The organism is Cylindrospermum sp. FACHB-282, from assembly GCF_014697195.1.
Taxonomy (GTDB): domain Bacteria; phylum Cyanobacteriota; class Cyanobacteriia; order Cyanobacteriales; family Nostocaceae; genus Cylindrospermum.
Genome location: NZ_JACJRJ010000019.1, coordinates 1 through 57,671, shown reverse-complemented (window position 1 = coordinate 57,671; position 57,671 = coordinate 1). Strand labels below are relative to the sequence as shown.

50 protein-coding genes (1 of these 50 running past the window's edge) are annotated in these 57,671 nt (G+C 43.7%); 21 read left to right on the top strand and 29 right to left on the bottom strand.

Annotated features, from left to right (window positions below; genetic code table 11):
* Positions 1–232: the 5' portion of a hypothetical protein gene (locus H6G32_RS12005; protein ID WP_190458434.1), read on the bottom strand. Its footprint begins 86 nt before the window's first position; the window shows 232 of its 318 coding nt (coding positions 1–232); the start codon lies at positions 230–232; its stop codon lies beyond the left edge, outside the window.
* Positions 233–488: 256 nt separating this feature from the next.
* On the opposite strand from H6G32_RS12005, the gene H6G32_RS12000 reads away from it, so the two are divergent.
* Positions 489–1,517 (top strand): hypothetical protein, encoded by a 1,029-nt coding sequence (locus tag H6G32_RS12000; protein ID WP_190458432.1) that lies wholly within the window; start codon positions 489–491, stop codon positions 1,515–1,517.
* 300 nt (positions 1,518–1,817) lie between these two features.
* Here the strand turns inward: H6G32_RS12000 and H6G32_RS11995 are convergent, their stop codons facing one another.
* From H6G32_RS11995 to H6G32_RS11985, 3 genes are all read right to left on the bottom strand, one after another.
* Positions 1,818–3,404, bottom strand: coding sequence for a glucose-6-phosphate isomerase (locus H6G32_RS11995; RefSeq protein WP_190458429.1), 1,587 nt, complete (start codon positions 3,402–3,404; stop codon positions 1,818–1,820).
* A 104-nt stretch (positions 3,405–3,508) separates the two neighbouring features.
* Positions 3,509–3,766: a cytotoxic translational repressor of toxin-antitoxin stability system gene (locus tag H6G32_RS11990; RefSeq protein WP_190458427.1), complete on the bottom strand. Its 258-nt coding sequence runs from the start codon at positions 3,764–3,766 to the stop codon at positions 3,509–3,511.
* A gap of 59 nt (positions 3,767–3,825) precedes the next feature.
* Complete coding sequence (locus tag H6G32_RS11985; protein WP_190458426.1) at positions 3,826–4,023, bottom strand: hypothetical protein; 198 nt, start codon at positions 4,021–4,023, stop codon at positions 3,826–3,828.
* Positions 4,024–4,232: 209 nt separating this feature from the next.
* On the opposite strand from H6G32_RS11985, the gene H6G32_RS11980 reads away from it, so the two are divergent.
* The gene (locus H6G32_RS11980) at positions 4,233–5,363 is read left to right on the top strand and encodes a branched-chain amino acid ABC transporter permease (protein ID WP_190458422.1); all 1,131 of its coding nucleotides are present in this window, start codon (positions 4,233–4,235) and stop codon (positions 5,361–5,363) included.
* Complete coding sequence (locus tag H6G32_RS11975) at positions 5,353–6,126, top strand: ABC transporter ATP-binding protein (protein ID WP_190458420.1); 774 nt, start codon at positions 5,353–5,355, stop codon at positions 6,124–6,126. Before H6G32_RS11980 ends, H6G32_RS11975 begins: the two co-directional genes overlap by 11 nt.
* Positions 6,127–6,719: 593 nt before the next feature.
* Here the strand turns inward: H6G32_RS11975 and H6G32_RS11970 are convergent.
* A complete protein-coding gene (locus H6G32_RS11970) occupies positions 6,720–8,006 on the bottom strand; it encodes a glutamyl-tRNA reductase (RefSeq protein WP_190458418.1) in 1,287 nt (428 codons plus the stop codon).
* 153 nt (positions 8,007–8,159) lie between these two features.
* Entirely contained in the window at positions 8,160–9,197 is a 1,038-nt protein-coding gene (gene glpX / locus H6G32_RS11965) for a class II fructose-bisphosphatase (RefSeq protein ID WP_190458417.1), read from the bottom strand.
* Positions 9,198–10,420: 1,223 nt separating this feature from the next.
* Between glpX and H6G32_RS11960 the strand changes: the two genes are divergently transcribed.
* From H6G32_RS11960 to H6G32_RS11940, 5 genes are all read left to right on the top strand, one after another.
* On the top strand, positions 10,421–12,343 hold the full coding sequence (locus H6G32_RS11960; RefSeq protein ID WP_242046567.1) for a glyoxal oxidase: 1,923 nt from the start codon (positions 10,421–10,423) through the stop codon (positions 12,341–12,343).
* Positions 12,344–12,427: 84 nt separating this feature from the next.
* Positions 12,428–13,903: a Dyp-type peroxidase gene (locus H6G32_RS11955; RefSeq protein ID WP_190458413.1), complete on the top strand. Its 1,476-nt coding sequence runs from the start codon at positions 12,428–12,430 to the stop codon at positions 13,901–13,903.
* A gap of 269 nt (positions 13,904–14,172) precedes the next feature.
* Positions 14,173–14,484, top strand: a complete 312-nt coding sequence (gene grxC, locus H6G32_RS11950; RefSeq protein ID WP_190458411.1) for a glutaredoxin 3 — start codon at positions 14,173–14,175, stop codon at positions 14,482–14,484.
* Between the two features lie 81 nt (positions 14,485–14,565).
* Positions 14,566–15,051, top strand: a complete 486-nt coding sequence (gene tadA, locus H6G32_RS11945) for a tRNA adenosine(34) deaminase TadA (protein WP_190458408.1) — start codon at positions 14,566–14,568, stop codon at positions 15,049–15,051.
* A 112-nt stretch (positions 15,052–15,163) separates the two neighbouring features.
* Positions 15,164–15,934 carry a lysophospholipid acyltransferase family protein gene (locus tag H6G32_RS11940; protein WP_190458407.1) on the top strand — a complete coding sequence of 257 codons (771 nt, stop codon included), beginning with the start codon at positions 15,164–15,166 and terminating at the stop codon, positions 15,932–15,934.
* A gap of 19 nt (positions 15,935–15,953) precedes the next feature.
* Here the strand turns inward: H6G32_RS11940 and H6G32_RS11935 are convergent, their stop codons facing one another.
* Complete coding sequence (locus H6G32_RS11935) at positions 15,954–18,077, bottom strand: S8 family serine peptidase (RefSeq protein WP_190458405.1); 2,124 nt, start codon at positions 18,075–18,077, stop codon at positions 15,954–15,956.
* Between the two features lie 336 nt (positions 18,078–18,413).
* Between H6G32_RS11935 and H6G32_RS11930 the strand changes: the two genes are divergently transcribed.
* The 3 genes from H6G32_RS11930 (at position 18,414) to grxD (ending at position 19,985) form a co-directional block, all read left to right on the top strand.
* Positions 18,414–19,016, top strand: a complete 603-nt coding sequence (locus tag H6G32_RS11930; RefSeq protein ID WP_190458403.1) for a hypothetical protein — start codon at positions 18,414–18,416, stop codon at positions 19,014–19,016.
* A gap of 287 nt (positions 19,017–19,303) precedes the next feature.
* Positions 19,304–19,561: a BolA family protein gene (locus H6G32_RS11925; RefSeq protein ID WP_190458401.1), complete on the top strand. Its 258-nt coding sequence runs from the start codon at positions 19,304–19,306 to the stop codon at positions 19,559–19,561.
* 100 nt (positions 19,562–19,661) lie between these two features.
* Positions 19,662–19,985, top strand: coding sequence for a Grx4 family monothiol glutaredoxin (grxD, locus tag H6G32_RS11920; RefSeq protein ID WP_190458399.1), 324 nt, complete (start codon positions 19,662–19,664; stop codon positions 19,983–19,985).
* Positions 19,986–20,109: 124 nt separating this feature from the next.
* Here grxD and H6G32_RS11915 read toward each other — a convergent pair whose 3' ends face one another.
* Positions 20,110–22,233 (bottom strand): hybrid sensor histidine kinase/response regulator, encoded by a 2,124-nt coding sequence (locus tag H6G32_RS11915; RefSeq protein ID WP_190458398.1) that lies wholly within the window; start codon positions 22,231–22,233, stop codon positions 20,110–20,112.
* A gap of 1,334 nt (positions 22,234–23,567) precedes the next feature.
* Positions 23,568–23,825 carry a DUF6761 family protein gene (locus H6G32_RS11910; RefSeq protein WP_190458396.1) on the bottom strand — a complete coding sequence of 86 codons (258 nt, stop codon included), beginning with the start codon at positions 23,823–23,825 and terminating at the stop codon, positions 23,568–23,570.
* Between the two features lie 508 nt (positions 23,826–24,333).
* Between H6G32_RS11910 and H6G32_RS11905 the strand changes: the two genes are divergently transcribed.
* On the top strand, positions 24,334–25,104 hold the full coding sequence (locus H6G32_RS11905) for a response regulator transcription factor (RefSeq protein ID WP_190458394.1): 771 nt from the start codon (positions 24,334–24,336) through the stop codon (positions 25,102–25,104).
* A 172-nt stretch (positions 25,105–25,276) separates the two neighbouring features.
* Here the strand turns inward: H6G32_RS11905 and H6G32_RS11900 are convergent, their stop codons facing one another.
* The 7 genes from H6G32_RS11900 to H6G32_RS11870 form a co-directional block, all read right to left on the bottom strand.
* Positions 25,277–26,059 (bottom strand): ABC transporter ATP-binding protein, encoded by a 783-nt coding sequence (locus tag H6G32_RS11900; RefSeq protein WP_190458504.1) that lies wholly within the window; start codon positions 26,057–26,059, stop codon positions 25,277–25,279.
* A 106-nt stretch (positions 26,060–26,165) separates the two neighbouring features.
* Complete coding sequence (locus H6G32_RS11895; protein ID WP_190458392.1) at positions 26,166–26,732, bottom strand: hypothetical protein; 567 nt, start codon at positions 26,730–26,732, stop codon at positions 26,166–26,168.
* 965 nt (positions 26,733–27,697) lie between these two features.
* Entirely contained in the window at positions 27,698–27,886 is a 189-nt protein-coding gene (locus H6G32_RS11890; protein WP_190458390.1) for a hypothetical protein, read from the bottom strand.
* Between the two features lie 435 nt (positions 27,887–28,321).
* Positions 28,322–28,810: a DUF4079 domain-containing protein gene (locus H6G32_RS11885; protein ID WP_190458388.1), complete on the bottom strand. Its 489-nt coding sequence runs from the start codon at positions 28,808–28,810 to the stop codon at positions 28,322–28,324.
* Between the two features lie 78 nt (positions 28,811–28,888).
* A complete protein-coding gene (locus H6G32_RS27270) occupies positions 28,889–30,520 on the bottom strand; it encodes a diguanylate cyclase domain-containing protein (RefSeq protein ID WP_190458386.1) in 1,632 nt (543 codons plus the stop codon).
* 179 nt (positions 30,521–30,699) lie between these two features.
* Positions 30,700–31,554 (bottom strand): alpha/beta fold hydrolase, encoded by an 855-nt coding sequence (locus H6G32_RS11875; RefSeq protein ID WP_190458377.1) that lies wholly within the window; start codon positions 31,552–31,554, stop codon positions 30,700–30,702.
* A 261-nt stretch (positions 31,555–31,815) separates the two neighbouring features.
* Entirely contained in the window at positions 31,816–32,211 is a 396-nt protein-coding gene (locus H6G32_RS11870) for a DUF1830 domain-containing protein (RefSeq protein ID WP_190458375.1), read from the bottom strand.
* Positions 32,212–32,791: 580 nt separating this feature from the next.
* Between H6G32_RS11870 and H6G32_RS11865 the strand changes: the two genes are divergently transcribed.
* From H6G32_RS11865 to H6G32_RS11850, 4 genes are all read left to right on the top strand, one after another.
* Positions 32,792–34,384 carry a photosystem II high light acclimation radical SAM protein gene (locus tag H6G32_RS11865; protein WP_190458374.1) on the top strand — a complete coding sequence of 531 codons (1,593 nt, stop codon included), beginning with the start codon at positions 32,792–32,794 and terminating at the stop codon, positions 34,382–34,384.
* Positions 34,385–34,539: 155 nt separating this feature from the next.
* Positions 34,540–35,961 carry a DICT sensory domain-containing protein gene (locus tag H6G32_RS11860; protein WP_190458372.1) on the top strand — a complete coding sequence of 474 codons (1,422 nt, stop codon included), beginning with the start codon at positions 34,540–34,542 and terminating at the stop codon, positions 35,959–35,961.
* On the top strand, positions 35,958–36,590 hold the full coding sequence (locus H6G32_RS11855; protein ID WP_190458370.1) for a pentapeptide repeat-containing protein: 633 nt from the start codon (positions 35,958–35,960) through the stop codon (positions 36,588–36,590). Before H6G32_RS11860 ends, H6G32_RS11855 begins: the two co-directional genes overlap by 4 nt.
* Before the next feature lie 505 nt (positions 36,591–37,095).
* Complete coding sequence (locus H6G32_RS11850) at positions 37,096–37,665, top strand: Uma2 family endonuclease (RefSeq protein WP_190458368.1); 570 nt, start codon at positions 37,096–37,098, stop codon at positions 37,663–37,665.
* Positions 37,666–37,708: 43 nt separating this feature from the next.
* Here the strand turns inward: H6G32_RS11850 and H6G32_RS11845 are convergent, their stop codons facing one another.
* From H6G32_RS11845 to clpS, 3 genes are all read right to left on the bottom strand, one after another.
* Positions 37,709–38,005: a hypothetical protein gene (locus H6G32_RS11845; protein WP_190458366.1), complete on the bottom strand. Its 297-nt coding sequence runs from the start codon at positions 38,003–38,005 to the stop codon at positions 37,709–37,711.
* 2 nt (positions 38,006–38,007) lie between these two features.
* A complete protein-coding gene (locus tag H6G32_RS11840; protein WP_190458364.1) occupies positions 38,008–38,844 on the bottom strand; it encodes a CPBP family intramembrane glutamic endopeptidase in 837 nt (278 codons plus the stop codon).
* Positions 38,845–38,920: 76 nt separating this feature from the next.
* The gene (gene clpS / locus H6G32_RS11835) at positions 38,921–39,202 is read right to left on the bottom strand and encodes an ATP-dependent Clp protease adapter ClpS (protein ID WP_190458362.1); all 282 of its coding nucleotides are present in this window, start codon (positions 39,200–39,202) and stop codon (positions 38,921–38,923) included.
* Positions 39,203–39,471: 269 nt separating this feature from the next.
* Between clpS and H6G32_RS11830 the strand changes: the two genes are divergently transcribed.
* Positions 39,472–39,855 carry a hypothetical protein gene (locus H6G32_RS11830; protein ID WP_190458360.1) on the top strand — a complete coding sequence of 128 codons (384 nt, stop codon included), beginning with the start codon at positions 39,472–39,474 and terminating at the stop codon, positions 39,853–39,855.
* A gap of 442 nt (positions 39,856–40,297) precedes the next feature.
* On the opposite strand, the gene H6G32_RS11825 is transcribed toward H6G32_RS11830, so the two are convergent.
* Positions 40,298–40,495 carry a hypothetical protein gene (locus H6G32_RS11825; protein ID WP_190458358.1) on the bottom strand — a complete coding sequence of 66 codons (198 nt, stop codon included), beginning with the start codon at positions 40,493–40,495 and terminating at the stop codon, positions 40,298–40,300.
* A gap of 649 nt (positions 40,496–41,144) precedes the next feature.
* Here H6G32_RS11825 and H6G32_RS11820 point away from each other — a divergent pair.
* From H6G32_RS11820 to H6G32_RS11810, 3 genes are all read left to right on the top strand, one after another.
* The gene (locus tag H6G32_RS11820; RefSeq protein WP_190458356.1) at positions 41,145–43,775 is read left to right on the top strand and encodes a TIGR03960 family B12-binding radical SAM protein; all 2,631 of its coding nucleotides are present in this window, start codon (positions 41,145–41,147) and stop codon (positions 43,773–43,775) included.
* A 966-nt stretch (positions 43,776–44,741) separates the two neighbouring features.
* Positions 44,742–46,829, top strand: coding sequence for an Rne/Rng family ribonuclease (locus tag H6G32_RS11815; protein ID WP_190458353.1), 2,088 nt, complete (start codon positions 44,742–44,744; stop codon positions 46,827–46,829).
* 9 nt (positions 46,830–46,838) lie between these two features.
* Positions 46,839–47,531, top strand: a complete 693-nt coding sequence (locus H6G32_RS11810; protein ID WP_190458351.1) for a ribonuclease HII — start codon at positions 46,839–46,841, stop codon at positions 47,529–47,531.
* Positions 47,532–47,597: 66 nt separating this feature from the next.
* Here the strand turns inward: H6G32_RS11810 and H6G32_RS11805 are convergent, their stop codons facing one another.
* Entirely contained in the window at positions 47,598–48,185 is a 588-nt protein-coding gene (locus H6G32_RS11805; protein ID WP_190458349.1) for a DUF1997 domain-containing protein, read from the bottom strand.
* Between the two features lie 94 nt (positions 48,186–48,279).
* Here H6G32_RS11805 and pheA point away from each other — a divergent pair, with 94 nt between their 5' ends.
* A complete protein-coding gene (gene pheA / locus H6G32_RS11800; RefSeq protein WP_190458346.1) occupies positions 48,280–49,161 on the top strand; it encodes a prephenate dehydratase in 882 nt (293 codons plus the stop codon).
* A gap of 343 nt (positions 49,162–49,504) precedes the next feature.
* On the opposite strand, the gene H6G32_RS11795 is transcribed toward pheA, so the two are convergent.
* The 8 genes from H6G32_RS11795 to H6G32_RS11760 all read right to left on the bottom strand — a co-directional run bounded on the left by H6G32_RS11795 (position 49,505) and on the right by H6G32_RS11760 (position 57,289).
* The gene (locus H6G32_RS11795) at positions 49,505–50,152 is read right to left on the bottom strand and encodes an LON peptidase substrate-binding domain-containing protein (RefSeq protein WP_190458344.1); all 648 of its coding nucleotides are present in this window, start codon (positions 50,150–50,152) and stop codon (positions 49,505–49,507) included.
* A gap of 194 nt (positions 50,153–50,346) precedes the next feature.
* Positions 50,347–50,664 carry a 30S ribosomal protein S10 gene (gene rpsJ, locus H6G32_RS11790; protein ID WP_008232935.1) on the bottom strand — a complete coding sequence of 106 codons (318 nt, stop codon included), beginning with the start codon at positions 50,662–50,664 and terminating at the stop codon, positions 50,347–50,349.
* 163 nt (positions 50,665–50,827) lie between these two features.
* Positions 50,828–52,057 (bottom strand): elongation factor Tu, encoded by a 1,230-nt coding sequence (gene tuf, locus H6G32_RS11785; RefSeq protein WP_190458342.1) that lies wholly within the window; start codon positions 52,055–52,057, stop codon positions 50,828–50,830.
* Between the two features lie 23 nt (positions 52,058–52,080).
* A complete protein-coding gene (gene fusA / locus H6G32_RS11780) occupies positions 52,081–54,159 on the bottom strand; it encodes an elongation factor G (RefSeq protein WP_190458340.1) in 2,079 nt (692 codons plus the stop codon).
* A gap of 137 nt (positions 54,160–54,296) precedes the next feature.
* The gene (gene rpsG / locus H6G32_RS11775; RefSeq protein WP_015210288.1) at positions 54,297–54,767 is read right to left on the bottom strand and encodes a 30S ribosomal protein S7; all 471 of its coding nucleotides are present in this window, start codon (positions 54,765–54,767) and stop codon (positions 54,297–54,299) included.
* Positions 54,768–55,127: 360 nt separating this feature from the next.
* The gene (rpsL, locus tag H6G32_RS11770) at positions 55,128–55,511 is read right to left on the bottom strand and encodes a 30S ribosomal protein S12 (protein ID WP_015129154.1); all 384 of its coding nucleotides are present in this window, start codon (positions 55,509–55,511) and stop codon (positions 55,128–55,130) included.
* 168 nt (positions 55,512–55,679) lie between these two features.
* The gene (locus H6G32_RS11765) at positions 55,680–56,018 is read right to left on the bottom strand and encodes a HesB/IscA family protein (RefSeq protein WP_190458338.1); all 339 of its coding nucleotides are present in this window, start codon (positions 56,016–56,018) and stop codon (positions 55,680–55,682) included.
* Positions 56,019–56,869: 851 nt separating this feature from the next.
* Positions 56,870–57,289 (bottom strand): phosphomannose isomerase type II C-terminal cupin domain, encoded by a 420-nt coding sequence (locus tag H6G32_RS11760; RefSeq protein ID WP_190458336.1) that lies wholly within the window; start codon positions 57,287–57,289, stop codon positions 56,870–56,872.
* Positions 57,290–57,671 lie beyond the last annotated feature (382 nt).

Below are 57,671 nucleotides of genomic sequence, written 5' to 3'. Positions count from 1 at the left end.
CAACTTCTTTATCCTCATCAATCAAATAATTACCACTATTTAGCTCAATAGCAATATACCAACCATAATGTTCTTGAATCAACTCAGGACGTACACGCTCAAAAATTGCCCGATAACGTTGATATTGTGCTTCATTTTCAGCTTTGCGTCTAGCTAGTTCCTCTGGTGATAAAGTGCGTTCTGGGAAAATTCGTCCTCTACGAGTTGGTGGCTTTGGTGTTAGCTGAGTCATAAATCCTACCTATTGCTGTTGTTTTAGCTTTATTTTACAATAATATCTATCGCCAAGGACGTTCCGTAATTGAATTTTTTGAGCAAGCTATAAAAGCGATAGTTAATCCTGATGTGCAAGCACCATCTTTAATACCTCAAGTTTAGACCTGAATCCTTACAATTTTTACGTTTATTTCCCAAAGTTCGCGGTTTATTGATAATATACGAAAAAGGGCAATCTTTCTGCTTTTTTCTCTTAATTTTGAGGTATTTTTGTGGCAATAGAACTTTCAAATCTAACGTTTACTAATAAGGCTGACATTGTTCCAATATCAGGGACTGAGCAAATAATCAATACTGGCATCGCCAATACCTTTGCTGGCAACGACATCATCACAGGCACTATCACTGGCTCTGATCGCTTCGGCATCCTCAACTCTGGCACCATCAATACTGGTGCTGGTGATGACATCATTACTGGTATTTGCGACGAAAATACCATCATTCCCGGTGGTGGCATCCGCAACGAAGGAGGTACCATCAATACCGATGATGGTGACGACATAATCACTGGTACTGGACAGGCAGGCAGTGGCATCTTTACCTCACTCGGCACCATCAATACTGGCGATGGTAACGACAAAATCATTGGCACTGCCATCGATTCTGGCGTAAATGTCAACTACCAGGGCATCATTGATACTGGAAAGGGCAACGACATAATCACTGGTACTGGCGGCTACGGTGTCGAAAACTATTTCATCATCACTACCGGCGATGGTAACGACAAAATCACTGGCAATGGAACTCTCACAGGTGGTTACGGCATCGTCAACGTCGGTACAATGGATACTGGTGCTGGTAACGACAAAATCACTGGCACTAACACTACCGGCTGGGGCATCTACAACTATTCCGGCAGTACTATCGATACTGGCGCTGGTAAGGACAAAATCATTGGCACTGGCAGTACTGGCATCTACAACAACGGTATCATCAATACTGGAAATGGCGAAGACTCTATCATTGCTGATGGAGGCTTCAATGGCATTGGCAGCGTGTTTTTAGGAAAGGATAAAGACTATCTCAAGGGTTTTGGTAGTGGTAATTTCTATGGAGGAAGCGGTAAAGACACACTGGAATTAACGACAGGAAATTATACTATCGGCATATCGGGAGCAACAGTGAACTTCACGAGTAATGGCATCACTATGAACACTTCCGAATTTGAGAAACTCATAGCTGGTAGCACAAAGTATGACTTCGCCAGTTTGACTGATGGTCAGACAATTATTGTTGCCTAGCAACCTGTTCGTTTCTTGCTTTTTACTTGTTAACAAGTTTTACTTTTGCCTTTGTCGTCGTCGATAATCCCAAGGCTTCTCTTGGTTTGGGTTACTCCACACCCCGGACTTGGATGCGATCGCTATCTTTCTTTATTTGACGGTGATTATCAGGAACTCTTAGACAATCTAAAATCTCAAATGGTATGAGTTGTTGGGTTTCGTCCCTCAATTTAACCTATAAAACAAGATCCCCGACTTTTTAAACAAGTCGGGGATCTGAAGCCTTTCGATTTTCACAAATCAAATAGGATTGGTTTATTAGCTAATAGAAACTATCAAACTGCTAGGTTGGGCTAAATCACCTTTTAGCACCACACCGCGCTGATTGGAGTGCAGATGTCGCAGAATTTTGTAAATTGCTTCAACTTCGTCGGGTGAGCCAGATTTTTCGGCAACTTCAGCCAGAGAAAGGGCTGATTTTTCCTTTTGCAGCACATCCACAACGCGTTTTTGCAAATCGAGAATTACAGCGGCAGCTTTTTTACCAGCTTCTACCCCTGGTTGATGGTAAGCGTTGACGTTGATTAAACTAGCGTATAGACCAACAGCCCGTTCATACAAGGCAATTAACGCGCCCACAGTCCGGGAATTGACTTGAGGAATGGTGACTGTAATTGAATCGCGGTGATTTTCATACAGTGCTTGGCGGGTACCTAAGAGGAAACCGGAAAGATAATCACCTGCTGTTACACCCGGATCGATTTCTGGGGATGGGCCTTGACGATCTTCTAAAACTTCAATTAAGGTGGCGAAGAAATTCGGCACACCTTCCCGCAGTTGCTGAACGTAGGCGTGTTGATCTGTTGAGCCTTTGTTGCCATAAACGGCGATGCCTTGATAGACTGTGTTGCCGTCTAAGTCCTTTTGTTTGCCTAAGGATTCCATTACCAGCTGTTGCAAATAACGGCTGAATAACAATAAGCTGTCCTTATAAGGTAGGACAACCATGTCTTTTTCGCCCCGGCCATTGCCAGAATAATACCAAGCCAAGGCTAATAAAGCGGCTGGGTTATTTTTCACATCTGGAATGCGGGTGGCGTCATCCATTTCTTTGGCACCTTCTAGCATGGCGCGAATATCAACGCCTTGCAATGCTGCTGGTACTAGCCCCACAGAGGACATTTCCGAGGTGCGTCCTCCCACCCAGTCATACATGAAGAACCTGGCTAGCCAGCCTTCAGATTTGGCGATTTTATCCAGGTTGCTATCTGGGCCGGTAATAGCAACTGCATATTGGGCAAAGTCTAAATTTTGTCCAGAGTATGCTTTTTTGACTTCAATCATGCCGTTGCGGGGTTCTGGAGTCCCCCCAGATTTGGAAATTACCAATACCAAAGTGCTGGAGAGGCTATTTCGCAGGTGGGTGAGAATCCGATCGATACCGGCAGGATCGGTATTGTCGATAAAGTGAATTTTCAGGGGTGGGAAGTCAGGAGAGAGGGCTTCAGCGACGAATTGGGGGCCGAGGGCGGAACCACCAATACCTATGGAGATGACATCGGTGAAGCGGCTAGCTCTGGGTGGATGAATAGCACCTGTTTGGACTTTTTCGGCAAAGGCTTCGATTTGCTCTATGGTTTGGACAATTTCTTGTGTTAGTTCGGGAGTGGGGGCTAAGTCCGGATTCCGCAACCAGTAGTGTCCTACCATGCGGTTTTCATCTGGATTGGCGATCGCACCTTTCTCCAGTTCCGCCATATCCGCAAATGCCTTGTCAAACTTCGGCCGCAATGATTCCACGAAGGCATCATCAAACCGCATTCGACTGATGTCTAGGTACAGTCCCAATCCTTCGTGAAAATATAACCAGTCTTGGTATCGTTGCCAAAGTGCCCTAGCATCCATAGGGAAATCTCAAGTAAAGTGTTTGTCAAAAACCAGTTTAATGTAAGGCTCTGGCGATCCCTGCTTTGTCTTATACAGTTTTAAGTCTTGGAAAAATCCTCACCCTAGACATCTGGCATAGGGATGACACGCAAAAACTTGACGATTTCACCCCTAATTTCTATGCCTATAAGATAATTATCGATGGTAAAGCGATAAAAAATCCCCTCATTATCCAATTGTCGCAATTCTGGGAGGTAATGAGGTTGCCACTTTTCAGCTAAATCAATAAACACAAAACTATACACCCGCTCGTAGGCAGCAGGCTCTAAACCCCTCAGGTCTATTAAAAAAGACCTGGCATAGCGGACTTCCAGATTCACTCTTGCCTACCTTAACCAATACTTAAGTGCTACTGGCCCTAAATCGACAGTGACCTGATTCATAAAAACATTAACAGTCGTAGCGCCTCTTCATGGGTTAAGATGTCCCACGGCTGTTGCGATCGCCTGACTTGTTCTATCGCTTTCAGCATATAAACATCAAAATACAAACCTTGAACAACCCCCCAAACGCTTTGTAGATCCTCATCAGCCAACTGCTCGATTAAGTGATGCATTCTAATCCGCAGCAAATTCATATAATTGATTACCCCCAACTCGACAACAATAGTTTTCCCAAAAAATTAGCTCTGGATCATGGGATTACCGCATTATCCCCAAGCTACACTACAAATTTATTCCCCTGTTGGGTGTTTAATCAGACAAGAAAAACTATTTCCGTAGTTTCCCTGTCTCTGCCATTCCCTGAATCTTAATAGTTTAAGTAATTATACGTTCTAACTTAAGTATGGTTGATTATCTGGTTTTTCTGGCAATTTCTACGGCAATTTTTGCTCTGTTCGGACTGGGACTCAATCTCCAGTGGGGCTTTACAGGGTTAATTAATTTTGGTCACATTGCTTTCATGACCTTGGGAGCATATACCACCGTCTTGTTAAGTTTCAAGGGAGTCCCTCTTTTGCTGTCAGCTATAATTGGGGCAGTCGTTGCCGCTATCTTGGGCTTGGTAATTGGTTTTGCGACTCTGCGCTTACGAGAAGATTATCTGTCAATTGTCACTGTTGGTGTGGGGGAACTGATTCGGTTGGTGATTAACAATCAGGAATTACCCGTAGGTGATACCTGGATATCTGGGGCTTTTGGCATCCAAAGTTATACTATCCCCCTATCCACAACCCCTAATTTGTTTTTCAGACTGGTGATGATTGGGCTGTTATCGCTGCTAATGTTAATCACCTTATATTCCCTATTCAGGTGGGTTCGCTCTAGCCAATTATCCCAGATTCAAGATGCGGCTAAGAAAGTTAGCAAGGCAGAATTCACCTCGCGCTTGATCGTGGGGTTGATTTTCGGAGTTCTAGTAACGGCGATTTATGTTTCTGGAGTGATCGCCCTGTATAACTACAACCCCAAAGCAGGTTTGATGCTGTTGGTGCTGTTGGTATTAGCCTTTGTTTTTTGGCGTTTGGAAATTTTAGTGCGATCGCCTTGGGGTAGAGTCCTCAAAGCTATCCGTGAAGATGAAGAAATACCCAAGGCTATGGGTAAAAACGTTTTTTGGTACAAAGTGCAATCCCTCATGCTTGGGGGTGCGATCGCAGGCATCGCTGGTGCTTTCTTTGCTTGGCAACTCAGCGCCATTTACCCAGATAATTTTCAACCGCAACTTACCTTTGACGCTTGGATTATGGTGATTTTAGGCGGTTCTGGCAATAATATCGGGACTCTCTTAGGCGCGGTGATTTTCTTTGCTTATGATGCCATCACGCGGGAAGTTTTACCGCAAATCATTCCCCTAGATGAAGCCCGTCTCGGTGCATTTCGCATTATGGTCATCGGTTTTATTTTAATGGTACTGATGATTTGGCGTCCTCAAGGTATCTTAGGGAAAAAGGAGGAACTCACCCTTGGTAAATAACCAACTTCCCCTATTAGCCGCCACTGGACTTTGTAAAGGCTTTGGCGGCATCAAAGCAGTCAATGACGCTAACATTGAGGTGGCTAAAGGCAGCATTACTGGGTTGATTGGCCCCAATGGTGCCGGTAAAACCACTTTATTTAACTTACTCTCTAATTTCATTCGTCCAGATAAAGGGCGAGTGATTTTTGACGGTGAACCAATTCACCAGCTGCAACCATACCAAATCGCCCAGCAGGGATTAGTCCGCACCTTTCAGGTAGCCCGGACGCTTTCGCGGTTGTCGGTGTTAGAAAATATGCTGCTGGCGGCCCAAAAACAAACAGGTGAGAATTTTTGGCAAGTGCAGTTGCAACCACACATTGTTGCGAAGGAAGAAAAGGAACTCAAAGAACGGGGGATGTTTTTGTTAGAGTCTGTGGGTTTGGAGAAAAAAGCCCAAGATTATGCCGGTAGTTTGTCTGGTGGACAACGCAAGCTGCTGGAAATGGGAAGGGCGCTGATGACTAACCCCAAGTTGATTTTGCTAGATGAACCTGCGGCGGGGGTGAATCCTAAATTAATTGACGATATATGCGATCGCATTATCAGTTGGAACCGCCGCGACGGCATGACCTTTCTGATTATTGAACACAATATGGATTTGATTATGTCATTGTGCGATCGCGTTTGGGTACTCGCCGAAGGACAAAATTTAGCTGTAGGTACTCCCGCAGAAATTCAAAAAAACACCAAAGTTCTAGAGGCATATTTAGGACAATAAACTTCATAGGACTTACGCAAAAACTCTCCCAAACTCTTATTTCTCCCTGCCCTCTGCGGTAGTCTGCGGCACGCCCTTCGGTCTACGTTTCTTCATGATGAAAGCGTAATGCTTCATTAAGTAGCGTGCGTTCCCTAACGCACGAATATTTATTTATTCATTATCAATAAATTATGTGAAACCTTACCAGGACAAAGACGTTAATAACGCACTCAAAAAAATCGCAGAGGTTCAAAAAGCTCAAGAGGAAGAAAAAGAATGAATTATCATTACACAATAATATCGGTACTCCGATTAGTGGTGGGTGGTTGACGGTGAAACTTACGAAGAAGCTTTTAAAAATGCACAGGAAGTTTTAGCTTAAATTATTGGCGTTGCTGAATTAGAATATCAAATTGGGAAATTCAACGTTTTTAAGCTTGATTCTTTGCGCCTTTGCGCCTTTGCGTGACACATATTCATATTTTTAATCAGCAACGCCAAATTATTAATTCAATACCTGTCTTTGTTAATCCCTATGACAGGTAGCAAACAAATGTGGTGTTGATGCGTTAGAAATGAAGCTAACGCACCAATGATAATAGCCGTGGATTTCAGCTAAACTGCTCTTCTGCATCTAAGTTAAACAACATTTGCAGAGTCTGCATACAACGTCTTCGCGCTTCTACATCCTGTTGCGCTCGTAATTGCACCATCGGGTCATGTAAAATTTTATTCACAATACCCCGTGTCAGCGCCTCGATAACTTCTTGGTGTTTCTCGCCAAACTCCGAACCCAAGCGCGACAAAGCCTTTTCTAGTTCTTGTTCGCGGATAGTTTCGATCTTGTTCCGTAGACAGCTGATGGTAGAAACAGTTTCTAGACTGCGCCACCAAATATCAAAAGCTGCTACTTCTTCATCTAAAATTTTCTCGGCTTCTAATGCCATTTTCCGGCGACTTTCGTAGTTTTGCGCGACTACCGCCTTCAAATCATCCACATTAAACGCCTGCACATTTGCCAGATCATTTACATCTGCATCCACATTACGCGGCACAGAAATATCAAATAACATTAGAGATTGCTTCGGTTCTAAAACCATTTCCAACTTGGCGCGGTCAAGTATCGGCTCTGTAGCTGAAGTACTAGTAAATACAATATCGCTTTCGGCAATTACAGACATCATTTCCGAGAGCAGATGGATTTGAATCGGTTGATCTGGGAACAACTTCGTCAATTCTGCTGCCCGTTCGCGAGAGCGATTGACAATGGTAATTTGCCCAGCCCCTTTAGAAATCAGGTGTTGTACCAGCAGCCGAGACATTTTACCCGCACCCAAAATTGCCACACGGTAAGCAGCTAAATTTTTGACTTTCATCTGGGCTAACTCCACAGCTGCCGAACTGATGGAGACAGCACCAGTGCCAATACTGGTTTCGGTGCGAACCCGCTTACCAGATGTCAGCGCTTGTTTAAATAATCGATTCAGAATGGTTTTTATACCGCTGTATTGCTGCCCCAGTTTATGAGTATTTTTCACCTGAGCCAGAATTTGACCTTCGCCGAGTACGAGACTATCTAACCCAGCCGCTACCCGCATGATATGCATCACGGCATCATCATGGAGTAATGTAAACAGGTGTTGTCGCAAAGGTACAACTGGTAATTTGCTGTATTCAGCCAGAAACTGAATAACTTGTCTCACACCTTGGTTGGCTTCACTGGTAACGATGTAAATTTCCAGACGGTTACAAGTGCTAAGTACTGCGACTTCGTCAATATGGGAACAGCTGAGGAGTTGGGCGATCGCACTTTCAGTCTGTGGCTCTGGAATACTCAGCTTTTCCCTGATTTCTACTGGGGCTGTTTTATGGCTTAACCCCACCACTGCAATATTCATTTCTTAAATTGGTAATGGGTAATGGGTAATGGGTAATGGGTAATGGGTAATGGGTAATGGGTAATGGGTAATGGGTAATGGGTAATGGGTTATAGCTTTTCTTCTCTTCCCCCAATTACCAATCCCCAATTACCTATTACCAATGCCTAATGACTACCGCAGTTGCAGATTCTTCGGTTCATCTAACAAATGGATTGTATCGACAAATCGTGCTGTACGAGATTGGCTAGAAATAACCAAGCTTTGAGTTCTAGCACCGCCGTGGAAGAAACGGACGCCATCCATCAAGGTTCCAGGGGTAATACCGCAAGCAGCAAATAGCACAGTGTTACCAGAGGCTAATTCTTCAGCACCATAAACCCGATCTGGGTCGGTGATGTTCATTTCCTTAAGCCGTGCCAAATTGCCTTCTCTGCTTTCGCCAATCAAGCCTGTTTGTACTACTTCTGGATCGTAGATCAATTGCCCTTGGAAGTGCCCACCCAAGCAACGTAAAGCAGCGGCTGAAATTACCCCTTCCGGTGCTGCTCCAATTCCCATCAAAGCGTGGATATTGGTACCGGCAAAAGCGCAAGAGATAGCGGCGGAAACGTCACCATCACTGATCAGTCGTACTCTCGCGCCTGCGGTGCGAATTTCCTGAATGAGTTCTTTGTGGCGGGGACGATCCATCACCACTACAACCAATTCCTCAACGGCACGGTTTAGGCACTCAGAGAGGATTTTCAGGTTTTCAGTCGCAGACTTGTTAATGTCTACATGACCTCTTGCTGGCGCTGGTGCTGCCAGTTTTTTCATGTAGAAGTCAGGCGCAGCAAATAAACCGCCTTTTTCGGAAATTGCCAAAACTGCCATTGAGCCATTTTGACCGTAAGCTACCAAGTTGGTGCCTTCGCAGGGGTCAACAGCGATGTCAATTTCAACTAGTTCATCAGGGTTACAGAAGTCCTTGGCATCTTCACGGGTACAGATACCGACTTCTTCCCCGATATAGAGCATGGGAGCTTCGTCGCGTTCGCCTTCGCCAATGACGATGCGACCGCGCATGTGGATTTTGTTCATCCGTTCCCGCATGGCTTCCACTGCTACTTCGTCAGCAGTGTTCTTTTCGCCTTTACCCATCCACTTTGAGGATGCGATCGCCGCTTGCTCAACTACTTCAATAATCTCTAAACCAAGTGTATTTTCCACAGAGTCTGCCCTCTCAACTGCTTGAATTTCCGCCGTTTTCTCTGGCCATATCAGTTTTCAAGTCTACCAAAGCGCGGATACATATAGAAAAAAGTCTTGACTAGCACCTGTGTTAAGTTTTGCTGCTAAACCACAAGTGTCGGCTTTCCGAAAATTTTATGTATTTTTGTAGTTACATACTTACAAGTATAAAATATAGCAAATATATTAACTCTAATCCAGTTCAAAAGGCAAAATTCAACAAAGGCAAGAATCTTGAGCCACCTGAATTTTTATGAATAAATTCAAAGGATTTTTTACTTTTAACTTGTTAGAACTTACCCACAGTAAAAATTTACCCTATTTTCAGGCTTTTTGAATGGGTCTCTTTATGCAACTTTCCCCGTAGCGTGCATTCCCTAACGCAGAATTTATAGGACTTTCAATCAATAAAACTGATGTTCATATTTACCATTTTTTGTCAATGCCTAAGTCCTACTTGTTATTTTCTTTGAAAACAAAACCGCAAATTTTATAAAACTTAGTAAATATATTTTAAATAATCAAAATTATTTTTACTTTTTAAACAACAATTAAAATTATGTTCAATCAAGACTTGAAAGTTTTATTTAACAAAAGAAAAACAAATTTATTTCTATTTACACGTATTGTCTATTGTTACAATGTCGTAGCTTTATAGCTTTAGCATTTTAGTTAAAAAAGTATTAAAAAATATAAAGATATCATCTTTTGTTTGACAATCTGTCGTATATCTCAGAATAGGCATTAATAAACCTTGCTATCTTACTGATTTGTTTAAGTCCAATTAAAACAATTAATATATTGGGCAAATAAATCTTAAGACACGCGTCTGGCAACCAATTAAGACCATCCCACTCTGACAACTTTTTCAGTGAAAAACCCAGTGATTTAGAAAACTCTGCCTTCACGGTATATCTGATTGTCATACCCAATCCAACATATCGATTCCTCAAACATTATGTACCTTTAATAACCCTAAATATGCGACCAGACAGCTAGCAGAATAACTTCTAATTTGCTCTGACGCTATCCACAACAGTGAGTACTTGAAAAGCATTAATACTGTTTTGCAAAAGTATTGAGGCTTTATTGTCAGTACCGCTATTATTTTGCTGTGTTTTTTTGCCAAATTACTTCAAAGTTGAGAGTCAATGAAGAAAAAAATTACATTTCTCATAATTCTACTGACCTGTTTAGGATTAATGATTAATCCAGACCTTGTCAGAGCTGATACGGTTAGTGTAAGCAAGGGGGAATGGCAAACAGTACCATTACCCACAAATAAAGCAGATTGGATGCAAGCTGTTCATACTTCACTGTTACCTAACGGCAAAGTATTAATTGTCAATGGCAGCAGTAATCGCAACACTTTAGAGAAAACTGAAACTGGTAACAAATTTATAGATGGGGTCAAGGGAACTGATTATGCAGTAGTCAATCATTCAGCCTTATTTGACCCTAAAACCAGTACATTTGAACGAATTGCATCACCTCCTGCTGTACAAAATGGACAAAGTAATGATCCTTTTTGTTCAGCAAATGTGCATTTATCAGATGGCAACATTCTTTTTATTAGTGGCTCAAATCGCTACTACCCAGGAGAAAAGTTTGAAGGCTCAAAACAAACCAACTTATATAACTGGCAAAACAAAACCTGGACTACTGTTGGTCAGTTAAGGGAAGGACGTTGGTATCCTAGTCCTATAGCTTTAGCAGACGGAAAACTTGTCATTTTTTCGGGTTTAAAATTTGACAAACCGAATCAAATCACACCTTCAATTGAAATCTACGATCCTGTAACTAAGAAGTTTCAGTATATTGATCTGACCTACGTAGAGAATAGCCCCTTCAACACCAAATTTACCTACCAAGATAATTACATCTACAACAATCAACCAGTTTCCAGAACCATAGATGCTTACGATAGTATCGATCTCTACCCCCGTGTTTTTCCCACTGCTGATGGTAGGTTGTTGATTACAGGTGATGGTGCAGGTAAATTTCCACTGGAACTCCACGAAAGCAACAAAACCTATTTAATGTCAATTAAGCAGGATAGTCTGGGGAAATTTAGTGTAAGTTTTGAAGTTGGCCCCGACAGAAAGGCTATATCCAAAGTTTATGGAACTGGACTGCTAGATCCAAATTACGAAGGAGATGTCTTGCTAATGGGAGGTCTCATTGGTACCAATGACATTAATTATGGTCGTCCTTATTTGGGTAGCTACAATGATGGTTTAAAAGCCAAAGGAGTCAGAATTGCCCAAAGTTTAGAACGTTGGTCTTCACCAAAAATTAGCGGTGAGCCAAATGGAGAATGGAAAATATATCCTGAGTATTTTGATCAGCCTCATGCGATGAATCAGGCTGTGATTCTACCCACTAAACAAATCTTGGCAATCAATGGTGGTGAATATGGGGAATACAAGGCTATTCACGAGCCACTGTTGATGACTGCTGATAAGTTATCACCAGGTGGCTATAAAACTGAAACGATGAATCCTGGTAAATTCCCTAGGCTCTATCATAACAATGCTATCTTATTACCTGATGCTCGTGTATTAATCATTGGTGGTAATCCTAGTCGTGCAGCTAGGGAAGAAAACGGAACAGTTCATGTTGACGTTTTACCAGACACTCAGAATTACTACACAATACCCCAACTGAAAGACAAATCAGGGAACGTTGTACCATTCGATCTAGACAAGTATTACCAAGCTCCTGATACTTACTTTGTAGATGGTGATACAGAGCCATTCGTCCCAGCAGAAATTTGGCAAGCAGAGATTTTTACTCCACCTTATCTACTCACATCTGGACTGCGTCCAGAAATTGTCACAGCTTCTGAAAAGCTTCAATACGGAAAATCAAGCACAATTTCACTCAAAAATGCTACTAGCACAGGCTCTCTTGTTCTGATTAAATTGAGTTCAGGTACTCACTCTTTTGATTATGGACAACGGTTAGCAGATTTAAAGATTGAGAATATATCAGCAGATAATTCTACAATCAATTTCACCGCTCCAACAAATGCCAATCTGTATCCAACTGGCTATTATATGCTGTTTTACGTCAATGATATTGGCAAGCCTTCCCAAGCCAAGATCGTGAAACTAGAAGCATAGGCACATTCCGCTTTAAATCCACTGTTGCTGTTATTAAATACAGTAACAGTGTGACAACAAACTTAGAAATAGGAATTCAAGACAATGGCACTAACAGAAGAAGATTTGCAAGAAATACCAGCAGAAGGTATTGACACTGAGATTCCTGGTAAATATGCAGAATTGCTCAGTGATTTGCAGGGAAATATTCTCAGAGGACATGGACGAGACCATACTGTACATTTGTTTTTACAGTTCAAACCCAATCAAGTCCAGCCATTAAAAGAATGGATTAAAATTTTTGCTCAAAATGTAACATCTGCTCAGAAACAGGCAACAGATGCGGTAAGATTCCGAAAGGCAAAAATCGCAGGTGATCTATTTATCAACTTCTTTCTCTCGCGTAAGGGTTATGAATTTTTGGAATTCAAACCTTTTCAAATTCCGGGCGATCAACCTTTTCGCTTTGGCATGAAAAATGATGCTGTCAGAAACTTGTTAGGTGATCCAGTTATTGAAGAATGGGACACAGGACTACAAGGAGAAATTCATGCTTTATTGCTGATAGCAGATGATAGTTTGGAAAAACTACAACTAGCAATTGATTATATTACTGAACAACTGGAACAATTAGCTCAAGTTGTTCACAGAGAGAATGGTTTTATTCTCAGAAATGACAATGGAGATATCATCGAACACTTTGGTTTTATTGATGGTATTAGTCAACCTTTGTTTCTGAAAAGAGATATCGAAAGAGTCAGAAATATCGAAATCAAAAAAATTAGGGAGTCTAATCCTAACTTGAGTGAGGAGGCGATTCAGGAGTTGATTAAGGAATTGGATTCTAAATGGAATCCTCGTGCTCCTCTCAGTCTTCTTTTGGCTAAAGATCCTAACGGTAAGCTAGAAGATAGTTATGGCAGTTATTTAGTTTATCGCAAACTTGAACAAGATGTAAATGCCTTCCGTGATGCTCAAGCATTCCTCGCTAAGGAGTTAGGGGATATAGATCAAGAATTAGCTGGAGCATTAACCATGGGACGCTTCCGTGATGGAACCCCATTGACACTTTCAAGTACACCAGCTAAAGATGAAACAAATAATTTCGATTATAGTGATGATCAACAGGCGTTAAAATGCCCATTTCATAGTCACGTTCGTAAATCTAACCCTAGAGGAGATACAGGAAGAGTAGTTTCCTCTGGGGAAAGTTTTGAGCAAGCTTTGGAAAAAGAAAGAAATCACAGGATTGCTCGTCGTGGAATCAGTTATGGAGAATCTGACCTTAGCAAAGCAACAAGCACTGGTTCAGGATTATTGTTTTTGTGCTTTCAAGCTGACATTGAAAATCAATTTAATTTCATCCAAGCAGCTTGGTCTAATCCCAACAATTTTGTTCAAGTTAATGTGGGGACAGATCCGATTATTGGTCAAGCTGCTCCTGATGCGAGAAATCAAAAATGGCCGATAAAGTGGGGAGAACCAGAAACAAAACCAGGATTTAACTTTCAACTTTGGGTACACCTTAAGGGTGGTGAATACTTCTTTGCTCCTAGCATTAGTTCTCTCAAGAATATTTGACAAGTTGGGTTGAGTCACTGATGAACTTGTGACACAGCAATGTATTTAATTTAAGAATTCTCTTAAACCAAGTCGGAGCTGTAAATCTCCGACTTGCTTGTAACAAAAAAAATCTTGTCTTTAAGTAGCTGTGATGCTAAACTAATAGTTAAAATATTGAATAAGCAAACTTCTAATTTTTTTGCAGTTAACAAAGTTTCTGAGTAAAAAAATATTTTTTATTAGTGTTTAGTCTACGTGTTGTGTAGTTAAGAAGTTTACTAAAAAATATGCTGGACTTTCTCAATCCTCTCTTAGGTCGCCACCCAGAACGGGTTCAAGCCAATGTGGAAATCTACACTTGGCAAACTTGCCCTTATTGCATTCGTGCCAAGTTGCTGCTGTGGTGGAAAGGTGTCAAATTCACCGAATACAAAATTGATGGTGATGAAGCAGCCAGAGCAAAAATGGCTGAACGGGCCAACGGACGCCGCAGTGTTCCGCAGATTTTCGTTAATAATCAGCACATTGGCGGCTGTGATGACCTTTATCAGTTAGATACACAAGGTCAACTAGACTCCCTTCTAGCTCAAGCTGCATAAAATAGCCCACGCAGGTATGCTCTGTTTTGTAGCCCCAGGCTAGAAGTCTGAGGGTTATTTATTTGCCCAAATATTAAGAAGATGTTTACTGAATATGCAGAATATCTTATACATAGACAATGGATGCATCATGCCCTAGAATTAGCGAAAATAGCAGGTGATGCGGGGGAAGTTCCTGTGGGGGCTGTGATCATTGACTCAACCGGAAGCTTACTTGCAGAAGGTGAAAATAGAAAAGAACGGGACAAAGACCCCACAGCCCATGCAGAAGTTATCGCTCTCAGGGCTGCTGCTAAAAGCTTGCAAAGTTGGCGTCTTCATCAATGTACCCTCTATGTAACTTTAGAACCTTGCCCGATGTGTGCTGGTGCGATTGTGCAAGCACGTTTGGGTACACTTGTCTATGGGGTGGACGATACAAAAACTGGCGCAATTCGTACTGTTATCAACATACCTGCTAGCCCAGCTTCTAATCACCGCCTGCAAGTAGTTGGCGGTATTCTAGAATCAGCCTGCCGTCAGCAATTACAAGGGTGGTTTGCTACTAAGCGGCGTCAGCGAAATTAACGGACAGAGGTGAAACTGTCCAATTGGTAGGACACAAGTGACGCAAGAAAATCTACGGTGTAGATAATCAAGCTTTCCTTTTATATTTACTCGACAATCAGCAGCCACCGTCATGATGGAACTTTACTCTGCTTCTACTACCTGCCAAGCAACACCAACGGATATGCCAGCACATTCTGAGGTGGCTTCTACTACCTCCCAGGTTTCACCTTGGTTAAGTCCTCTGCTGTATCTATTGGGGCGTCACGTTGTTCTACCATTATTCTTTCGGCGAATTAAAATTACTGGGCAAGACAATATTCCCAAATGTGGGCCTGTGATTTTTGCTCCTACCCATCGGGCGCGTTGGGATTCATTGCTCTTACCCTATGCTGCTGGTCGTTGCGTGACAGGTCGAGACTTGCGTTTTATGGTGACGATTACTGAATGTACTGGGCTGCAAGGTTGGTTTGTCCAACGGATGGGGGGGTTTCCTGTAGATCCTCAGCGTCCAGCGATCGCCACTCTCCGTCATTCTGTGGAATTGCTGGTAAATAAAGAAATGTTGGTTATTTATCCAGAAGGGGGGATTTATCGCGATCGCCAAGTTCATCCGTTAAAACCGGGAATTGCTCGTTTGGCGTTGAGTGCTGAATTGACTCACCCAGGATTGGGGGTGCAAATTGTCCCCGTCGGCATCAATTACAGCCAACCTTATCCTAGTTGGGGTGCAGATGCCAGTATTCACATTGGTGAAGCCCTAAAAGTAACAGATTATCTCAATGGCTGTGTAAAACGAGATGCCAAACGCCTGACAGCAGATTTAGCAAATATGTTGCTTTCATTAAGCCATCAAGAATCTGCGATCGCTAATCACGCTTTTGCAGAAATTCCCAACTCTTAATTTTGTCCGTTGTCCTGAGTTAATAACTAATGACTAATTCCCAGCTATTTAGTCTGCCCACATCTTGGGGTGAGTAGTCGATGATCCACAACTGCCAGCGTCCTTGAGCTGACAGGGACAGTAACTGCTTGAGGGCGGGGTGCGTTTGCATTTTATAGGTTGTTTGCAAATTGGTGCCACGGCCTAAGGTGCGACTTTGCAACAACACTTGCTGATTGCTAGGGGAAATTAAATAAATTTCTAAATCACCTAAAAAATCGTGAGTGATATTAACTCTGATCTGAATATCTTGAATGATAATAGCCTCAGCAATGGTGATCCCACTCTTGATCCCCTGTTGATTATGATCCGGAATCCCTAGTTGGTTGTTATTCTCACCCCTGACTTGTCTGCTGGCACTTGACGCCACCGCCAGCACCTGCTTGGCTGCTTGCACTGCCCTGGCGGCATTTACCTTGCCATAACCAAACCATTGGCAATGACCACTAGCATCGTAAGTACCCCCACGCAGAGCCAATTGGGGGTCAGGATCAGGGTCAACAATTTTATCAGCGGTTTCTTGCAGAATGCGTTTTACTTGTTGGGCCGTCAAATCAGGATTTGCTGATAAAACTAGTGCAGCTACACCTGCAACTACGGGAGTGGCACTAGAAGTACCGCCAAAGTTACTGGTAAAATTACCTTGGTCATAGCCAGCCGCTCCCACTTGGTCAGTGGTGAATATTCCCAATCCAGAAAGGGAAGAGCCGTTGGCGACACCCACCGTATTTATCGCAGGTTGTGTGTATACAAAACCAATCTCCTGAAACCACATCCCCGGTGGGGCATTGTTACTAGGGGCGCACACTGAAACGTTAGTACCCCAATTGCTATAAGCTGCTTTCTTATTCAAACTCGTAGCAGCAGTCACAGTAATCACATCTGGATGAATAGTAAAACCACTTAACCAAGCCGTATTACCTTGTAAAATATTTTTCGGCCAATTCCGCTCATTCACACTACCGTCAATCGGGCGGTTGGCATTACCTGCCGCAAACACAATCACGCAACCTTTGCCATTGCGCCCATGAGCAGCAGCGCGGCTAATAGCAGCACGTTGGCGCATAGACAGAGGGAAATAAACAGCCGATGCTCCCCAGCTGCAAGAAATAATACTCGCTCCCTTGTTTATTGCCCAGTCGAATATTTCTTCAATTGATTCATCATCCAAAAACCCAGTAGTGCGAATCGGCATCAATGCACAACCAGATGCCACTCCAGCAATTCCCGTACCATTTTCTTCAGCCACCGCTATCCCTGCACAAGCTGTACCGTGACTGGGTTCTTTTTCATCAGGTAATGGTAAAAAATCATTTTCTTTCAAGTCTCTGGGGGCAACAACTTTTCCCAAACCCTGAAAATCTGGGTGATTCAAATCAAAAGAATCATCCACTACCGCCACAACCACAGAACGGACACCGCGAGTGATATCCCAAGCTTTTTCCGCATCAATATGGGAACCCACCGCCAACTGATTACCGCCATTGTGGTTGAGATACCATTGCTGGGTATAGAGAGGATCGCGGGGTTTATAATGTGGTTCTTGTTGGATGATGATGTTAGGTTCAACAGCTAAAACGAAGGGCAGTCCTGACAATTGGTTAGCAATTTTGAGGGGATTTTCTGTTGCTTCTTTAGTGACCAAAAACACAAAAGTATTAGGCAGTCCCAAGACTGGTTTATCTTGGACTAATCTAAAGGTGGTGGCTATAGCATTAATTTTGGCACTATCCACCCAAGAGGCAAATTGAATCGTGATTTGGTCACTCAGATAAACGAAAGAGCCAGGATTATCTTTGATTTTGTAAACATGACTGGCAAAAGCTACATTTTGGTCAGCCCGTGCTTGAGACATGGCTGCTTCTAACTGGCCGGGTTCAACAGTGAATAGTTCCAGTTGTGCTGGGGGAATAGTCCGACGCCAAACACCCCAAGTAAGCTGAGATAATTGCGATCGCCCAAGGTCAGAAACCAGCCGGATGGTGAAACGATACAAAGCTTTTTCTAAAATCAACTCTTCACCACCGCGTTGTAAAACCAATCCCTGGCTGCTTGCTGGTACACCTGTAGTGGAAAAATCTGAGGAATTGATGGGATCGCTCATAGGGATGATTTTAGTGAAGCAGGGGTTTCATTAAAGTTATTCAAAATTGGTCAACCTGATCCAAAATCTACTCGTTAAATGGGTAAACTCAGACCCGCTTTCTCGCCATAACCCAAGATATTGGGTGAAAACTAGATTCTAAAAGCCGCCCTCAAGGGAAGGTTGACCAATTTTGGACAAGTTTTTCTCAAGAGCAATGGGAACTCTAGTGAACTGATTCTCAGTCTAAACCAGAAAAACTTACTATGTAAATTTGCTTTGTCGAAGACGCAAACAGAGTTAAGATACCCGAAGTTTCCATACCTTTTTTAGATAATTGTCACACTAATTGATCCCATGAACATTGCTGATGTTGCTCCTCCCTTAATTCGCTTCACTTGCTTATCACTCATCGCTGCCTTTAGCCTGCTATCGCCCGTCAATGCTCAGGTATCACAGCCACCAAGTGCTACTAGACAACCACAACCGATTGACCCCAACGATCCCAATAATCTCCGTCCCATAAGCCAAAATAACAGCATTTTAAGCATCGAAGGCGGGCAGCGTCTCCTTAAAGAGTCAGATGATGCTGTATCTGCCCAAAAATACGACCTAGCCGCTAAGAAGCTCCTAGAAGCACGTCAGGTTTTTAATCAGCTATCTAATTTTTATCAAGACCTCAACTCTAGCTTTTCGGGAATTGACAACAGTGTTTCTGATTCCCAGCGGAAAAAAGCCCTAGAAACAGCCCAACTGCGAGATGAGGCTACTTATCGGTTAGCACTGGTACATCGGGCACTAAATCAGTCAGAATTAGCCGTACCCTTGTTAGTGCAAATTATTAAGAGCCAAAACCCAACGCGGGATTTAGGCAAAAAAGCCTATCAACAGTTGTTGGAGTTAGGTTTTGTTGATACTCCCTATCCGAGACAAGGTACTACTTCATCTTCCCCAAAATAAGCGTTCTTTAATTTCTACTGGTTCTTCTCACCTCTTTCTGAGCAGCTTGAGAACGCCCAATGTTAAGATGAGGCTATCTGCGGTGACAATTGTGGGCGCTACGGGCCTTGGGTACTCGGCCCGGTGGAAGCGATCGCGATCGCTTCATTGCTACTGCTTTGGTGCAGATCGCACAAATACCCCTCAAGGGCCCTTTTATTCTCCACTTTGCCAAAATATGACACGGGCAACGGCATCTGCCCCATATCTTGTTAATAATAGTAAAGTAAGTTTTTTCAGGAATTGCGATGATTAGTCCGCAGCAGGTTGAAGCAATGATCAAGGCGGGACTGCCAGACGCCCAAGTTCAGGTGCAGGACTTAACTGGAGGCGGTGACCACTATCAGGTGACAGTAGTTTCATCGCAGTTTGCCGGTAAGGGACTGGTACAACAGCATCAGTTGGTTTATGGTGCGGTGCGGCAAGCTATGTCAACGGAAGCAATTCATGCCTTGGCTCTAAAAACATATACCCCCGAAGCTTGGCAATCCACAACTGCTTCGTAATGTCAATAGTCCCAAGTGCAAAATTGAAACGCTGAACTGTTGGCTTGTTGACTATTAACTATTGAATCTTGACTATCAGCCACATAGGAAACAAAAAACCATGACACCAGAACTCAAAGAGAAAATTGATAACTTGTTAGAACAAAACAAGATTATGGTTTTCATGAAGGGCAACAAATTGATGCCTCAATGCGGTTTCTCTAACAACGTTGTGCAAATCCTCAATACCTTGGGAGTTCCCTTTGAGACAGTTGACGTTTTAGCAGACTCCGAAATTCGCCAAGGAATCAAAGAATATTCCGAATGGCCGACAATTCCCCAAGTCTATATTGATGGTAAATTCATTGGCGGTTCTGACATCTTGATTGAACTGTACCAAAAAGGCGAGTTGCAGCAGTTGGTGGAAGTTGCCCTAGCTTCCTAATATTTTCAATTTGTCCTGTTTTTATTGCCCTTGAAAATTAGGGGGATGCTGATGATTTCCCCCATTTCAAGGGTTTTTTCAGGCTTTGGGTTTGGTGATCATTTACTAAAAAAGGATGTCAAACTCATGCCTCTACAAGGCTGACAACCGCTGCAACTAACTTTTCTGCATTCAGCGGCTTAGATAAATGCATCTGAAACCCTGCTAAGAGTGCTTGTTGCTGGTCATATTTTCTCGCATAGGCAGTCATCGCGATCGCCGGAATTTGCCCAAGAGCTTCTGGGATCAAAGTTCTCACTTGACGTATGAGCATATAGCCATCCATATCGGGCATACTAATATCACTGACCAAAACATCTGGCTTTAGCTGTTCCAAGACTCGTAAGGCTTCAAAAGCCGAAGATACTGCGATCGCCTCAGCCCCCTCTTGCTCTAAGACAAAAACAACAAAATCTCGTGAATCAGCATCATCCTCAACAATTAAAACTTTTACACCAGCCAGCGTTAAAGATAATGGTGCTAAAAATCTAGGCTGATTTGGTTCCTCTGGCACACTAGGGCTTTCATTTTCGCAAAGCGGTAAACTGACGGTAAATGTTGCCCCTTTTCCCTCACCAGAGCTTTCTGCTTTAACAGTACCGCCGTGCATCTCCACGAGATTACGGGTAATTGCTAGTCCCAGCCCTAATCCGCCAAATTTTCTCACAGAACTACTATCTGCCTGTTGGAAGTAATCAAAAGCATAACGCAAAAACTCAGCACTAATTCCCTTGCCTGTATCGCTAACTATGATTTGAGCATAACCATCAGCCTGCCTTAGTCGCACTTCTATTTTTCCCTGCTTGGGTGTAAATTTGACAGCATTGGAAAGGAGATTCCAAACAACCTGCTGCAAGCGAGTATAATCACCCAGAACCATGCCCACATTCGGGGCAAATATTGTATCCACCTGAATTGACTTTGTTTCTACTGCTAACCGCATCGTGTCTAGTGCAGACAAGACTGTATATTCTAAATTGATCTTCCTAATCTTCAGCGACAATTTACCCTGTAAAATTCTCGAAGTATCCAGCAAATCCTCAATTAATTGAACCTGTAATGTCGCATTACGCTCAATTGTAGCTAGGGCTTGAGATGTCTTTGCTTCGTCAAACTTATGGCTTTGTAGCAACTTAGACCACCCAAGAATCGAATTAAGTGGAGTGCGTAGCTCATGAGAAAGTACAGCCAGAAATTCATCTTTAATTCGATTCGCCGTTTCTGCTTTAGCGCGTGCGGTTTGTTCTAATTCCAGCAGGTGCTCCCGTTCTTTTTGTATTTCTTTTTGTTCGTGGATATCAGTACAAGTTCCAAACCACTTGATTACACAACCTTGCTGATCTTTTAGCGGTAAGCCTCGCGCTAAGTGCCAGCGATAAGAACCATCAACAGCCCGTTTGAAGCGGTATTCATTTTCATATAAAATGCCATTATTCACAGCATTTGACCATACCTCCTCAGCACTTTCTACATCATCTCGATGCAACGCCGCCAACCAACCAGAACCCAAGGACTCCTCCACTGTTAACCCCGTGTAATCACACCAATTCTGATTAAAATAATCAGTATTCCCATTGGACTCAGCCGTCCATACGAGTTGGGGAATTGACTCCGCCAAATAACGGTAATGTTCCTCACTTAGTTTGAGAACTGCTAGAAGGCGCTGGCGTTCAGCAATTTCCTGTTGTAATTGCTCGTTGGACTTGGTAATCTCATTGGTACGAAAAGCCACCAAATCCTCCAGATGATTTTGGTATCTTCTCAGTTCCTCCTCTACCCGTAACCGCTCGGCTATTTGTGTTTGAAGTTCTTCGTTTGCTTTTTCGAGTTGAGCCGGACTCTTAAGTGTCAGAGCTTGGGGAACTAAGGGCACAAGCTCTACTGCTGTAAGTAAAGATAGCATTGCAGTTATTGCTTTGATTGACCCCGACAGCCAATAGGTTGGATACCAAAGTGTCCAAATCTCCAGAATGTGCGTTGTGCCGCAAGCTAAGATAAATGCACTAAACAGGAGAAAAATTCCATGAAAAGGCAGATCCTGCCTTTTGCGGACAAAGTAAAACAATGTCGCTGGAATAGAGTAATAAGCTAGCGCAATGATTGCGTCAGATACTAAGTGTAACCAGACTAAATCTGTTTTCCATAAATAGCAGTGTCCGTGGGGGATAAACAGATTTGAGCTAAATAAATTAGTCCATAATTCTGACATAGTTCCAGGTGTTTAAATTATCAAATATTAATGGTTTTGAAAATTTCTTAGTTTCAAGTATCACGATTATCTTTTACTGCTTTTACAGGGCTAAAAAGGTTATTTTAAATACTGATTATTCTCAATTAAGCCTGCCTTATTTACTATTGGTATATAAAAATTAGAGCTTAATAGTCTAATCAAAAACTAGGATTAATTGCCCAATATTTATCGAATATTTATTTTAGATCACAGTTCAAGATATGGAATGTAAGCTAATTTTTCTCCATCACCTCTGGTGAGCCTTTTACCCTGTTATTTTACCAACAGTTAGCAGAGTGCTGCTCTCAACTTGGCAGCCAACTTACCCTAAATTATTCAGAAACTTTGGCAAAATTTTCACCCCCAAAAGCTAAGATACTTCTTATAAGTATCGAGTTGGAGCAAATCAACTTATCAAATTAAAATCTTTGCACAAGCTAACAATCGCACTATTAAGGCAAAAACTTAAAGTGTCTGATAAGTCTTAGTATTTATCCATCAAAAAAGATGCTATGAAATGTGAGCGCTGCTATAAGCATCGCTACTTACATAATAGTGTTTCTTACTATCAAATATTGATCATAAAATAAATAATGGTTTATCGCCCACATTTTGTAAAAATTTATATCAAAAATTAAATTACGTCTAACGCAGATTGTCCGCTCAAACCCAGAATTTTTGTCAATATAATTTTTTTAAACTAAATGTGTATGCAAATTTTAGGCTTTCTATCATTTATGAGCTAATAAAAGCACTGTAGGTAAAATACGCCTAAATTTACAACTATTTCTTACTATACTACCAATAATCTCAATTAAACTTTCTCTCCCTGGTCTTCACATCTGCGAAGTTCTGCGGCTTTTAAGTTGATTTCACAAATACGAAGCGTCAAGTATGTACCGCACCAGTCAAAACATCCTTAGCTGGAGACGCTCCCCTCGGAAAAACCTGTCCAAAATTGGCGGTTCCAACGCTAGAGGGCGGCTTTGACAATCTCGTTTTCATACAATATTTTGGGTGAGTCCGCCAAAAAGCTCCGAGTTTACCCATGTAACAAGTAGATTTTGGCTCAGGACGCGCCAATGAAAGGATAACTTTAATGAAACCCATCACCGTTCATTCCTGGACACCAATCACCAAAAATCCCCTCAGGTGCATTTGGTAAACCAAAACAGCACTGAAGGGATGCGTTTGATCAATACAATAAATTTTTCCCAAATTTCCTACCACTGTACCCGTTGACCAATGCAGATAATATGCTATAATGGTCGGCGGCTATCCAGGTTGGCTACCATTAACCCAGTTAAGGGTATTTAACGGTAGTAATCATGTTGTGGCTCTGTTTGCGTTTGCGTCATTACAAAGTTTGAGCCATCGTACAGGTAGCGGCTAGCTTCCTCCTCTAGGCGATGAATCAGGTAAGGTTCAATGGCATTACCCTGTCGCAGTGCGGCTAGATATCCATCCAAATACATCCGCATATCAGCCGTGCGATAACCGCGATTCCATAGCTCGACGAAGGCGTCGGTCAGTCTTTGGTAGTAGCGGATGGTTTGTGTGTCTTGGAGCATAACTGCTGTATTAATCTCTTCGGAATGAGAATTGTAAATGATTCACGCTGAAATGTGAAGTATCACATCCCTCTCAAGTATTAACTAAAAGTTAATATTTTTACCTTGGGTAAGACCCCCCAGCAGCTAAAAATGCAATTAGTTAGATGCTATTCCAGAAAACTTGGAATATGATTATTTGGTAAGCTATTTTGATGATTTTGCCTGTCAACAGCCCAAATTTATAATTAGTGGCTGTAAACGTCACTGTAGGCAAAATAGGTTCCGCTTCTACCCTAAGGCTGAGAGATAACTCAGCTAACGGTTATTTTATTTGATGTTCGATCAGTCTAACAAAAATTTAAGAATATTACTAACTTGGCTTTGGGAAAAGCACAAATTAAAATTATTGCAAGTATTTCCATAAGGAAATGTAAAAATTATAGCAATTGAAGTAACAAAGGCTACAAAACCTTGGACAGGGGCTTGTTAATTTGGGAGTCTATCAACGCTAAGGGGTCTTGCCACCGTGGGATCGGTTTGTATTGAAATCATTGAGGGGAATCCCCATTTGAGGTCGTTGCTGGGTTGGCACTTGCAACAACTGGAATACCGGGTGCATCAAGCTGCCAGTATTTATCAAGCAAGGGAAGTATTTTTAAGCCATCAACCAACACTGGTGATTCTGGATGCGGATTTGCCAGATGGCGATGGTATTGAGTTTTGCCGTTGGTTGCATCGTCAGCAACAGCCTTTAATTTTAATGCTATCTGCCCGTAGTAATGAAGCCGATATCGTCGCTGGATTGAAGGCTGGGTCTGATGATTATTTGAGTAAACCTTTTGGAATGCAAGAATTTTTGGCCAGGGTCGAGGCATTAATTCGCCGCAAGCGCACACCCACTGCACCAGCTTATTTGGATTATGGGACTTTACAAATCGATTTAGTACAGCGCCGCGTCCGCTTTCAAGGGGAGTTCATTGACTTAACACCCCAGGAATTTAGTTTGCTTTACGTTTTAGCACAGGCTGGAGGTGTGCCTTTGAGTAGGTCGGAATTGTTACGTCGTGCTTGGCCTGACGCCATCGACAACCCGCGTACCATTGATACTCATGTTTTATCGCTGCGGAAAAAAGTTGAACTTGATCCCCGCCAGCCTAGCTTAATTCAAACCATCCGCAATGTGGGCTACCGATTTAACATGGAAATTTTGAATGGCAATATTCCGCAATCACAAACAAAGTTAGCGACAGAAAGATTTAGTAATCATCGTTCTACCCTGACAACTCAAAGGTCATAGAGAAAGTGGGAAAAGCAGGAAGAATGGGAAAAAACTTCATCCAAAATCCCTCTGGAGGTTAAGAGACTTGTTAGCGTAGCTATGGGAGCAAGAGGCAGCAAAAAATCGTCAAGTGGCGTGGAAAACCCCTATTCTCGGTGCTGCCTTAGGAAAATCTAAAATCCAAAATTAATTAATTCCATTCCTCAGATGCTTGAGTTTCTGATTGCATCAAGCTTGTGTGTAAGCTAGCCCAATTTATCTCAGAGGTTGGTTGATTTGCTAACAACTGACCTTGCTGGAGGTGTAATAATCGGGTGCAAAATGTTTGGGCTAGCTCCAGTTGGTGATTTACCATCAGAATGGTGGTTAGATGGGTTTTGTTTAGCTGGGTGAGGACTTGTATTAAGCGGCCAGATGTCGCAGCATCTAAGGCGGAGGTAGGCTCGTCTAATAGTATAATTTTTGGTTGGATGACCAAGGCACGTGCTGCTGCCACTAGCTGTCGCCCTCCTGCTGAAAGTTGCACCTCAGTTCGCCCTAACCACTCACTGGGAATGTGTAGTTGTTCTATCCAGTCACTGACTCGTTGCTGAATTGTCTGTTTGGGCAAACCACGCAAAAGCAAAGGATAAGCTAATGCTTCCTGGACTGTCATCCCCAACAGCTTGGACTCTTGCAACACCAGTGTCACCGCTTGACGGATCTCGATGACAGGGATTTGGTGATATTCCTGATTTTCTAGATAAATTTTGCCGCTAGTGGGTGTAATTAGGCGGTTGAGGAGGCGTAATAACGAAGTTTTACCAGCACCACTAGGGCCGACAATGGCCAGGCGATCGCCCTGGAATACCTCAAAGGATAGATTTTGCAAAATCGGGTATCCCTGCTGATTGACTTGAGGCTGAGTTTTCAGCCTCGTAAATAGATTAACTTGCTCTAGTCGTAGTTGGGTTTTGGCGGTGAAATTATCCAAGTCTAACTTTGTGGAAATAGGGACTGGGGAATGGGGACTGGGGAATAGCTTTTTGACCAATGACCAATGACCTGTTTGACCAATGACCAATGACCTGTTTGACAGATTACGCTAATTGTCCAATAGATAATGCTGTGGTGATAGTCCAAGCATCCACTAACAGCAACAGCAGAGTGAAGACCAATAAAATCAGATACATCCACGGCTGCGCTAAAGGCCGAACATCTGTAGTATCAATACCCGTCTTTGCTTGCACAAATTGCACCAAACGGGCAAATCCAGCAACACGCATTGGTAGTAAATAAGCTTTACCTTCCTGGCTGAGAAAATAATAAACTAGACCCCCTTGTCCAGTGGTGCGGGGTTTTAACTCTTTCACCTCTGACCAAGGTAAAAACCAACCTTTACGAAAAAAGCGAGGTACCCAGGTGGGGTAAGTAACCTGAATACCCTTGTCATCTAGTATTACTCTTTCAGTCAACACTGCATATAGGGCAACTAAGCCAATGCTAATCCCGATCCACAATAATGTTGGTGCTATGGGTGCGGCTGTTACCTGGGATAAAAAAGGTAATGGGACTGTGAGTGCTATGTATAAACTCAACAGCGTCAGCCGAATCAACGGAGATAGGTGAAAAACAGAAGCTGAGGTATTGGCTGAGTTTGCTGTCATGGCTTAATTACGATGCTTTTCTTTATTCTGACCGGAAAGCGAGACGCAGAGCAAGTGGCTTCAGACATGGGGATAAGTCGGAGGCGACTAAAGTCGCTTTCCAAATTCTTCTATTAACTCACTGATACTAATACCTCTACTAGTTGCCTCGGTTTTCATGTTTTCCCAAGCGGTAGGGGTCACTACTATCTGATGTCTTTGTTTTACTTCATTGTGCAAAACAGGCACATTTTTTAATCTTTAGACCTGCAAGAGCAAGCAACGACCGTGAAACTAGAATCCCCGCCATTTATGGCTGGGGAGTGTCAAAAGAAATCAATCGAGAAGCCGACAAGCAAGGGTGTCTTGTGACGCTGCTTTCACCCTCAACGCTGGTATCACCACCAATAAACAAAGTCTTCTTGGGTATGGGTGCAACTGTCAGTAGACTTCTTGCATAGTGGTATCTCCCAGAAAAAATTCAAGCACTTCCTCAAATATCCTAGATGATTTACCAAAACTTACACCAGCAAAGCTAGCTTTTTGTAAAGTGATGAACTCTCTGTTTACAATGCTGATATCCCCAGATAATATGTGGGTTTTTTAGTAAAAACTTAAGAAGCGCAGTTTCTACAGTTCAAAATCGGAGCATATTGCCAAGATAAACCTTAATTATCTAGCTAATATCTTGATTTAAAATAAACATAGAGTGCATTATTAACGAGTGTGTAACTAGTTTTTTACTATTCCATTAACAGTCAGGATTGATTTTTAATAAACCCCCACCTTCGAGGCGGGGGAGTGTCAACAAATGCAAGCTATTGATGCATACATCTTGCTTGTCCTGATTGAGTTTTAGCCAGTTTTATATCTGGAACCTGACAAGGTCTCATTATCTGACTCTTCTCTTCCCTGGGCTAAGAGCAAAATTTCAACCACGGGAATAATCAGGTCTGAGGTTTCACTCACTTCACAGTATTACCCTTTCAGTCGTCGGACTCAGGGATGAAAACGTAGCCTTTCAGATAGATGGGAAACTTGCGCTTTTCCTTGGATTTTTTGGACTTATCATCGTCCTCATCGTCACCTTTATAGCATTTTCCTCCAGCTATAAGCTCCTGTTGCTCTATGGCTAAATCTTCCAGTAACTCAGATTGAAGCAATTGAACTGACATAAAAATTACCTCATTTTCCTCATGTTGCTGAATAGCTATCACCCTCGTACTCATGGTAAGCAGAAGGGGGAAATGTCTATAGTTTCTTTCTAAACTAGATTTTCTAGAGATTCAATTTTCCTAAAGTTAGAACATTAAAATACTAAATGTCTGACCTTAGGATTAAACGAAGTTTAGCCTAAAGTTGAATGAAACTTTTTAGCACCAGCACGAATACCCATCTCATAGGTTAAAAATGTTGTTATCATCTGGAAAATTATTGCACTAACAATACATCTACAACTGCGATACTTTTTCTTCGCTAAAAATTGCCAGCCATCGAAGATTAGCAACAATTTTAACAAAGGACAAATCTGATAAAACTACCAGATATAGCGTATCAACAGATGCAAGAGAGATAAAATTTATCGCCGTTTTAAATTAGTGGCGAGGATATTAAGGCAAATATTTTTGGACTACAATCCAACCAGTCAGGGACACCCAGGTAAAACCAACAAACAGCACAATATTAATACCGATGTGTAAAAGTCTGGCCCAAGGTCTTCTGGCGCTAATTTGGGTCGCACTGACAGCAGATAGCAAAACCAAGACTACCACTATTAATCCAGCCACCAAGTGTGATGAGTGTCCTAAGGAACCAAAGTGTCCCAAAGTGCCAACAATGCCAATTGCCAACAGTAGTAGCACTAAACTGACCATGCTGATGCCGATTGTATAATGAAGCGATCGCACGTAGGGCAGCGTCAGAGGTGAACCCACTCCCTCATTTCCACCCGTTAATGGGGCGCCGAAACGAGAGCTTCCCGAAGTTCTCATCCGAAACATCCAAACACCTGTGACCGCTAACAGCAAATATGCCAGCAGCGACAACCCCATAGACCAAGCGGCCATTTTCCATAACCAAATAAAAGAAGGTAGATGCATAAAAGAGTTCTGAAAGATGCATTCTGAATTTTGTTAGCGGAGCTCCTCTGAAAGAGGCATTTTGAATTTTGAATTGGATTACTCTTTTGTAGAAGGAGAAACGATGTCCCCACCATACCCTAACTGGTATGGTGGGGGGTAGATCACAGATTGATTGCGCCCTTGTTTCTTGGCACAGTAGAGTGCCTGATCTGCTTGAGCAATCAGGATGGCTGGTGATAGTTCGGGACTAGGTATCAGGACGGCAATGCCAAGGCTAATGGTGACTACATCGCTCACATCAGAAGTTTGGTGAGGGATGCCTAAGGCTTTAATGGCCAGGTGAATCCGTTCTGCAACCGCCATTGCCCCTTGTTGATCGGTATTGGGCAAAATGATCACAAATTCTTCCCCACCGTAGCGAGCCACCAAATCGGCGGGACGCCACACCACCTGTTGCGCGGCTTGAGCAAGTTTGGTGAGACACTCATCCCCCAGTTGATGACCGTAGGAATCGTTATAGCGTTTAAAATAATCGACATCGAACAATAGCAGAGACAGAGGTTCCTGTTCCCGGTATAGTCGCGCCCATTCTTGCTCTAAGCGATCATCAAAGCAGCGGCGATTGGCAATTTGAGTCAGCCCATCAATGTTGACTAGCTTTTCTAGGAGGCGAGTAGCACAAGCCAGTTCTTCGTTAGAAAATGCTAGTTGTTGGTTGCTCTCTGTGAGTCGGGTTTCTGCCTGCTGCCGTTCTGCCAATTCCTTCTGCAACTTCTGAAAAATATCTGCTTTCTGAATAGCGATCGCTAACTGGTTGGCTATTTGTTTAATCAGGTCAATCTCAATTTCTTGCCAATGTCGAGGAGCAGAACATTGATGAATGTATAACAAGCCCCACAAATCGTCTCCACCATTCAGCAATGGCACAACGAGATTTGCTCGAATCTGAAGTTGTGCCAGAAAGCCCCGATAACACTCTGTAAGTCCAGCATTGTCGATATCATCTACGGCTTGAATTCTGCCTTGCCGATAGTAGCTGGCGTACTGTTTGCCAAAGCAATGATCGTGAATTTTTGTCGCCAAGTGAGAATCAAATCCCTTAAGTACAGATTCGGCAACAAATTCCCCATCGTTATGGTGAGCGTTGGGAGAGAATTTAAAGATCCCTACCCTATCGGCGTGAATTAACTCGCGGATCTCATGAGAAGCAATCTCAAAAATTTTAGATAAATCAAGGAATTGATAAATCCGTTGGCTAATTTCTCGAAGTAATATAGCCCTTTCGTACTGTTGCCGCAGAGCTATTTCTGCTTGCTTTTGGGCGCGGATGGCTGTCTCTGCCACTTTCTTTGCCTGAAGAATTTCATCTTCGTACTGGATACGCTGGCGGATAGGTATGAAGATACAGTTGTTGACAAAGCTTCCTGCCTTCTCCCGACGCACTGCGTTGACAAGCATGGGTATATCACTCCCCTGCCTCGGCCTCAATGAAAAGTATATTTCCTCTGCCTTACCATGCAGTTTCAAAAGTGGGAAAAAATGGGTCTGATAGAAAATGCGGCTGGCAATCGGTAGAATTGATTCGATCTTCCGTCCCCTCAATCCGTCGGGTTCATGTCCAAGTAATTCCAGTAGCGTGGCATTGGCGATCACGATGGTGCCATCGTCAATAAACGAGAGGAAGCCACAGGGCGCGGTGTTGAGTAGCTCGTCTATCTGGTAAGTCACTGATTGGTAAACCCTTCGGGGAATTCAAAATTCAAAATGCCTCTTTCAGAGGAGTTGCGCTAACAAAATTCAAAATTACAACCCCCATAAATAAATTTAGTTCTTCTGAACAAGGACACTTTGTGTAAGAGTGCTTACGCCTGGAGGCACAATTATTTCTACGTTATCCATAAATAAATTTAGGGGTTTGTTGATGATTCTTTTTCGGTGCTCAATTGTGTTGGCAATGGGACGGCAGTCAGATACTCCTTAATTAGATGGATAGTCTCCTCTGGATGGCTCATGTGTGGGCAATGTCCCGTAGCCTTCATCAGTTTCAACGTACTTTTGAGCAAGTGGTGGTGCAGGTAATGTCCCACCTCGATGGGGGCGATCGCATCCTCGGCACATTGCAAGATTAGTGCAGGTACTCTCACCTTGGGTAAATCACTACGGTTGTCAGAGTAAAAAGTGGCCTTGGCGAAGCGGCTGGCAAACACAGGATCAGTAGAGCAAAAGCTGCTCTCAAGTTCACGAGTTAGCTCAGGCTGATCCTCGTTTTTCATCACCATAGGAGCCAGAAAGCTCGCCCAACCAATGTAATTTTTATCCATAATATCAAGCAGATCCTCAATGTCTTGGCGCTCAAACCCTCCCAAGTAATCGGGTAGGTCATTGATGTAGCAGGGTGAAGGACAGACGAGAATCAGGCTGTCAAAAAGATTAGGAGCTTGGATGGAGGACAGCATGCCAATGACGCTGCTGACAGAATGCCCGACGAAAATCACATCGGTCAACGCCAATGCTGCACAGATATCGAGAATATCCTGGGCATAGCCCTTGAGGTGGCCGTACCTTTCGGCACTGTAGGCGCTAAGATCAGATTTCCCCGACCCTACATAGTCAAATAGAACGATCTGGTAGTCGTTCTCGAAAGCTGGTGTTACGAAACGCCACATATTCTGATCACAGCCAAATCCATGAGCGAACAGCATGGACTGTGTGCCTTGTCCAAATACTCTCACATTGTTCCGTAGGAGAACGTTTTTAGTCATTGCATAAACACGAACATACTATATTGATTGTACGGCTTATATGAGTTCTAAATGGGTTGAGTAGAGTGCTACTCCAAGGCAAACACAGGAAATTTTTCGATACCTGACGATAGCAGCATTTCTCTAGCAACATTAAATCAACCTTTAGCCTTGGTCAAAAATCTCAATTTATCCTCTTTCTTCAGCAACGCCTAATCCACGTTCCTCAACAAAAAAGGTTGCTGAATTCAGCAACCCTCAAATTGAGCAAAATTGTGTTTTTTAATCAACAGATGATAATCCAGCAACTTGTAAGGGTTTTGTGATTTCTCCGGTTTTTGTATTAATTGAGGACACCATAGCGTTGGTATTTATAGGGTCTATTCCTGCTGATGAGTCTTTATCAAACTCTTCAGTACTAGATTCATGGATTGCCAGGCGATCGCACGGAATATTATCCGATAAAATTGCACTTGCCATCATACCCGTATGAATCTCCATATGAGCTTCTTTCGGTGCTTCAAAAACTAAGCGTTGTCCTGGAAAAACAACCCTTTCAAAGTACCAGTTAGGAATATTCGAGATGCGAGCCACCTGTATTTTGCTCGTGGCATTGACGTAGCAGCAGAGAAATTTCCCCGATTGCTCCGGTGGTAGAGGGTCTAATATTTGAGCCATAACTGCTGAGGAGCTTTACGCCACAATTTTACATTACACCAGACAAACTAGCATCGGCCGATCCCCAGTTGCTGTAACTCCGACTACCAACTAAACTTTTCTGCATCATTTCTATCTAAAGATATGTCTGAATTATGAAAATTTTGTGTACGTATATAATTTTCCTATAATTATACACCATCAATAGTTATTTTGATATTTGTTTCCTGACAATTCAGCTACAAATCCGCAAAGGAAGATCATCAAGAGGATAGACATGGCGACGATCCCCTTAGCTTTACCAAAATAAAGGAACTAGTTTTTCTATTTCATCCCTCCCCGGACTAACAGGCGAGAATCATCCCTTAATTAATCAACTCAATGTTATGGTAAAGCTATATGAAAACTTTCTTCATAAAGCTTATTTTCTAGATGCCATGCATCTTTTACCTAGAGCAAGTTTAACTTTTTTCCCGGTTGCTATCGTCTATCAATAATCGGCTGAAATGTCAAGCAAAATGGTGATAGATAAGAGCAACCAAAACAAACACACAATTTAAAACTGGATGTTTCTCTCGCGTTTTCCTTAAATAACGGCAAGATGGAAGTTAAACCCCCTATGATGGAAAATCGAATTCTCTACGTTCGCCTTCCCTGTAACCCCATCTTTCCCATTGGGGTTGTCTATCTTTGTGATCACGTCCACAAGCTATTTCCCAGCATCCAACAGCGGATTTTTGATTTGGGCACAGTGCCACCTCTAGATTACGCTGCCGCCCTAGATAGCTGTATCGATGAATTTAAACCCACACTGTTAGTCTTTTCTTGGCGGGATATTCAAATATATGCCCCAGTTGGTGGACGCGGTGGTAACCCCCTGCAAAATTCCTTTGAAGTCTTTTATGCCAAAAATCCCTTTGTCAGATTAAGGGGGGCATTGGGCGGCTTAAAGTTACTCCTAAGTTACTATGGAGAACTTTGGCAAAACCTGGGATTAATCAAACGCGGACTTAAACGCGCCCAGAAATACAATGCTGACACTCGCTTAGTTGTGGGTGGTGGCGCAGTCAGCGTGTTTTACGAACAGTTGGGTAAAAGCTTGCCTCAAGGGACAATTATTTCTGTAGGTGAAGGAGAAACCCTACTCACAAAAGTCTTAAATGGTAGTGAGTTTCGGGATGAACGCTGCTATGTAGTCGGCGAAACTCAACCGCGAGAACGCCTCATCCACGAACAACCCACCCCACTGGAAAAAACCGCCTGTAACTACGACTATATCGAAACCATCTGGCCGGAATTTAATTATTACCTGCAAGAACAAGACTTTTACATCGGCGTACAAACCAAGCGCGGTTGTCCCCACAACTGCTGTTATTGCGTCTACACCGTTGTTGAAGGTAAACAGGTACGCATTAACCCAGCTGATGAAGTCGTTGCCGAGATGCGCCAATTATACGATCGCGGCGTTCGCAATTTCTGGTTTACCGATGCCCAATTTATCCCCGCCCGGAAATTTATCGATGATGCTGTAGAACTCTTACAAAAAATCATTGATTCTGGCATGACAGACATCCACTGGGCAGCATACATCAGAGCCGACAACCTGACACCAGAATTGTGTGACTTGATGGCGAAAACCGGGATGAACTACTTTGAAATCGGTATTACCAGCGGTTCTCAAGAACTTGTGCGGAAAATGCGGATGGGGTATAACCTGCGAACCGTCTTGCAAAACTGTCGCGATTTAAAAGCAGCTGGTTTCAACGACTTAGTTTCCGTCAACTACTCCTTTAACGTGATTGACGAACGCCCCGAAACTATTCGCCAAACCATCGCCTACCACCGAGAACTAGAAAATATTTTTGGTGCTGATAAAGTCGAACCTGCAATCTTCTTTATTGGGCTGCAACCTCATACCCACTTAGAAGAATTTGCCTTTAAAGAGGGTATCCTTAAACCAGGATACAATCCCATGAGCCATATGCCGTGGAATGCCAGAAAACTCCTGTGGAACCCCGAACCTCTTGGCTCCTTTTTCGGGGAAGTCTGTTTACAAGCTTGGCGACGCAACCCCAATGACTTCGGACGCGAAGTTATGAAAATCTTAGAAGAAAGATTAGGTTGTGCCGAACTAGAAACAGCACTTACTGCACCAATAGAGCCGAAAGCGAAACAGCTAGCAGGCATATCATAGAAGACAAGCTACAGTGCTGAGTAGTGAGTGCTGAGTGATAAGTTGTTAGTTGTAACTGGTTAATTGTTAGTTTTTATTCTTAACTCAGCACGGGCTAAACGCCCCACCACCGCTAACAGCACTTAGCACTCATAACTCAGCACTCACATAACCCTATGCTAGAAGGTTCAATTATCCAACAGCTGGAAACAGCCCACCGCCATAGCTCCAGGCCGATTCACTTTGGGGTGTACTACAAAAATACCCTAGTATCTCTATGCCATGCCCTAGAAGACCACATCTTAACCGACGATGGTCAGCCCTTAGTGATCACCGCCTTTCAACAGGGTAAATGGTATCTGCAAGAAGCAAATCGATACGCAGATATCGCCCAGCGTAGCCGGGAAATTGCGATCATGGCTGCCCCTGACGCCGGATTTGGCCAACACCCCACCAGCCTGCTGCCCAACGTAGATTTAGTGGCGTTAGATTCTGGTGATCCAGTGGCCCAGGAGTGGCATTTGATTATCCTCTCGCCCAGCTACACAGCGATGGTACTTTGTCAAGAATTATCAGCAGCTGATTATGGCAGCGCTGGGCTACCGACATCAGATTTAGAGCGCAAGTTCTATGGCTTGTGGACATTTGAGCCAGAACTAGTCCAAGAGACAGCAGAATTAGCGATCGCCCACATCCAAGCATACAACCCAGAACTGGCGAACAAACTCACCGCCCATCAACAAGCAATTAAAAATACACTCCCCGACCGCGGGCGTTTCGCCATTGCCCCACTAGCAAACCTCAGCGCAGTTGTCTCCCGCGTCGTAGATTACCTCCAATTGGGGCAAGAAAATCTAGCTATCCCCGCAGCGCAGCGCCAACTAGCCCTAGATCGCAACCTGGTTTCTAACGAAATCCAGGCATTTTTGCGGATGGCACAACTGATGGATCTAGCAGATATTAAAAACCCCATGGCCTCCGCCGAAGTAGTCGCAATTTCTGAAACAATTGGGCAGCTGTTAGATTTACCAGCATGGCAAACTAAGAGATTGCGCCTAGCCGGTTTGTTACACCGCATAGATCCCCTACAGCAGGCAGAAAGTGTTCTCACTCCCGGTACATCCACACGCTATCAAGAAGATGTACTGAGTTGTCCCTTAACTTGTCCTCTAGTACCAGGGGCCCAAGCATTGCGGACAATGCCACGACTACGAGCAGTTGCCCAAATTATCACCCACCAAACCGAGTGGTGGGATGGTACAGGAGAACCAGCAGGTTTAGCTGGGGATGAAATTCCTCTAGAGTCGAGAATTTTGGCATTAGTGGCAGACTTTCAGCGGCGAGTCAATCAGCACAAATCTACTGATAAAAGTCAGGAACAGATATTGATTCAAGCTTTAGAAGAGTGCAGACAGCAACAATCAACCCGCTTTGACCCTAAACTTGTAGATACCCTAACTTTATTAGTTATGGGTTTGCAACAGGGACTCGAATTACCCGTGACGACACCGAAAGTTAGCAGCGGTATCTGGTTACTTAATTCCCGCTGGGATAGCCACAGCAAGATTAGTGAAGAAATTGGTACTTACCCCCAATGAATATTGAAGCCATCAGATTAGGAAAACTCAAACAACTCCCAGGGGCAGACTTAGAAGACGAGGAACTATCTCAACTAGATTTAAGCCGCATCAATCTAGCCGGTGCGAACCTTGTGGGTACTAATTTCTCTGGTTCTAAACTCGAAGGCGGGCATTTAGAGGGCGCAAACTTAATGGGGGCGAACCTCCAAGAAACCGACTTGCGGGCCAACCTCATGGGAGCAAACTTGATGCAAGCCGATTTAACAAGTGCTGACTTGCGAGGTAGTAATTTGCGCGGTGCTAACTTAATGGGAGCCACCCTCAGCGATGTAACTTTGGCAGGTGCTTTCTTGAGTGGTGCCAATTTGATGAGTGTAAACTTGCAAGATGTTGACTTTCGAGATGCGGATTTACGGGGGGCAAATTTAACAGGGGCAAATCTCAAAGGTGCAGACTTGAGTCGCGCTGATTTGCGAGGCGCCTTATTAAGTGAAGCTAATTTGGAAGAAGCCGACTTGCGGAAGACGAACTTAGCGGGGGCGAATTTGACAGGGGCGAATTTACTCTGTGCTGAATTAGAAGGGGCAAATTTGCAAGGTGCTAATTTAGATAGGGCTTGTTTGGTGGGGACAATATTGGAAGTTTAATATTATTTATTTTCTGCTATTACCGATGAATGATATATCAAATCGTTGGCAAGAATGGCTGACTGTATTCGCCTATTTAGGGTTTACAGCCTTTATTATTTGGCGTGTTTTTGCCACACCGAATAAATAAACATAAAAAACTTCTTCAATTGGGCAAAATTTAGTTTAATCGTAGGGGCACAGCAATGCTGTGCCCCTGTATTGGCTCTCGGATAAATTAACAATTTTTCGACTTCCAGCCAACTACGCTTGGTGTTAAGGCTTAACTCTTTGTCAAAGTCAATTTTTTTAACGTTCGCGTAGGTGCGGTCGGCATTACCGCGTAAGCGCAAAGCGCAGGCTACGCGGTTACGCGAAGCGTCTCGAAGAGAAGGAAGAAACGCTTAACTGATAACGCGCCCTTGCATTGTTGAAAATCCTCTCCCTGGGCAAATGTCATCTCCCGCTTAAATCTGTGACAAAATAGTTTTGTTGCCCTACAAGCCAATGTAATCGGTTATAACCCATGATTACTACCGTTGAGCATCGCTACAGTTTGGATGAATATCGCACAATTGAAGAAAAAGCAGAAGGACGCAGGGAATATCGTGATGGAGAAATAGTACCTATGCCTGGAGGATCGCTTAACCACAGCCGCATCGGTCGCAACACTTTGACCTATCTTACCTCTCTGCTACGCGATACTCAATTCGAGCCAATTAACAGCGATTTACGGCTGTGGATTCCTGAGCATCGACGTGGACTATATCCAGATGTGATGGTTTTTGAGGGTGAACCGCAACTGAATGAAAATCGCACGGATGAAGTCTTGAATCCCATCTTAATTATTGAAGTACTATCCCCTTCAACAGCCGATTATGATCGGGAAAATAAATTTCGGATGTATCGCTCGATTAAGAGTTTTCGGGAATATTTATTAATCGAACAGGATGAACCTTTTCTAGAAGGCTATAGCAAGCAATCCCAAGGTTGGTTACTCAGTGATTTTAACAACTTAGAGCAATCGATTCCCTTAGAGTCAGTTGGGATAGAATTAGCGATCGCAGAAATTTATCGCGCCATTGTTTTTGGATAAGCAATTGCCAATTGCCCCCTACAGGAACATGAAATAGAAATGATTATTTCTTAAAAAAACTACAAATCATCTCACCAGGACTATTCTGTGTAAATTGAGTTATACTCCCATCTTTTTTCACCTTGAACCTACCCCGACAGTTGTAAACTTCTACAGGTATTTTTACCTCATCAACACTCACAGCAGCCCTATATTCCCAATATTTCTTGGCACTACGTTTGATACTGAGAATGCAAATTTCCTGTCCTTCATAATTGCGGCATACCTTAGCCAAAGCTGGAGAGGCTACAGACAAAGAAAGTATTAATACTAGTAAAAGTACAATGAAACGTTTAATCATACTTAAACTTTAACACTCCGCCTCCGCATCCATAAAGCCAATCCACTCATAAATAGCACCCCCATCACACCTTGTAGAGGATTTTTATTCACACCAGTTACCCAGTCAGGAACTTGTTGAGAATATGTCATTAGTTCCCCTACATTAATAATGTAATAACCCCAAACTAAACCACCATGTAAACCAATTGGTAAGCCCAAACGTCCCCGTCGCCAACGCTTACCCCATACCAGCGTTAAGCCTAGCAATACTAAAGCTGGAAATTGCGGCAATGTGTGAATAATTGCCTCCAGTGGTTTAATAAAGTGCGCTACAGCAAATAAAATGGCATTTGTCCATTGTGCCATGGACGGACTGTAATCTCGCTGCAATTCATCCAACAACCAACCCCGAAAGAATAATTCCTCACCAAAGGCCACTGCTAAACTAATCAGCAAACCTTCTAAAATAATTTTGAGTAAAAAAACTTGTGGTGGTTGCCAAATTAACCAACCTAATAAACCCTGTAAACTAAATATACTCAAAACACTAATGAATCCAATAGCTAAACCCCGCAGCACATCTAAACCATTTAGACGTGAAAACTCTAAACCATAATCAGTGAATATTTGCGGTTGCTGATAGACTTGCTTACCCCATAACTTCACCAGAAAAATAAACTCTGCACACAATATCGGCATTGTCAAGATACTTGCTAAATTGCCATGGTCATTTCTCTCACCCACTATCCTGTAAATTAGTGCGGCTAGGGGCAACCATAAAAGCAATAACAAGCAAATAAAACAACCCAGCCTCAGAGGAGCAGGGCGTTGGGCGAGTTGAGGTAAGTTGATTTTCATAGCACGTCAGTCAATAATCATTAGTCCACTATATATTTCTGCTAATGACTAATGACTAATGACTAATGACTAATGACTATTCATCAGGTTCAATAGTGCTGATCAAACCATGACTTTTTAATGTTTCGCAATAAAACTCAGCATGTTCCAGAGCGCAAGTAATGACTAAGGCTAGCCCATTAGTATGGGCCTCCATCATAATGCTAACAGCCTGGGGCTGGGTGAGATTCGGCACAGTGGTTATTAACACTTGAACTACATACTCCATAGGGTTGTAGTCGTCGTTATGGAGCAAAACGCGATACCGAGGCGCGAGCTTGCGGGATGTGGAACGCTTCTCAATGGTTTCGACTGACACTGCTCTTTGCTCTTTTATCGTTGATTTACTACAACAAGGTTTCTGTCCAGCATCTGCTTAACAGTTATTCACTCATTCTATAGCATTTTTATCCAAATTCTACGACAGAAGGAATTTTTGCTGCCAAATTTTGATTGCACAGACAGATAAACAGGAGATTGCTGGCACCATTGGGGTTACAGGAATTTTTCTTCAGGATAGGGGCTGCTCACTCTTAAAATTAAGAAAGCTGCAATACTATCCTTGGCGGTAGCCCCATCTGCATAATTATGGATATTAGCTTCAACTTTCAACCAGGACAAATTGTGTCTTTAGAGCATGGCCACAGGAATCTCTATGCAGAAGTTATTCAAGTTGTAGTTTCCCGTCAGTTATGCTGGGTGCGTCCTTGGCTGCTGGTCGCTTTCACCCATGAACCACCGCTAGTCACTGATCTGCGAGATGCGTCTGACCTGTTTTGGCCTGTAAATTTATTTCGACCTGCTCTAGACACAGAAGTAATTACCCTATTGAGTCAAGTTTTGGCAAAAGACCCAAAAGCTGAACCTGACTCAGTGGCTAATCAACAACTCAATCAGTTTATTCACCAACTTTGGCAAGCTTCCCAAGAGGGATTAGGGGGTGAAAACAAGATTCTCAAAGCCGCTAAATAGCGAAGGCTTACCAATTTTGTCCAGGTTTTTCCCCAAGGATTGGCAATTAGGGATTGTGAAGATTTGCCGATATTACTTTTTACCTGTGTTAAGCCTTTAATTCCAATAACATTACCAACAACAAAACCAGTCTGCCCGCTTGCCATATTAATTATGTCAACTCCCTTGGTTGGTCACGAGTTGATTCTGTTTACGGTTAATTTCAGCAAACAGATAGGGAGGAATTCTGCCTCAGCGTTTAGCAAACTGCATGACAATTTATTACTAATGCAAATGTGGATGCTCATTAGCCCAATTTACGCCACGCTAGAGAATTAAATAGTCAAGCTCACAGAAAAACACGCTCTGTTGATTTGGCGTTTATAATGCGCGTTGCCTTGTTGGCAACTTTTACCTATTTGAAACTTTGATAGCTATCTTAATACTGAATTAATTTCGATGATTATCCCAGGCTAGGAACCAACTTAACTCGGCCAGCATCCATCTCTGCCATTAACAATTCCAGTGCTTCGTAGTCAACGTCAGATATATAACCTAATTCCGTCAGTTCTGAGTTGATTTCATTTTCTATTTCTGGCGTTAATCTTTTTATGTCCAGAGCTTTCTCTACCAATTGACGGATTACGTATCGTGTTCTCATAAGGAATAAACCAAATGTAATTGCTACTCATTATCCAAGATAAAGCCAGGTATAAAAAGTGATCCAAACACCTGCATTATGGTGATCTAGGTCACAACAAAATTGAGATATATAGTTCTTCATTAGCCCTGAACTCTATTACCTAGAAAGGTAAAAATTAGGGATTTTTTTCTACAGCCGACTTTTGATTAAATTTGCTTGAGTCATAGATTCAGAAAGGTTTCTAATCTTACTCAAAGATGATTAATCTGCATGAGGGCTGTCTATGTTGATTGTTTTTTAACTCAACCAAAAAAAATGTATATATAAATACATTTTATAGTGTACTTATGACAATCTTTAAACAGAGATGTAAAAGCAATAAAGATTCAGCAAAGAAACCTAACATATCTGGTCAAAATGAGAAAAAACAGATTATGTTCAAACAAACTTCAGCCTTCCAGCTTAATAACTTTAATGGGAATACTCATGGTGAGGTTGTTTCATCAGTTAGATACAGTGGATCAGTTGTTGTGGGTGTCAGCCTGAGTTGAGATTAATTTATGTAACAGATTTGGAAGTTGCTCCCGATCAACTCAGTCGAAAAGCTTAATCAATGCTAGTGTTGAAAGAGAGTGGCGGTAATTTAAGGTAGCTAGAAGATAGCACAGTGACTGTTGCAGTTGAACAATTAATAACCTCGGATATTTTAAAACCAGCTCGTTACCTGGGTAACGAGCGATTAGCAGTACATAAGCCTTGGGATAGGGCAGAGATCCGCTGGGTCTTAACCTACCCAGAAGTATATGAAGTTGGTGCCTCTAATTTAGGGCATGTGATTCTCTATAACATCTTGAATGCCCAACCGCGCCAGTTGTGCGATCGCGCTTATCTACCAGGATCAGACTTGGCGGCCAAACTCCGTGCCACCAATACACCCTTGTTTGCAGTAGAGTCCAAGCGCCCTCTGACAGAATTTGACATTTTAGGCTTTAGCCTCAGTTATGAACTGGGAGCAACCAACATCCTAGAAATGTTGGATTTAGCTGGGATTCCGCTGACATGGCAAGAAAGGTTAGCGGGGAATTACCCCCTAATTTTTGCTGGTGGACAGACGGCAACATCGAATCCTGAACCTTACGCTGACTTCTTTGACTTTTTCGCCCTAGGAGATGGGGAGGAACTCTTACCAGAAATTGGCTTGGTGTTGGCGTTCGGTAAGCAAACGGGATTGAGTCGAGAAGAATTATTACTAGATTTGGCACAGATACCAGGCGTCTATGTCCCCCAATTTTATGAAATGAAAGCGGGCGGTGCAGTTGAGCCTCAGCGGCCAGATGTACCACTAAGAGTGCTCAGACGGGTGGCGACGCCGATTCCCGCATATTCCATTGGGCTAGTGCCCTACGTGGAAACCGTCCATGACCGCCTGACAATGGAAATTCGGCGCGGCTGTACTCGCGGTTGTCGCTTCTGCCAACCAGGAATGCTAACCCGACCAGCACGGGATGTAGAACCAGACAAGGTGGTAAAAGCAATTGAGGAGGGAATGCGGGCGACAGGTTACAATGAGTTTTCCCTGTTATCTCTGAGTTGTTCCGATTATTTGTCCCTACCAGCGGTGGGGATGGAAATCAAAAATCGATTAAAAAATGAAAATATTTCCCTGACTTTACCCAGCCAACGAGTAGATAGATTTGATGAGAATATTGCCAACATCCTTGGTGGTACGCGGCAAGGTGGGCTGACTTTTGCCCCGGAAGCTGGCACTCAGCGGATGCGGGACATTGTAAATAAGGGTTTGACGAATGAAGAATTGCTGCGGGGTGTGAAAACGGCTTGGGAGCAGGGCTGGGATAAAATCAAGTTGTATTTCATGATTGGTTTGCCGGGTGAGACAGATGCCGATGTTTTGGGCATTGCAGAAACGGTCAGCTGGTTGCAGCGAGAATGCCGGGGAAAAGGGAGAAAGCCGCTCAACTTTAACTTGACGATTTCTAACTTTACGCCCAAGCCCCATACACCCTTTCAATGGCACTCTGTTTCTACATCTGAATTTAAGCGCAAGCAACGGCTACTGCGGCTAGAATTCCGCCGGAGTAGGGGAGTGAAGATTAATTTTACTGATGTCCGCATTTCGGCAATGGAGGACTTTATTGGCCGGGGCGATCGCTCATTGGGCAAAGTAGTCCGCCGTGCTTGGGAATTGGGCGCAGGCATGGATTCCTGGTATGAGAATATAGATCAGGCTTTTGGAGCTTGGGAAAGTGCGATCTCCGAAGCTGGTTTAGACTGGAAATATCGCCTAGTAGAAAACGGCGAATGGAATCTGTTTTATGCACAAGAGCAGCAGAGTAGCAATGATGGGCAAAATACCCAAGAAACCACTCAGCAGTTACTGGACGCTCCCCTACCTTGGGATCATATCGATACAGGGATTGATAAAAAATGGCTCCAGCAAGACTTGCAACGCGCCCTAGAAGCCGCAATTGTCCCAGACTGCTCTTTTGAAGGTTGTTCCCATTGTGGCGTCTGTGGCACTGATTTTGGCCACAATGTTGTAATTGAGCCGCCAGCTATTCCAGAATTCGCTGGCCAATTTGTCCCCAACACAACCAAGGCACAACGACTGCGCGTCTGGTTTGGTAAGCAGGGCGATATGACTTTGGTGAGTCACCTAGATTTGATGCGCCTGTTTGACCGAGTAATGCGGCGCGCAGGAATACCTGTGGCTTTCACCGGTGGGTTTCATCCGAGTCCGCGGATCATTCTAGCCAGTGCCTTGTCCCTGGGTCTTTCAAGCAGCGGTGAAATCGTGGATTTTGAATTAACTGCGCCAGTATCGGTGGATAGTTTTCGGGAAAAACTGGCTCGCGAACTGCCCACAGACATACCTATATATGATGTGGTAGAGATAGATTTAAAGTCTCCAGCAGCTAGTCAACTGATGGCAGCGGCGGAGTATTTGCTCACTGTAGCTACAGAAGGGCAGGCGACATCGACACAATGGCACTCCTGGATTGATACCATTATTGCCAAAGACGAAATCTGGTGGGAGCATACAACTAAGTCAGGCAAGAGCCAGTTAATAAATCTGCGCGATCGCTTATTTGAGTTGGAATTGGTAGAAACCCAAATTAGCGAAGCAGACTCTACATCTGTCTTGCGTTATTTGGGTAGCTGTCGCCACGACGGTTCGCTGTTGCGTCCAGAACAAATCCTGTCTATGCTAGAAGTAGTGGCTGATGTAGAATTTCATCTCCTGCACATCCACCGCAATCAACTAGTTTTAGGGATATAATCCCTGAAGGGCAACTTGCTAGTAGTTGTCCTGATGTAGCACATCATGGGAATTGATTTTTAGCAAGGTTGCGTTAGAATGGGATGAAGAGAAATTTTCTGGCGCTGCATTGAATGACCTGGTTCACTACCCTGGTACTCAGGGGGCGAAAGCAAAGATATAAGAGTGCAACTTCTAGGATTTTATCCCAGATAAACTGAGGCAGATTAAAGAACACACTCTCTCTATAGCTACCTTGTGAATCAGGCACTAACAACAGGCTCCGTCAGCTTCTCTAACTCTATGATTTTTAAAACAACTGCTGAATGCCTAATCCACAGTAGTGCTGAGGAGCCAGTGCGTTGCTCTGGTTGAGAGAGTAAAGCAGTATCCTCCGGAGGGTGGCTTGGCAAAGAGTAGCAATTGATGTTACTGAGTGCTGAGTTTAACCATCAGGATGAATCTGGGGAATGGAGAACAGAAGTAGTTTCTTTTTCTTAACGACTCCAGTCGATTGCTTTCAAATCAAGTGTCCTGAGTCAAATGCTCACCCAGGAACACTCGATTGCTCAAATCGAGGGAGTGCGGTGCTCTTCCTCCATTTAGTCGTAGCAACTCCCGTGGAAAACCCCCTATTCTGCGGACTGCCTCATCAACGCCGTGGCTCCCCAAGATCAGACTACTTCACCACGCCACTGGCACCTGAGGACTTTCAACTTAGGAATTCCTTTGGTGAAGGTATTGCACCAAAAATCGACCACGGATGGTTGATTTCACTACTTAAACAATATGCATTGCAGCCCTTCTGGAATAATCAGGCGTGTAAACGCCCTTCCCAGTGTTAATGGCTCCATAACTTTGATTGAGAGCTTCTGATTCGCAAAGTTTATTACCAGTAGCGCCTTTTAGTGGCTACTGTAGGGGCGAGAGGCATCTACAGTAGGTCTCCTAATCCCCGTTGGTGCTGCCAATTTTTGAGGAAATTGAATGCCAAAACAAATTATCATCGCGGAGCAGCATCAAATTGCTGCCGTCTTTTCTGAAGATCAAATACAAGAACTCGTTGTCGCCACGGGTCATCACCAAATTGGTGATATTTACTTAGGAGTAGTAGAAAATGTATTACCTGGGATAGACGCGGCTTTTGTCAATATCGGCGACCCAGAGCGCAACGGCTTTATTCATGTAACTGATTTGGGCCCATTGAAGCTCAAACGCACCGCAGCAGCGATTACAGAACTGTTAGCACCACAGCAAAAAGTGTTGGTGCAAGTCATGAAAGAGCCAACGGGAACAAAAGGCCCGAGGCTTACGGGTAATATAACTTTACCCGGACGCTATGTCGTGCTGATGCCCTATGGTAGAGGTGTAAATTTATCCCGGCGGATTAAGAGTGAAAGCGAGCGCAACCGCTTGCGGGCCCTAGCAATTTTGATCAAACCTGCGGGAATGGGTTTGCTGGTACGCACAGAAGCCGAAGGCAAGCCAGAGGAAGCGATTATTGAAGACTTAGAAGCCCTGCAAAAGCAATGGGAAGCTATTCAGCAGGAAGCACATTCCACCCGTGCGCCAGCATTACTCAACCGGGATGATGACTTTATCCAGCGCGTGTTGCGAGATATGTACGGTGCGGATGTGAATCGGATTGTAGTCGATTCCAGTACTGGTTTGAAGCGGGTGAAGCAGTATTTGCAGAACTGGAGTGGGGGTCAAACACCGCAGGGATTGTTGATTGACCATCATCGCGATCGCTCTCCCATTTTAGAATACTTCCGCATCAATGCCGCCATTCGCGAAGCCCTTAAACCCAGAGTAGACCTACCTTCTGGTGGTTACATTATCATCGAGCCAACTGAGGCATTAACGGTAATCGATGTCAACTCTGGTTCTTTTACGCGATCGGCAACAGCCAGAGAAACCGTACTGTGGACGAACTGCGAAGCGGCTACTGAAATTGCGCGTCAGCTGCGTCTGCGGAATATTGCCGGCGTAATCGTCGTTGATTTTATTGATATGGAATCACGGCGTGACCAACTGCAAGTTCTAGAACACTTTAACAAAGCACTCAAAGCAGACAAAGCCCGTCCTCAGATTGCCCAACTCACTGAGCTAGGTTTGGTAGAACTGACCCGCAAGCGTCAAGGACAAAACATTTACGAATTGTTTGGTGAAACTTGCCCCACCTGTGGCGGTTTAGGGCATACAGTACGGTTACCTGGAGAACACGAAAACCGATTGCCAACACCAGCAGCAGAAAACAGCGAGCGTTTTGTATCCTTGCCTCATAGAGAACCACGTCTGTCATCTGCCCGCGTCACAGAATCACGAGAAACCTATGATGGATTTGGGGAAGCTTATGATGGTGACTCAGATTCAGCTGCCCTGAATCTAATCAATCATCCCAGCTATCAAGAACTAGGTGATAACAACAAGCGTCGTACCCGGACTCGCCGGAGTCGAATTGGTATCAATGGCGCAAGTGTGAAAGATGAGCCTACTAGAGTAGTTGCCAATCCACTAGCTTTTGTCAACGAGCCAGACTTAGACCTGGATACCGAAGCAGAACTAGTAACAACACCAGAAATACCCGCCCCTAACCTTGGCAAACCCGGTTGGACTGAAAGAGCAGAGCGCACGAAAATTACCAAAGCAGAACCCGTTAAACCTGTGGTAGAACCACCGGAGATTAGGACGGTAGAAATGAGCCTACAGGAACAAGATGTTTTCGCTTTGATGGGAATTTCTCCCTTAGTGAAATTAGAGCGGGAGGTGAAAAATCCCAAATCTGTAATTATTAACATTGTTCAACCTGGACATCTGCCGACTACACCAACTGAATCGACGCCAGAACCAATTGTCATAGAAAAAGCGATCGCTGAAGTCGCCCCAGTCAAGATACCTGCACAACAAGTTGAGATAGAAGAAAAACCCTTCCCCCAACCTGTAATTGAGCCATTAGAGTTTGTGACCCTAGCAGATGAAAGTGAAGCCAATAGTGCCTCCACTGCCAGCCGTCGCCGTCGTCGTCGTTCTTCAGCATTGGATGCAGACACCGCCAACGGTGAAGAAAGTTAACTGAACTTTATGTTAAAGACAGAGCCAACTGCCACTGCTGTTTGTTTATCAGCATCTCCGGGGGAGGCGCCTTGGTTGGAGTTGTCCACTTTTTTAGATATTCAGGGGCTGGTTGTCGGTGTAGATGAAGTGGGGCGAGGTGCTTTATTTGGCCCTGTAGTTGCCGCGGCAGTGATACTACCAAAGCATACTTGGCCAGAACTCATAGCATCTGGAATTAAAGACAGTAAAAAGTTGTCTATATCTCGTCGGACTCAGCTAGCACAGCAAATTGGTGTGCTGGCTATAGACTGGAAAATCGGTTTTGCGACCACTGCGGAAATTGACCAAATGAATATTTTGCAGGCAACGCTGTTAGCAATGAAGCGGGCTGTGCAGAAGCTGAAGGTACAGCCTGTACTCTGCCTCGTTGATGGCAATCAGTCAGTCAAAGATTTGCTAGTGCCGCAACAAACAATAGTCAAAGGAGACGAGCGATCGCTTAATATTGCCTCTGCCAGCATTGTCGCTAAAGTTTGGCGTGACGATCTGGTGATGCGTCTGGCATCAAAGTACCCCATGTACAACTTGGAACGTAATAAAGGTTACGGCAGCCAGCAACATTTGCTGGCTCTGCAACAGTACGGCCCCTCACCCCTACATCGCAAGTCTTTTCGTCCTTGCCAAATGAGTATGCTGAGGAAGCAGTGCCTTGCTCTTTAATAAGTTGTAGCAACTGGCGTTGCTGAGTGCTGAGTGTTGAGTATTGAATACTGAGTGAGTAAAAAATTACTCTAAATTCAGGATTGGCAATTCAGCACCGTCATCGTCAAGCCCTATTTCCTTGGTTTGTGATATTACCCAGTGACGATAATCCAATAAAAGTTGATGTAGCAATCTTTGCTTAACCGTCAATAGCACGCTCTTGAGCAAACCATTGCCAGTGGCTTCTAAAATTGGCTTGGGAGTGAGGGAAAATGGCACTGGCAGATCCACTTGCACTTCTAAATCGGCTCTTCCTTGTAGGCGAGTGCCAGTACTTAGGTGGTAGGGAGATAAATAACCTTTTAAATTCAGAGCAAAGCGTTGGTTAATATACTCGAAACCAAGGATTTCACAACCCACCGAGCGTAAATAAATCATTCCATTGGCATCTGCCCAAACTCTCATGTCTACAGTTGGTTGAATACTCAATGACATAAAAGCTAGAGGACGCATTTTCAAGCGAAATACTTCTGAAGAAAGTTGCTGAATCCGGCTGTTGTCAACCATTGCATTTACCAGCCGTTGAGGCTGACGCAAGTAGTGCTGAATGGGAATAGGCTGCTTTGGGACAGCGATTTCGACCGATTGGGAGGCAATAAACCGGATAGCCATGAGTGAATTAAATAATCTGTTCTATAATTTTAATATTTTTTAATAAATTGGATTGATAGAGTATCAATTAAACTCATAACTAAAGGCACAAAGCATGACTCTATCAATTGCACATTTAGGCCCTCCAGGTACTTACACAGAACAAGCAGCTTTTTTCTACGTCAACTGGCTGAACAAAACTCAGGGAGTAGAAGCTATCTTATGCCCCTATCCCACCATTGCCCAGTCACTGCAAGCCGTTGCTGTTGATCAAGCCCAGTTAGCAGTTGTGCCAATGGAAAACTCCATTGAAGGAAGTGTGAGCATGACAATGGATGCGCTATGGCAGTTGGACAGTTTGCAAATTCAGTTGGCTTTAGTCATGCCAATCGTCCATACCTTAATTTCCTGCGCGGCTAGTTTAGATCGAATTGAAACTGTTTATTCTCATCCCCAAGCTTTGGCACAATGTCAGGGATGGTTGGAGCAGTTTCTCCCAACTGTGCAGTTAATTCCCCGCAACTCTACAACTGAAGCATTACAGGGGCTAGAGCAAGAGGTAACAACGGCGGCAATTTCATCTAGCAGAGCAGCTCAACTTTACAGCTTACCCATATTAGCGAGTGGTATTAACGACTATCCAGAAAACTCGACCCGGTTTTGGGTGATCAGCCAAAATCAACATCAAGCACAGGCTGCTCACTATATTTCTTCCACAAGTACCAGCCACACCTCCTTGGCTTTAAGTGTTCCTGCCAATGTACCTGGTGCATTGCTCCAAATCTTGCAAGTATTCGCTCAACTAGGTATTAACCTCAGTCGGATTGAGTCTCGTCCGACGAAGCGCTCCCTAGGAGAATACTTGTTTTTTATTGACGCGGAAGCAGACCTTACCGCACCACAAATGCAATCTGCTTTGCCAGAGTTAGAGGCTTACACAGAAGTGTTAAAAATATTTGGCAGCTATAATGTCTTGCCAGTTAGCCCTCAAGAGTGACGCTTCTTCAAAATTCAAAATTATCTCATAGAGCCTTGGGAAAAACCTGTCCTTTCATTGGCGGTTCCAACGCACCGAAGGCGGCTTTGACAATCTCGTTTTCACACAATATCTTGGGTGAAGCCGCCAAAAAGCACCGAGTTTACCCATCTGACGAGTAGATTTTGGATCAGGAACCGCCAATGAAAGGATAACTTTAATGAAGCCCGACCGCACCTAGGTTGTCTTCGTAGCACCTAGAGCAAGAGGCACAAAATTCAAAAAAATCAAAGGATACAGAGCCAGTTGAATTGATTGATTTGATAATTTTGAATTTTGAATTTCCCCCTAGGAGGCTGACTCATTAACTTTGATTAAATGTGTCTTTGAGAACAGCACGAGCTGCTAAATGATTACGAGTAGAAGTCAAAATTTCTGCTTCCCGTCCCAGACGAGCCGATGTATCCTGTATTTCTAGTAATGCCTGCTGCTCTGCAGCGACACCATAGAGGTTACTTGCCACCCAATAAGATAGCTCTGTTGGCAAATCTGGTAAATCTTCTGGCAGTTCGATATTTTGTTCAGTTAACTTGGCTGAGAGACGCACGACATCTCGCAGCAGTTGCTCTACCTCATTGGCCAAAGGTCGCAAATCCTTAGTCGGTGGCTGATCTTCAATCCACTCAACTAAACCTACACGGTACGGTTTTTCGCGGACATACTCTAAGACACGAAACCTTTGTTGTCCCAAGGTCAACATCTTCATCCGATCATCTGGCAGCCGCTGACAATGAATAATTTCTGCACAACAGCCAACGTTTGCAATTGTGCCTTTGACTGGATCGACCATCAAAACCCCAAACCTGCGATCGCTCTCTAAAATCGTATTCATCATGATTCGGTAGCGAAATTCAAAGATGTGCAGGGGTAATGGCCTGGAGGGAAACAGAACCACTTCGGGTAACGGGAACAGAGGTAGTTCGCGAACAGCAATTTTAGATGAGGATGTCATTGTTACCTTGGTATAAATTTAATTTTTAAAATTAATTTTTCTTTGCTTTTCCCGTACTTTATTTACATTCTATCATCTGTTTCATAGCTAATAAAAAGCCCTGAGGTAAATTTCTTCAGGGCTAGGTAAATATTCATACTAATATCAATGGACAGTTGTTTTTTCTTAACTACTGACAACTGACAACTAACTCATTACAGCTTGACTTCAATATCCACACCCGACGGTAGATCCAGTTTCATCAGAGCATCAATAGTTTTAGAAGAAGGCTGGTAAATGTCAATAATCCGGCGATGGGTGCGAGTTTCAAAGTGTTCCCGTGAGTCTTTATCTACGTGAGGCGATCGCAGCACGCAGTAGATCCGCCGTTTTGTTGGTAAAGGTATGGGTCCTATTGCTGTAGCATTAGTGCGGTTAGCTGTGTCTACAATCTTCTCGCAAGATGTATCTAATAAGCGCCGGTCAAAAGCTTGTAAGCGAATTCTAATTTTCTGCTGCTGTAGAGTTGCCATCTTCTTTAATTGTCCAGGTTCTAGATATTTTAGATTTTAGATTTTGGATTTTAGATTCAATCTAAAATCCTTGCATCCAAAATCTAAAATGGTTTGAGGGAAGCGAAAGGAGCAGAGAGGCATGATACCATCTCTGCTCCTTTGTTATGAGAGCAAAAATGTGCTATTTGAGGATTTTGGAGACGACACCAGCACCAATGGTGCGACCACCTTCACGAATAGCGAAGCGCATACCTTGCTCAATAGCGATCGCGTTGATCAATTCAACTGTCATTTTGATGCGATCGCCTGGCATTACCATTTCCGCTTCACTGCCATCATCAGAGGTGAAAGCTGTGATCGTACCAGTTACATCAGTTGTCCGTACGTAGAACTGGGGACGATAGCCAGAGAAAAATGGAGTCTTGCGACCACCTTCTTTTTCTGTCAGAACGTATACTTCACCTTCAAATTGATTGTGAGGTTTAATTGAACCGGGTTTGGCGATTACCATACCACGTTCAATATCAGCCTTTTGGATACCGCGCAGAAGTACACCGGCATTATCCCCAGCCATACCTTGATCAAGACTCTTCTTGAACATCTCGATCCCAGTTACGGTAGTGGCGCGAGTATCTCGAATACCAACTAGTTCGACGTTATCGCCGACTTTGACTATACCCCGTTCAATCCGACCAGTGGCAACAGTACCACGACCTGTAATAGAGAACACGTCCTCTACAGCCATCAGGAAGGGCTTATCTACATCCCGTTCAGGGGTGGGGATGTAGGAATCTACAGCATCCATTAGTTCGTAGATTTTGTCTACCCAGGGATTTTCGCCCCGTTGGGTCTTGGGATTCTTGGTCATTGCTTCGAGAGCTTGCAGACCAGATCCTTTAATAATTGGGATATCATCACCGGGGAAATCATAGCTAGAGAGCAATTCTCTCAATTCTAGTTCCACTAGTTCCAGGAGTTCTGGATCATCCATCAAGTCTTCTTTGTTCAAAAAGACAACCAGACTAGGAACACCGACCTGTTTTGCCAACAGGATGTGTTCACGGGTTTGGGGCATAGGGCCATCGGTAGCAGCCACTACCAGGATGCCGCCATCCATTTGCGCCGCACCGGTGATCATGTTCTTCACATAGTCAGCGTGTCCGGGGCAGTCTACGTGAGCATAGTGCCGATTTCCGGTTTCATACTCAACGTGAGCGGTATTGATCGTAATACCCCGTGCCTTTTCTTCTGGCGCGTTATCGATTTGGTCGTAGCCTTTAGCAATAGCCTGACCATTAGCCGCCAAGGTCATGGTAATAGCTGCTGTTAAGGTAGTTTTCCCGTGGTCAACGTGGCCAACAGTACCGATATTTATGTGGGGTTTATTTCTTTCAAACTTTGCGCGTGCCATGAATGCTCATTTCCTTATTCTAATTAAGCGTTCCCTTTGCTTTTTGCAATGATAGTTTCAGCCACGCTGCGAGGCACCTCTTCGTAGTGGCTGAACTCCATTGTGAAGATACCCCGACCTTGGGTCTTAGACCGGATATCAGTGGCGTAGCCAAACATGGTCGCCAGTGGAACTTTGGATGTCACCTTAGCGAGTCCCTGTTCAGTACTTTGGCTTTCAATCTGCCCTCGCCGGGCGATGAGGTCGCCAATTACGTTCCCGATAAAGTCTTCGGGAACTTCCACCTCAACTTTCATCATAGGCTCTAACAGTACGGGAGAAGCTTTCGCTACCGCCTCTTTCATTGCCATTGAGCCAGCAATTTTGAAAGCCATTTCTGAAGAGTCTACATCGTGGTAAGAACCATCCACCAAAGTAGCTTTGACATCAATGAGTGGATATCCAGCGACAACACCGGATTCACAACATTCTTTCATTCCTTGTTCTGCCGGGCCAACGTACTCTTTGGGTACGGTACCACCAACAATCTTGGAAACGAATTCAAAACCTGTGCCTGGTTCTCCTGGCTCCAAATTGATGACAACGTGACCGTATTGACCCTTACCACCGCTTTGGCGGATGAATTTACCTTCCACTTTGTTTACGGCTTTGCGAATTGTTTCGCGGTAAGCTACTTGCGGCGCACCGACATTCGCTTCCACTTTAAATTCGCGTAACATCCGGTCTACAAGAATTTCTAGGTGCAGTTCACCCATGCCTGCAATCACGGTTTGGTTGGTTTCCGGATCGACGCGAACGCGGAAGGTGGGGTCTTCTTCTGAGAGGGATTGCAGAGCCTTGGACAGCTTGTCCATATCATTTTTGGTTTTGGGTTCAACCGCTACCGAGATTACAGGCTCAGGAATGAATAGGGATTCCAGAATTACTGGCGATCCTTCATCACACAATGTGTCACCGGTTAAGGTGTCTTTCAATCCCAAGGCTGCTCCCAAGTCACCCGCCCGCAGTTCATCCACATCTTGTCGGTCATCTGCCTTCATTAGAACTAAACGGGAAATCCGTTCTTTTTTGTCCTTGGAGGCATTGAGGACGTAGCTACCCTTTTTCAGGACACCAGAATAAACGCGAACGAAGGTGAGGCGACCGTAAGGATCAGCCATAATCTTGAACGCTAGAGCTGATAAAGGTTCGTTGTCATCTGCCCGCCGTTCAACAGTTTCGCCATTCGGCAGAAGACCTTGAATTGGCGGCACTTCAGTTGGTGCTGGTAGATAATCTACAACTGCATCCAGCATCAACTGCACGCCTTTGTTTTTGAATGCTGAACCGCATAATACTGGCACAATCGTACCCGCAGTTGTGCCTTTACGCAGGGCAAGACGGATTTCCGCTTCTGTAAGTTCTTCACCCTCGAAGTACTTAGTCATCAGAGCATCATCTGTTTCTGATACTGCTTCTACCAGCTTGGTGCGGTATTCAGTTGCTTGTTCTAGCAATTCTGGCGGGATTTCTGTTTCCTGGATATCAGTACCTTGGTCGTTGTTGTAAATGTATGCACACATCCGCACCAAGTCAATAATCCCTAAGAAGTCATTTTCACTACCAATTGGCAGTTGAATGGCAATGGCATTAGCCCGCAGGCGATCGCGCATCTGCTCGTGAACCCGATAGAAGTTCGCTCCTGTGCGATCCATCTTGTTGATGAAGGCTATCCGAGGTACTTTATAGCGGTCTGCTTGCCGCCACACTGTCTCGGACTGCGGCTGAACCCCACCCACAGAACAAAATACGGCGATTACACCATCCAACACGCGCATGGAACGTTCAACTTCAATTGTGAAGTCAACGTGACCTGGGGTATCGATAATGTTAATTTGATGATCTTTCCAGCTGGTACTAATGGCAGCGGCAGTTATGGTAATTCCCCGCTCCCGCTCCTGTTCCATCCAGTCTGTGACGGCAGTTCCTTCATGAACTTCGCCAATTTTATGAATTATCCCAGAGTAAAATAATATTCTCTCTGTTGTCGTTGTTTTGCCCGCATCTATATGCGCCGCAATACCGATATTGCGTACTTTCTCTAGCGGGATCGTACGTGCCACAGCTGCCTCCTATAGTTTTTGCCTCATGATATCTTGTATATTACTCTTTGTTAAGATTCTATACTTTTACGGAAAACCGTCTTTTTGGAAAATCTACGATATACCGCGTTTGATTCAGCGATATATCGTTTCTTTACTTAGTAACGATAGTGCGCAAATGCTTTGTTGGCTTCCGCCATCCGGTGCGTTTCTTCCCGCTTGCGAATCGCACTTCCAGTTTCGTTGGCAGCATCCATTAACTCATTCGCCAATTTGCTTGCCATTGTGCGGCCTGGTCTAGCTCTGGAATATTGCACCAGCCAACGCAGTGCTAGGGTAGTACCCCGTTCTGAACGCACTTCCATTGGTACTTGGTATGTTGCTCCGCCGACTCGGCGAGCTTTCACTTCTACTAAAGGCGTTGCATTTCGCACTGCTCTTTCAAAGGTTTCCAAGGCACCGCTACCAGTGCGTTCCTCAATAGTTTTCAAGGCATCATAAACAATCCGGGCGGCAAGTGATTTCTTGCCATGACGCATGATCCGCCTGATAATCATGCTCACAAGGCGACTGTTATAAACTGAATCAGACGGAACTGGGCGCCTTTGAATAACACCACGACGAGACATACTTCACCCTTAATTCGGATTTGGCAACGAAATTATATGCTATCAGACACTGGAAACTAAAAGCGGTGGTAGCCGCCCCTCAGAGTTCCTCAATTTTTGCTCTACAGTTACAGCGAGGCACTTCCTAATTTACTTGCTACCTAATACCAGACACACAAGGCAGCAACATCGTAAACCTTAATATCTAGATTAAAGTGCTGCTGTCCCTTACCGGACTCTGCTTAAACATTGCTACACTTGAAAAGCAAGAGTGTAGTGTGTTGCTTAGTTGCTAGAAAAAGTAAGCGCCGCTTGTTTTTTTTTAATTCGGCGCTTTTAGGAGAGACGATTAATCGTGTTTGATGCGATTAATCAACTGTCCTATTTTTTCGCTGCTTTCGGGCGCTTGGTTCCATACTTGGAACGACCTTGCTTGCGGTCTTTGACTCCGGCTGTATCTAATGTGCCACGGATAATGTGGTATCTTACCCCTGGTAAGTCCTTCACCCGACCACCACGGATCATCACAACAGAGTGCTCTTGCAAGTTGTGACCAATGCCTGGAATGTAAGCTGTGACTTCAAATCCAGAGGTCAGTCTTACCCTTGCTACTTTGCGGAGAGCTGAGTTAGGCTTTTTAGGTGTAGTCGTGTATACTCTGGTACAAACACCTCGGCGTTGAGGGCATTGTTTCAGAGCCGGGGACTTTGTTTTCTGACGCGCTTTTTCGCGCTCATTACGTATTAGCTGCTGTATTGTTGGCATGAGTTACAGCGCGTAAAGCTGCTTATGGTCTAAGTTTTAACAAATCCTGATTATATCGTTTTTTATGGCTTTATGTCAATCATTAATTGTCAGCTTTTTTGGCTACTGACCACTGACTCAAGGGGCGGGTTTGAAAGAGATATTCTGTATTCCCATAACGTTGATGGTTTAAACCTGCCTTTGCTGACTAATGTTGAAGGAATTGCCACAGCCACAGGTGGCGATCGCTATTGGGTTGTGGAAACGAAACCCACCGCCCATCAAATCTTCTGAATAATCCACTGTTAAACCGTTGATGTAATTTAGGCTTTCGCCATCTATGACTACTTGAATTCCCTGGAGTTCAAACACCTGATCCCCAACTTTTACTGCATCATCAAAGGACATATCATAAAACCACCCAGAACAGCCACCGATTTCTACTGTCAATCGAAATAAGACGTTTGGCTGTTGCTTGGACTTTAATCGCCCGATCTCACTTACGGCTGCTTGACTCAAATGAATCATGGAATTCTTTTAGCAATTGAAAACCACTCATTAAAATCTAGATAAATCTGAACTTTAATGTTTGTAATGGATTAACACCACTACAAGGATAAACGGCAGTCCACGCCAGTCGCCTCAAGGGTGGGAACCACCGCAGGTTGCTGGCTCCTCTATTCCCTCAATAAAATTAGGAATTACTTTGGGATAGTTTCCACCATAAATTAACCAGAAGCTTTTTGGGGATAAATTTTAGATCAAGAACTCACCATCCGATTTTACGGCTGCTTTATCTTCAGCAATTGTACTTGAAAGCCAGCAAGTAAAACTAGATATTTGTAGATTTATGATGGATAACTGCTCGACACCCCAGATTGATGTTACAGAGGGGTTGATACTCTTAAACCATTTTCAGCCCTAGCTGAAAACCCTCATAAACAATTTTGTTATCGGCTAATGCCCGATAAATTTTATTTTTTTTGGTAGAGACTCTATATTTTTAGCTATCTATCTGCCATCAGCATTCGCTATACTGGCTACTTATTATGCATCCATGAGAGGGAATGCCATCTCTAGTATAACACTGCTAGACTTTCGTCCTTGGGAAAAACCTGGACAAAATTGGCGGTTCCAACCCTTGTTGGCGGCTTCTATAATCTCGTTTTCACCGAATATCTTGGGTGATGTCGCGCTGCGCACCGATTTTACCCATCTAACGAATAGATTTTGGATCAGGAACCGCCAATGAAAGGATAACTTTAATGAAACCCCCACCTTTACCAGGTGGGGATTCGTGGCGTGCAGTAGTTAACAAAGACGGCTTGCAGAAAAAATCAGTTGATCACCCTTAAAGGTTTAGAAGCGCTTTTTTGGTTTTACTTTTCTGTACGGGCGTAGTCATCTTGGTAGCGAATGATATCATCTTCTCCCAAGTATTCGCCATTTTGCACTTCAATTAACACTAAAGGTATTACCCCAGGATTTTCTAAACGATGGGCTGTGCACTGGGGTACATAAGTTGACTGATTATTGCTCAACAACTCTTCTCGTGGGCCACAAACTACCCTAGCTGTACCAGATACAACAATCCAGTGTTCGCTGCGATGATGGTGCATTTGTAGACTGAGGCGATGTCCAGGCTTAACTTCGATGCGCTTAATTTTGTATCCGCGCCCTTCTTCCAAAACTGTAAAAGAACCCCAAGGACGCAACTCAGTTGCCGCAATGCCTCTGGAAGAGATGCCAGGGGGTAGGGGCAGAGTGCTAGTTTGGGCGGTTTCTGGAAATTGAGCCATAGTTACCTCATGTGAAGACATAACAAACCGTAATTACTCTTAACCATTAATCAAAAAAATTGACGTAGTCTTGCAACCGTGAAAATCAGTAATTTAATCCCATCTTGCTAAAGATAGCAAAACCAACCTCTATGGTGTAAAACACTGCCACTAAAGATATGGCATTTACACTAAGTCTTCATGAAGGAAAATTCTGACTTGTTCCAAACTTCAAAAAGGGATTGGAAACTGGGGAAGAGGTAATTAGCTTCTATGACCAATGACCAATAACCCTTCGGGTTCGCCAGTTGCTCATGGGGAGCCACTGCGTTGGACGGGTTCCCCGGCTTAAAGCACGTGGCGTGGAAACAAGACGGTTCTGCGCACTGGCTCACCAATGACC

Coding starts and splice junctions, on each gene's coding strand:
- grxD (WP_190458399.1), top strand. CDS start 19,662: ATGACACCAGAACTCAAAGAGAAAATTGATAACTTGTTAGAACAAAAC.
- H6G32_RS11850 (WP_190458368.1), top strand. CDS start 37,096: ATGATTACTACCGTTGAGCATCGCTACAGTTTGGATGAATATCGCACA.
- H6G32_RS11930 (WP_190458403.1), top strand. CDS start 18,414: ATGAACATTGCTGATGTTGCTCCTCCCTTAATTCGCTTCACTTGCTTA.
- H6G32_RS11960 (WP_242046567.1), top strand. CDS start 10,421: ATGATTAATCCAGACCTTGTCAGAGCTGATACGGTTAGTGTAAGCAAG.
- H6G32_RS11825 (WP_190458358.1), bottom strand. CDS start 40,495: ATGAGAACACGATACGTAATCCGTCAATTGGTAGAGAAAGCTCTGGAC.
- H6G32_RS11985 (WP_190458426.1), bottom strand. CDS start 4,023: ATGAATTTGCTGCGGATTAGAATGCATCACTTAATCGAGCAGTTGGCT.
- rpsG (WP_015210288.1), bottom strand. CDS start 54,767: ATGTCTCGTCGTGGTGTTATTCAAAGGCGCCCAGTTCCGTCTGATTCA.
- H6G32_RS11845 (WP_190458366.1), bottom strand. CDS start 38,005: ATGATTAAACGTTTCATTGTACTTTTACTAGTATTAATACTTTCTTTG.
- grxC (WP_190458411.1), top strand. CDS start 14,173: ATGCTGGACTTTCTCAATCCTCTCTTAGGTCGCCACCCAGAACGGGTT.
- H6G32_RS11760 (WP_190458336.1), bottom strand. CDS start 57,289: ATGGCTCAATTTCCAGAAACCGCCCAAACTAGCACTCTGCCCCTACCC.
- H6G32_RS11890 (WP_190458390.1), bottom strand. CDS start 27,886: ATGTCAGTTCAATTGCTTCAATCTGAGTTACTGGAAGATTTAGCCATA.
- H6G32_RS11870 (WP_190458375.1), bottom strand. CDS start 32,211: ATGGCTCAAATATTAGACCCTCTACCACCGGAGCAATCGGGGAAATTT.
- H6G32_RS11765 (WP_190458338.1), bottom strand. CDS start 56,018: ATGATTCATTTGAGTCAAGCAGCCGTAAGTGAGATCGGGCGATTAAAG.
- tadA (WP_190458408.1), top strand. CDS start 14,566: ATGTTTACTGAATATGCAGAATATCTTATACATAGACAATGGATGCAT.
- H6G32_RS11995 (WP_190458429.1), bottom strand. CDS start 3,404: ATGGATGCTAGGGCACTTTGGCAACGATACCAAGACTGGTTATATTTT.
- H6G32_RS11980 (WP_190458422.1), top strand. CDS start 4,233: ATGGTTGATTATCTGGTTTTTCTGGCAATTTCTACGGCAATTTTTGCT.
- H6G32_RS11915 (WP_190458398.1), bottom strand. CDS start 22,233: ATGTCAGAATTATGGACTAATTTATTTAGCTCAAATCTGTTTATCCCC.
- rpsJ (WP_008232935.1), bottom strand. CDS start 50,664: ATGGCAACTCTACAGCAGCAGAAAATTAGAATTCGCTTACAAGCTTTT.
- H6G32_RS11830 (WP_190458360.1), top strand. CDS start 39,472: ATGGATATTAGCTTCAACTTTCAACCAGGACAAATTGTGTCTTTAGAG.
- H6G32_RS11910 (WP_190458396.1), bottom strand. CDS start 23,825: ATGCTCCAAGACACACAAACCATCCGCTACTACCAAAGACTGACCGAC.
- H6G32_RS11955 (WP_190458413.1), top strand. CDS start 12,428: ATGGCACTAACAGAAGAAGATTTGCAAGAAATACCAGCAGAAGGTATT.
- H6G32_RS11815 (WP_190458353.1), top strand. CDS start 44,742: ATGCCAAAACAAATTATCATCGCGGAGCAGCATCAAATTGCTGCCGTC.
- H6G32_RS11860 (WP_190458372.1), top strand. CDS start 34,540: ATGCTAGAAGGTTCAATTATCCAACAGCTGGAAACAGCCCACCGCCAT.
- H6G32_RS11895 (WP_190458392.1), bottom strand. CDS start 26,732: ATGACAGCAAACTCAGCCAATACCTCAGCTTCTGTTTTTCACCTATCT.
- H6G32_RS11855 (WP_190458370.1), top strand. CDS start 35,958: ATGAATATTGAAGCCATCAGATTAGGAAAACTCAAACAACTCCCAGGG.
- H6G32_RS11805 (WP_190458349.1), bottom strand. CDS start 48,185: ATGGCTATCCGGTTTATTGCCTCCCAATCGGTCGAAATCGCTGTCCCA.
- H6G32_RS11925 (WP_190458401.1), top strand. CDS start 19,304: ATGATTAGTCCGCAGCAGGTTGAAGCAATGATCAAGGCGGGACTGCCA.
- H6G32_RS11885 (WP_190458388.1), bottom strand. CDS start 28,810: ATGCATCTACCTTCTTTTATTTGGTTATGGAAAATGGCCGCTTGGTCT.
- H6G32_RS11970 (WP_190458418.1), bottom strand. CDS start 8,006: ATGAATATTGCAGTGGTGGGGTTAAGCCATAAAACAGCCCCAGTAGAA.
- pheA (WP_190458346.1), top strand. CDS start 48,280: ATGACTCTATCAATTGCACATTTAGGCCCTCCAGGTACTTACACAGAA.
- H6G32_RS11840 (WP_190458364.1), bottom strand. CDS start 38,844: ATGAAAATCAACTTACCTCAACTCGCCCAACGCCCTGCTCCTCTGAGG.
- H6G32_RS11865 (WP_190458374.1), top strand. CDS start 32,792: ATGGAAGTTAAACCCCCTATGATGGAAAATCGAATTCTCTACGTTCGC.
- H6G32_RS11935 (WP_190458405.1), bottom strand. CDS start 18,077: ATGAGCGATCCCATCAATTCCTCAGATTTTTCCACTACAGGTGTACCA.
- H6G32_RS11795 (WP_190458344.1), bottom strand. CDS start 50,152: ATGACATCCTCATCTAAAATTGCTGTTCGCGAACTACCTCTGTTCCCG.
- tuf (WP_190458342.1), bottom strand. CDS start 52,057: ATGGCACGCGCAAAGTTTGAAAGAAATAAACCCCACATAAATATCGGT.
- H6G32_RS11810 (WP_190458351.1), top strand. CDS start 46,839: ATGTTAAAGACAGAGCCAACTGCCACTGCTGTTTGTTTATCAGCATCT.
- rpsL (WP_015129154.1), bottom strand. CDS start 55,511: ATGCCAACAATACAGCAGCTAATACGTAATGAGCGCGAAAAAGCGCGT.
- H6G32_RS11875 (WP_190458377.1), bottom strand. CDS start 31,554: ATGACTAAAAACGTTCTCCTACGGAACAATGTGAGAGTATTTGGACAA.
- H6G32_RS11940 (WP_190458407.1), top strand. CDS start 15,164: ATGATGGAACTTTACTCTGCTTCTACTACCTGCCAAGCAACACCAACG.